A 57,671-nucleotide genomic window follows, 5' to 3' on the forward strand; every position below is an offset into this window, starting at 1 on the left:
AGTGTTTGAAAATTTTGAGCTATTGCATCTATGCTTGAGCCAATCTCATCATTTGCCCAATCGGGCTTCACTAAGCCTAATTTAGTAGTGGTAGTTGCCATCTTAACTCCTTTCTCATGTTAGCAGCTGATCCAGCTCAGTCCACTTCATGGCGTATGAAAAGTCACTCCATTTTGTTCGTTGAGGATTGAGAATCAGTCTGCCGTCGGTATCGGAAATCAATGATAGTTTCTCTCCTTGAGAGAAATTCGTTATGGTATTCATATGATTGCTTTTATCCCATTTGTACAACTGCGATGTTCGTGTTGGAGCATATGCATAGGGACTATCGCATCGGAAAGTAAGATTTAAGTAGCCCTGTGACAGACCATTGTGAACCAAGGTAGGATCGTCAATTACAAGTGCATAATAAATGCGCTCAGGATCTCTTCCAATGTCGTTGGTAAAATAAAGCTCTTGGTAGTAGTCGTGCTCGGTTAGCCATCTGGTTACTTCACGTAGCTTCTGAGAATCCCAATGATTCTTGAAGGCGAATGAAACGTTAAACCTTAATGGATCTTTCACGGTTCCTTGTAAATAGGGCTGATCTCTTCCTTTGATGGAAACCTCATGGATTTCACGACTTGCCGCCAAAGGTTCTTCTGACATCCCGCCGCCGCTTAGGTTGACATTTAATATGTCGAACTCTGCGGACACTCTGCCAGCGTATGAAAAATATAACGAATCCCGAATTGTGATTTTGAACACCTCCTTTCCTAGTCTGAAATATTTGGTTTTGAAATATTTTATTCTTAACTGCTGAATTTCATTTTATCGCTGCCTGTTTTGATGGTGGTTATCGTCCCTAAGCAGGTTTCAACGGTTGAGCCGATTAGGGCGATGGACTTGCCATTCAGTTTTCCTCTGGTGCTGCCTGAAATGATTTTGCCTTGGCCACTGCCAGAAGTCCCAGGTTGTATGTTTCGAATTTCTGTACCACTACTATTGGACGGTACAGGGGGGGCAGCCACCCAAGTCTCAATTGTCGTATCTCCTACGACAGCGACACTAGCTCCGCCAATCTTCATCTTGGAAGATGCAACTATATAGCCCGTTATTTTGGCAGCCCTACTATCCCTTCCAGTTTGCCTCCAATCATAATCGTCATCCCAGTTTGTACAATAACCATCGTCATCTCTGGATGTACATGTTTCTCCCACTTTAATATAGCTCCAAATCTCATAGGTCACATACCCCTCAACAGTCGTTTCATATGTCGATCCGTTTACAGCCACTCCGGGCATTTTAAATCACCTCACAAAACAATTAGAGTAAGAAAAAAGCCATCAATAAGATGACTATTTGAAGATGAAACTATCATCCTGTGAATACATACTCAGTTCCAGAAAAACTGATAGTGCCAGCAGCTTCTATTTTAATACTATGAGCCTTAATCGTAATATGGCCTTGGCCATCCGATTGAATCGTAATGCCGTTGTCGGCCAGATCAATGCTTCTTTCGATCGCCGAACCGCTGGAATGATAGGAAGTTTTTAATCCGCCGTCATATTTGTCGATCAGCGATTTTCCGCCAGAAGTATCATTTCCATCCCCGATGCCCATACGAATGAATGGAGTAGCATTAGGCCTGGTGTCGTTAAGTCCGATGACCATTTTATCCTTCTCCTCCATGTCATAAGTCATGACCGGCCAATTCGTTACTTCTGTTGTCATTTGTCCGCTTTGCGAGGCATCAATCCAATAGAGCAGTCTGCCGTCCGGGAGCGACTTGTGCACGGCGGAACCAGGTTTAATGTTACCTCTTATGAACTTTTGCGTATGGCCGTCAATCCGAATATAATCCATTGCTCTTTCTCGGATCTCACCGGTCAAGGTAGTCATTCGGGATGCCGTCAGATCGGTGACGAATCCGTCCATCGCAGTTACGATGTTGGCCGATAGCAGATCCGTGTCAATGGCGCCAGCGCCTACAATATCCCAGTTGTTCATGAAAATCTTCTTTTGTTCGCTATCGATCAAAAGTTTGTTGTGTCTATCAGTAACGATTAATTTCTTGAATTTTGCCGTGCCGTCCATGGCTATGCTAGCAATGGCATCGTTAAACTGTTCCGCTCCAAACCAAAGTCCATGATCAGGATACATCTTGATAACCCCGCCAAGCGCATCACGCAATACGAGGGAGGAGCCTTCAATATGACCATCTTTGAATAGTGAGTTTTTTATTTCAGCGTTATTAGCGAATAAAGAGTCCAGCCAGCAATTGCCGCGCATGTCTACACGAAAAGGGGCGTACTCCCATATGCTTGCGCCTACGCTTATCCCATTGCGGTCGGCGATGAACACTCGCTCATCTTCACCAACCCGCAGATTGCCAATCATATATAAATCCCCGTCCGTGGAGGTATAGAGTGTTTTTTGGAAAGAACCATTACGATTTCGTTCCAGTACAAGGCCCTCATCTGCAGTAATATTCACCCGGTTCAGAATTGTTGTGTTGTTGCAGTCCGTTGGAGAGGCATAACGATTCACGAAAATGCCGAACTTATCCGGGGATTCGGAGAGTAAGCCAAGTTTGAGAACTTCCCTGCCGCAGCGGTCATCGATCATGAGACGAGAGCCTTCAATCGTAAAAACTCCTGTCGTATCGCCGATGACGACCCGTTGCCCGAGGATGATTTTACCAAGCACCATTTCCGCAATCACGCCGTCGGGGGAGATGGCCGTTTCATACTTCAAACCACCAGAACGCGTCAAGCCCAATACGCCATGGGTTGCGCGCAGAAATCTCAGAGGATCATTAGGGTCGATGATCGTAATGCCTTTACGGTCGATCACAACGTGTTCATTGGAGGCCATATTGATATCATTGGTGACCTTGTTCCAAAAATTCTCGAACAACTGCGACATTTCGGACACATCGACGATAGCTTTGCCCCATTTATGCTTGCTGGCGTCGACGATGATATTCGTATTGGTCGAGTTCTGGATGAATTTCTCCATATCCTTGCTGTCATCGCTGACGTCTTTAATGTTGGATAGGGTAAGGCTGATTTCTTGTCCTTCATAGTCGTAGCTGATACTTACAATCCGAGCCGTGACATACGTATCCGTAGGTTCATACTTAATATTTACAAAATCGCCGAGCACCAGCTTGTGCCAATTACGCTGTTCGCCTACGATTTCAAGAAAGTTCACGATATCGATATCGATCGAAAGCTGAGGCTGCTGCAGCTCTCGTAGTTTTCCCTGAGCCGCCTCATAAAGGTCATGCTCGTCGACGTACACATCGTCACTGAACTCCCGCTCTATGACGAACTCGTTCAACTCCTGAAGCTGAGCAGGGGTGAAGTTGTTGTCGGCTGCTAAAACAACCTGAAGGGCATCGATCTGATTTTGGATATCGGTGATTTGAGCCAACTTATTATTGATTTCAATTTCCTTTAGCCGCAGCTGATTTTCCTTGTGATCCAGGCTGTATCTCTCCACGATGTCCTGCTCGTTGCCTGAGCCGTTCCATTCATCGAGGCTAATATTGGCTACTTGAATGAATACCCCCGTGTTGCCCCCTTGGAGCGCAACTTGAATTGAGGCGATGTCCTTCACTTTGCCAAGCATAGCCCATTGTCCAGATGGCAGGCTCCGAAGCTGCCCATTTAGGTAGACAGATAAACCTGATGTGTTGTCGGCTTTGATCAAAATGGCATAGGCATAAGTGCTGTTTACTTCAAAAGTGTGCGAGGAACTTCCGCTATGCACATATTTTTCGAAAAACATTTTTCCATCAAACTGCTGGCTTAGCATTGTGCCTGTTATGACTTTCTCGTTGTTCTTGAGCCTATTATGGTCAATGTCTAATTGAGTCAGCTCATCTTCATATACTTGCCGCTGCTTAATGTAGCCTTCAATCAAGCCTGTCTTCGATTTCACAAGCTCTTCGTAGTCGAGCAGGGCGTGACAGAGGGAGTCGCTCATATGGAATGAAGAAGAGAGGACCGTTTGCTGGTCATTTCTTCTAAATGGGTATACAAAGTAGCTAAAGTTCTCAATGTATCCCTGACCCGTAGGATTGACGTGATGGATCGTTAAATCGTCTTTGCCTTTGGCCGTAAGCCTGGTCACCATTTGGTCAGCCGTGGTTTGTTTATTCATGCTTTTGAGATACTTGCCGAAGCTGAACGTCAGGCCCCGATTGAGGCCGAACAATTCCGGCTTTTTGAAGCTTACTGTTTTTGCGTCCGTATTAAACTCGACGATGGCATTATATTTGTCGGCAATCGAATAAATAGCGTCCAGAACCGTACTCGACTGGAACTCGAAAGCGCGGTAGGCCAGGTCGAAATCGGCATCGATATAGTCGATATCCCATACGGTATTAGCCAGCATATCCGTCAGCACCTGCCGGCAATAGTAGGCTTCGACGCTATAGCTCTTGATCATCTTGTCTGTCAGCATGTGATAGGTAGAATAACACTTTACCGTCATGCTTTCTTGGTCGTTCTCCGAAGCTTGGGAAAGACTGACCACGATAAACCAGTCGATTTTTCGGCCGCGAACCACTTTAATTAAATATCTCTCGCGGATGAGCTCGGCATATTTATTTTTGATCAGCTTATGATGAATATCGATTTGCAAAGGGATGGTGAATTCTAGTTCTCCTACCTGGTTTAGCGGCTCCTGGATGGAATCATTATAAATATGTTTCAGCTTGCCAATGATTTCCCGGTTTGGTTTGCAGAGAAAATACTGCGGTTGTATCGGCTTTAAGTTGTAATCGATCTCTCCGAGCACGTGGATATTACCTCCTAAATCGCAAAAAGCAGAGCGGGCCTTCGGATGGGAAAGCGGCTCTGCCAGCATATCATTTTTTAAATGTTCCTTTCTTAATGGATCTGTTCATCGCGGATTCGAACTTGTTCAGCAGGCTGGTTCCCGTCTCGCGGTCATTGGCTTGAATGATAACAGTATCGATCGCGACACCTCCGCCAGAGACCGCCGAAACCGCATTGGCAGTGCTGCTGGATGGAGAGAGGAGAGAGAGCTTCTTGGACATTTCGCCGGCAAAATTATAAACGAATTGCAGAGGATTATCCAAGACTACCTCGCCAGTTTTGAGAATGCCTAATTCTTCGTTAGGCTTCAGGGTGCTCTTTATTTTTTCCCACCAGGTTTGAGTCGTGGTTCCGGCTACTCCGACTTCTCCGCCGTTATGGTATAATTTGACCCCATTTTTGAACCATACTCCGGTTTTGTCATCGCGCGTAGCTCCAATCTGAGCACCGAGCCGCAAGTTTTCTGCAGCAATCTCATTTCTTCTGTTCTGATTTGTAGCTGCTGCCCATGCTTTACTGTTGCCCTTCATGAGTTCGATAATTTCCAGTTCTTTTGCTGTAAAAGCAGGGGAGGCAGGAGAGTTCGGGCTGCCAGCATTGTTACTGCTATTATTAGAACTACTATTATTCGCAAAGGGGAAATTGGACATCTTGTCATAATCCAATTGCATAGCATAGTTTAGGTTTTCGAAAGCTTGGGAAGTATCGAAGGCATGGTTCTTTAGTATAGAGAAAAAGGTATCGTACTTGCCCTTTAGTTCATTAAGCGTTGCTTCAACAACTTGAGCATCCTGGCTGAGCAGATTTTTCTTTATTTCATAAAAATACTTCTCGTTTTCGAGAATATCTTTATATTTTTGCTGCGTCTTCTCTTTCTCGCTATCGATCTTCTCGAGCGTATCTTTATGAAGATCGTCTTGATCCTTTTTGACCTTCTCTGTATACTTCTTGCGATCATCCAACTGATCCTGCAGGCCTTCTTTGGTGAGGGTTCTTTCACGCTCTAATTTATAGCGCTCGATCTCTTCATCCGCAGCATCCAGCTGCTCCTGCAATTCTTTGCGTTTCGCTTTGCCTTCCATAGATTGATCCAGGGACCACTTGTTCAGGCTTTCCTGGAGCTTTTGCCGCTCTTTGAGTTTTTTCTCCAGTTCGCTTTCATAGTCATCCGAGGCATTCTGACGGTCGAGCAGTTTGATTTGCTTATTGATATAGTCTTCAAACCGCTTGTCTTCCTCGTCGATGTTCTGCATGAACTTTTCGTGTCTTTTGTTTTCCGCCTTGGTGCGTTCCTCAAGGGTATCCAGCTCTAGATCGCGCTGTGTCTCGATCATTTTCTTGAAGTTGCTGATAATCTGATCGGCGTAGGTTTCTCTGATATCCTTGATGGAACGGTTATATTCATGGTTAGCAATGATTAAGCTATGAAGTTCTTTGGTTAATTCTTCTTTGGCTTTTGCTGACAACTGTTCGCTTTGTAATTGCTCTTCAAGATATTTGATGGCTTCTTGATTAATGTCGATTTGCTTGCTGGTTAGCGAAATTTGCAAAGACAGTTCTTTAGAGTACTCAGCAGAATTCTCACTTGCCTGTTCCATTCTAGCTTTAGATAGCTCGAGCTCCTTATTAACGATGGAGGTCTTCTCGCTGAATTCATCAAGCTTACTATTAATGATCCCGAGATTTTTGCCGTTAATTTCTAGTGTAATATCATCGATTTCTTGTAATAGCTTTCGTAGATCGGCTTCAAAAAGCTCAGGTTCAAATCCTTTTGCATCAATCGTATTTTGGAACTCTTGATATTCCTGTTTTTTTATATCTCTCTTTTTAATTAAATTACCGACGACGTCAGCTTCATACTTTCTCCAATCCTCTGAGTAATCAGTGTAATTCGACTGGTTGAATTGCGATTTGTGAATTTTGTCGTCTTCGATATCTAGTAAATTTGTATAATAGGCGCGGACACTTTCTAGATAATTCCGCTGTCCTTGATAGATTTTAGCATTATTTTCGGCTATTTCTTGTGCAGCCTGTTTGCCTGCTTCGTCGAGGTCTTTTTTTGAGTGCCCACCTGTAAAGGAAGTACTGCTGGAATAACTGCTGTTAGTTACTCTTTTTGCACCTTGGTATTTTTCTGACCAATATTTGCTGTCCAATTTTTGAGTGCTTAACCCGCTATTGACACCCATATGGATGAACTCACCGTTACCCATATAAATACCAACGTGAGAATTATCTTTGCCCGTGGTATTAAAAAATAAAAGATCCCCTTTTTGCAAGTCTGCTTTATCGACCTTTGTACCTTGTTTGGCTTGTTCAGCAGCGGTACGAGGGAGGTTGATACCTAAAAACTCCTCGAACATTTCTTGTACGAATTGGGAGCAATCCGACACGGCTTGCTTCGTGAATTCCTCATAGGTGCCTTTGAACTTACCGGGAACTTGTTTATAAGTGAAAGTACCTTGTAAACCGGAAGCAGCAGATAGCATATTATTGATAGGGTTACTAGACGAGCCGCTAGTTCCAGAACTATTAACTTCTTGTTTTACTGGCAGCAACTTAGAAGGGTCTTTAACACCTTCTTCTAAAAGCCTGTTTTTTTCGGCTAATAATTTATTTTCAGCAATTATCGAGTCGCGATACTTTTGAGAATGTTTAGCGTAGCGTTCACGCTGGCTGTTGACTTTTTTGATAGCATCGTCAACGGTATTTATTTGCTGCTGAAGCCTTGAGAGCACCTCAGTAGTTTCTTTCAAAGTTTCTTTTGAATTCTTGGTTTCTTTTTCGTTTGAATTTTGCGTTTTGGTAAGCTCGTCGAGAGCAGATTTATATAACTTAAGTCGAACAGTCTCGTCTTCAAGTTCAGATTCTGTATTATTTTGTATTACAGCAATTTTGCCGAATGCCAGTTGTTCTGCTTGAAGATCAGTCATTGTACCATTTGCTACCTTAGCAGCATATGTCTCAATTAATGCCTGACGTTCTTCTTTAATTTTTTTAATTCTCTCATCTGCATTATTGATTAAGGTTTGGGTTTCTTGAATGTCTGCTTTTATGGATTCGATTTGCTGTTGTTTTTTTGCTTGCAGGAAAAGAAGTATTTCTTCGCGTCCCAGTTTTGTAACGTCAGCAAAATCGCCATATTTATCATTGAGCATCTTTATGGTCGATATTGAGAGGGACTGGCCTTCTTCAAGCTCTTTCTCAGCGTCATTCAGAAGTTTCATTTCTTCTTTTGCATCTTGCAAATACTCGCTCAAATAGCCGATCGTACCTTGGGTATTTGTTAAATAACCCGTAAATCCAATGACTTCATTGTTTTCCCCAAGAACTTCCTTTAACCCACGGAAGCTGCTAGCTGCCGCATCGGCTGCACTTGCTATTCTGCCGATTTCCCTTCCGGTTTCATCATATACCGGTAAGCCTGCTTTACCAGTTTTGGATGTCTCGGCTAAAGAAATGGCCAGATCATTCAGAACATTAATGTAATCAGGGAATTTTTTCTTAAGATCAACAATAATCGCAGCGGTGTTCCCTGACTCAATTGCTTGAGCCAGATCTATTTTGTTGTCTATCAGGTACTGGTTGATATCAGAGGCCAAGTCTTCATATTGAAAAACTAACTCATCTGAATTCGACTTCGTAACATTCATTGTTTTCGAAAAGGAATTACTCAGATTGTCTAGAAAAAGTCTGACATTATGATCTGTCACATTTGTTTCAGTAACGAGGGTGTTGTTATAGGTTTTAAAAAGATCCGTAAAGTCTTTTAATCCACTTTCATATTTGCTACTAGCATCCTGGAATTCTCCATCAAGTTTGCCCAGTTCTGATCTGGCCGCAGTAACTGCTTGAGTAATGCCGCCATGACCAAATATTTCTTTAGAAAGCCAGCTCTCATCAACGTACTGACCTTTTTCACTGAATATACGAGCAACTTCATCATTAAGTGACTGAACTTTTTTAATATATTCTTTAGAATTTTCATCCAGCTCGTCGAGATCTTTTCTATTATTATTAATGAATTCTTCGGCGAATAATAGTGCGTCAACCTTAGCTGAGGCGTAGTCATGCTTCTTCTGCAGCTTCCCAACTTTTTTTTGGTTTGAAGTAATTTCTTTCGCAGTATCTTTTAACGTTTCCGTTGATTCTTGATATAATCTTTTGCTTCTTTCTAGATTGAGGGCCTTTTCAGACTCAATAAGTTTATCTATTTCTGCTTTGGTTTTGTAAACAGCTTTTCCCTCGGCGGTGTAATGACTGATGATATCTGGGACGGACTGGGAGGTTTGCTCAAGAGCCTTATTTAATTCTTCTTGAGATTTACTTCGGTCACTGAGTGTTTTGCTTAGATTCTCAAGGGATACGATATTGTTTTGTGTATCTTCAATATTTTGCTTTAAATTATCAAAATACTCTTGCTGAGATTCTCCAGCACTCCCAAATAAATTAATGACCTTCTCAAGTACAAAACCCAATGCAGCTAGAGCAAGTCCCACTCCAGTACTTGCCATTAAGCCTCTTAGAGCTATTTTCGCTGTTGTTGCGGACACTCCAAGTGATGTCATACCTTTACCGAGTGTTAAAACGGCAATCGTGGTTGTTCTAAAATTTTTACTTACAGTGGCAGCCGAAGTACCAACGATTCCTAGCAGAGTAGGAAGCAAACCAATTTTATCAATGCTAAAGGTTAACACTTTCATCAAGCCCGTTAATACACTCGTTACGCCAATGATAGAATCGTTAATGACGGCATTTCCCATGGATAGGGCAAGCGTGTCCCAGGCGGTTCTCATCGTTTGGATTCTGGCTTCGAGGGAATTCATGTATTCGGCATTTTCCCGCATCGCGGATCCTTGAGAGTTAAGGGCGGTTTCGCTTGCTCTTGTGCTGGTATCGTAGTTCTCCATGAGGGCAATAAATCGGGAGAGCTGAGACTGGCCAGCTAACTGGAGTGCGGTGTTATGCTGCTGCTCCTTGCTTAGATTGCTCCATTTGCCGGCAACTTCGTCCAGAACCACAGATCCGTTTTTCACATTGCCGTTCATGTCTTTCATGGAAATGCCAATGCTATTCAGTACCTGTTCGGATTCTCCAAGTGTCGTCAGGCGTGAGTAAATCGTGGTCAGTGAGTTCAGGCTGTTACTTTCGGACATTTGGCGTCCTACGGACTGCACAATCTTAAACCAAGAAGTGCAGCGGAAACGGTGCTTCCAGGAGTGTCTTTACACTCGACCGCTTCTCACACTATTGCTAGTGTGTTCAGACTATCGCATCATCTTCACTCTTAAGCTAAGAAGGGAAGATGTCTCGACATTTAGTCGTTCAGGCTGTATTTAAACTTGCCCCTTGTCGTCCTATTCGGGAATAGGAGTTCCAAGTCCATTAGTCGAGATTTTCACTAATCAATCACTTGATCAGGCGGCAACGAGTTTACCGATCACTTCACCACTCTCACGCGTAGCTATTGAAATGGCTGTCGTATCACCGATCAGCTTTTCCATGGAAATTCCATAATTGTTAGCCGCAGTTCCGGCCTGGGTTAAGCTGCTGGCCAAATCCTGGCTTGTCACGGTGAATTTGTTGTCTACCGCGTTAAGCCTGTCGGCAATTAGAATGCTGTCCTCCGCTTCGATATTGAACGCAGACATCGCCGCCGTCATGGTCTGGATCGCTTGATCCGGCGTCAGCTCCGAGATATTTTGAAACAGGGCGGCCGTTTTGGCGAGGGCTAGGGTTTGCTTCTCGTCATAACCCATGCGGCCAATATCAATCAGCAGGCCATTGACTGCACCGATGGAATGTCCCAGCTCATTCGCCGTTTGAATGCTTCCACGCAGCATGCTTTCAAAATCCGTTCCTTCGTTCATGACTCGCTTGAGCTGCGTGATTTGCGTATCGACCTCAAGAATGGTTTTAATAATATCCTGCATGCCTTGCTTCAAGAGAGCCTTGTTATTTTTAATGAAAGTTTGGGTTTGTTTGTAAACCGATTTTAGCGCTTGACCGAAGCTGTTGCCGACCTTATCGCTTTCTTGCTTATCGATTTCAATCGTAATCTTGATTTTCTTCAAAGAAGGGTTCTTTTCGATATTTTTTATAGCTTTGTTGAGTGCGGTAATCGACGGGCTTATGTTGATATCGGCCGTAATTAGAATCTTCGTATCATTTGCCATGGTTCTCACTCCTTTACATAAAAAAAATGACCAACCGGTGGCCATTTTTAATAAACGGTATATTAAATTTCGTCCAGATTGAGTTCTTCAAACTTTGAAGCTAAAGCATCGTATTTAAACTGATCGTCACCTTCGAACTCCAGACCGCAATTCAGCACGGAGTAGGCAACGCTCTTCAGCATGTTTCGGCTGTTATCCGTAACCTCAATGATGAATTCCTCATTCAGCAGGGGGGCAAGGGAGGTTTGGAACGCATTAAGATCTTTGATATTGTAACGCTGGATCTCGCCCTCCGTAATAATTTCCGGTTGACCATCGTCATCCAGTACACAGTGCTCCATCACGAGGTCAAAATATTCTTCCTTATATTGCTGAAAGCGCTCCGCCAAAATTTTAATAAAGCGGGTTCTCATGCGCGAGCTAAAATCGATCAATTTCAGACGATATAGAAAAGAGATGACATATTCCAGTTCATGAATGAAAAATTTCAAAGCGAGTCACTCCTTTGGCATTTAGTTATTCTGGTTCAGAAGATTTTTAATGACATCTTTATTTTCTAAATTCGCGTTTTCAATGTATTCCAGCAATTCGCTTTGCAGCTCTTTGTTGTTTTGAACCATCTCCTCGTACATGGTGAACTTTTTCCAAATGCGAGAATAGATTTTTTGAATTTCCGTTTTGTCAAAATGCTCAAAAATGGTCTCGGCCAGCTCGCTGTCCAGCATTTTATTGAAGATATTGATTTTCTCCTCAAAGGAATAGTCTGTCCGCTCCGTTAAGGTAGAGAAGAATAACAGGATATGGAGACTTAAATAATCCATAAGTTTGTTTTCTTTCATTTCCGGAAATCTCCGATTATATTCCGTGATAAATTCGGAGAAATTAACAAGCATTTCATCGATTTGCGTAGGTCTGAAGCAGGCATACACTTCCGTATAACGACCGTCTTCAAAGCTGACCCGATGAAGCTGCTCGTATTTATCAACATCCTGAATCAAATTATCTAATGTTAGTTTCGTATTTTTTATTTTATTCGCTTTCGTGGATTTCTTACTGCTAGCTGTTGCTTTAGTTGCTTTGGTTTCTTCGGTTGCTTTGGTCGCTTTGGTCGACATAATCAATCATCTCCTAGGTTCGTATTCTGCTTATGCAGGTTTGGTCATGAAATAAATATGATGAGCTGTTTTCTTTTCATCTGAAAATGAGCAAAGGAAGCATTCACTAGCTTTAAGATGAGAAGAAAGGAGGGAGGAGGGGGTGAGCCCTCCCGAATCCTTACGCCAAATCTTCCTCATCGTAAATCCGCATCACATACAGATCGTGAGAGTCGGCCGGTTTTAACGCCTCCATCGGAATATCAAGCGGAGAAGGTTCTCCATCTGGCTGCATATTCAGATTCCAGTTATCCTCGATCTTCGCGTTATCAACTGTAATTTGCGCTGCATAGTCCTTTTGAAGATGGTAGTCGCGTACCAATACGTCGAGCACGAGCTTGAAGCTGCCTGCGAATTTATCGGAGGATGCACGGATCTCTTTCGTATCTGGACTTGCCGCTGTTTCGTAGTAAACGATGATTTTGCTTTGATCTGGAATTTCGTCGCTGGCGAAGGTAATCGTTTTGCCGCTTACGGTGTAGTTGTCCGATGCAGGTGCCGAGGCTGCATAATCAAAGGCTTTGCCAACCGTTCCATCCGCATGGAGCAAGTTCACGCTCACCAGCGCTCCGCTGGCAGCCGGCGTATATGCAAGCGTAGCGGCATCCGCACTTACAAAGCATACTTCATTTTTAATAACGTTTTTCGTGCTGGAGGTGACTTCATTGCCAAGCAGCATGCCAAGCATTTCGTTGGAGAACAGCGCATCCTGCAGCACGAATCTTGCGGAACGGCCACCGGAGAACCCGACCAATTTAGGGTTACCGCTTCCGCCAACGGCATATACCGTTTCTGCGGTGTTCTCAATATTAGACATTTTCAGCGTGTCGATTTTAACTTTCAGCTTTCCTGTTTCGATATCAAAAAATGATGCCGTTGCAACATCCCGTACTGCCCATCTATTTGTAACTGCCATAAAAAAATTCCTCCTAATAAATGATTTTTGTCCAATTGATTTCTTGCATATTAATATTTTTTGCATCTATATTGCCCGTATAAATTCCAGTAACAACACTGTTGTAATGATCGATATTTTCAAGCCGGTAATAGCCGTCATAGAACTGGTAGATACTCAGCTCAAAAATATTGCCGATATGAATGCCGCTGGTCGCTTTCCAGGATAGACCCGATATGATGCTGTGCAAATTGATGACCGGCTTCTTGGCCGGCTTATTCGCTTTGCCCTTCATCAGCTTCTCGATCATTTCTTTGGCCTTGGAATTTCCAGGAATATAGTCTTCCTTCTCATTGGCTAATTCCGCTTTATTCGCCATTTTCACGATCTCCTGGAAGCGGTGAAAATTGCCTTCGTGAAGGGTCAGCCCATCCCCTAAGTCAAAATAAGGAACGCCCTCCATCTCTAAAAGCTCGATTTCCTTATGTAATAGAAGCCTTATTCCGTTAGCAAAGGAATTTCTGAAGTGATCGTTTTGCATGAAGAAATAACACACCAGCACAAATGCCGATTCTGATACTTCTCCCAAGCCGGATATTCGAGACTTGTCAAACAATAGAGACGATAGAGAATCCATGTAGTCGCTGTAACCTAGCTTAATAACATCTCTTAGCTTTGGAGAACGAATATAACCGACATCTTCAACGAACACGGGTTCATTAGCCAGTAAAGCCAGATGAATGTCTTCTTCATTTACCATTTTAATAGCCCCGTCGATTCCGATTTATTCATATTAGCACCTCCTCGTAATTCTAAATTTAAAACGATCATGCTTCGCTTTAAAAATAAAATATTTTGTTTTTCAGGAATATAACGCATTCCTATCACTAATACAAATTAGGGACAATACCGCCGAAACCCTTGAAGGATCAACGTTTAAGGGACGTTTCTATCACTTCACAAGTTCATGTTCTCTTCTTTTTTTCATGCTTTTCCGTTGCCATTCCTTTTGTTTTGCCTTGGAGCATTCGCCGCAATACTTCTTGCGGTTGGAGGTTTGGCGAAGCAGGAGGCCGCAGGAGCTGCAGCTCATGATCTTCTCGCCACGCCACTCTAAGTAGAAGTAGATGAAATTTCTGAAATCCCTCACGGTGATTCCTGCATCATCCTGATCGTTCGCGAACAAGACTCTTTTACTTAACTTTTTGGTATTCAAGGTCGGTTCAATCGCGCCAATCGTAATTAAATCATTGACAAGCAGTCCCTGCTTGACGCTATTCGCCGTCACCTTGGCATCTTTAAAAATATCGCTTCGCGGAGTGTTCACCCAATAGGAGTCGTTGCCATTCATCCTGTTGAAAATTTTGCTGTACAGCAAATAGACGAAGGCCAGCTTTTCATGAACGAGACTATTTAGGCTCCTGATATATTCCAATTCCTTACGGGTAATCACGACCTCTTTGATTTCCAAGAGGGAATGCTCTTGTTTTTCAATGGATTTGACCCACCGATCCAGTGTATCCTGCCATTTAACGCTGTTGAAGTGCGGGTAATGCTCATGCATGAACTGCTCGATTGCTTCACGAGCTTGCTGCCGATTCATGCCAAGCGAGTAATAGTATTTAATTAAACAGGTAATAGTCTTTGAAGTTTTCTGATGGATGAAGCCTTCCGTCAGAGCCTTATGCACCAATTCCTTTTCGTTAATGATTAATTTCATGCTGCTTCAGCTCCTCCTAAGCAAGATCTTTTAAATATGTAGTTTCAAGGGAAAACAAACTGCCTCCAAAGGAAATCCCGCCATGCTGATCCAGCCGCGGATAAGTGATGGTATGACCTTTCTTCTCAAGCAGGTTCAAAATGATTTGATCACCGCAAATATCCCAAACGATTTGTTTAGTTGCATTTTTGCGGTAGCATAGATCCAGTAATATATTGCAAGCATCTTCTTTGTTGCTGCACTTTTCAAACACCTCTTGTTTTAGGAATTGTTTGAACATCATTCTGGCGGACTGCGATTCATCCTCTGTCATCCTAGTTTTCCGCTTCGCTAGAGAATGGCTTTTTACAGTTTCTTGGTATTTCTCCAGTACATCGGATAGTTCGCGAACTAATTTTTTGGAGTAGGGTTTCATTGTTTTATACATGCTATAGTCAAATTCTGCTTTAGAAGCGGCTTCTTTCGTGCGATCGAACACATCTTCAACCATCCAGCACAATCTGTTCATGACGGACTTGCTGATGGAGAGGGGCATGTAGTCATAGTAGTTTTGTATAAATAATTGCTCGTCGAGGGTTCGTTCTTCTTTGGCGATTAGCTCGCTAAGGCCGATTCTGAATCTTTCCCTGCTGTTCATTTCATACGCTTTGACATGGCTGCGATATTGTTTTAGGAGTTCCGGATAAATATAACCAAAAAAATAGGGTTTCTTGTCGGCCAAAATACGCAGATTCATGTCTCTATCCTTTGAGGCAACGGCAGCATGGCGGTCATACCACTCTTTAGGCATGTCCTTGCTGTTGATGCCTTTCGCTTTATCAATTGCGTTTTGCTGATAATTTTGGCCGCATTGAATGCGGTAGGTCAACGTTTTATACTCTTTGCTTTCTTTCGGGAACTTGGCACGGACATCAAACATGGAAGTAATCCGATTCGTCACTTTTCCGATCTCGTCGCCGAAGCTGTTTTTGTTCGCTTGAATCGCATCAGCTTCGGTTACGATTTTTTTCTCGGCGATTTTTTGAACGCATACGATAGCAGGTAATTTTTCTATGCTGTCCAGCAGTACTTTATTATTGGTGGTAAGAACGGCGTCTCCGTCCTTGTCGGCTCCGTTAAGAGCATGGGTGGTGGTGTCCCATGAATTGAAAATAGTAACGGTATCCATATATTTGTACCAATAACTCATTTCGGGCGTATTTTCTAAGTGAAGTATTCTAATATTTTCTGCGCAGGTCATCGGGGCCCTAAAGCAGGCGACCTGGCTTACGTTTTTGTCATTCCAATATTTCGAATAGAAGGAACCTGCACGAAGCAGCCCTGTAACCTCCATCCCAAACATGTTTTGGCATAGGCTAAATGGATCCCCGGAGATGGTGGAGAAGTTACCAGCTACTTTCACCACGCCCACCTTGGCATCATTGATTCTTTTCTTGATCATTCCGTAAATTTTATTTCTTATAAATGGATCGTGAATAACGCTGGAATCAGCCATAAGGGCTTTGGAGAAATCATTGCCTCTTTTATAAAAAGCGTTCGCAGTGATATCCTTGCCGTTTAAGAATAAGATGCTCTTATAAGGATCCAGCCCTAAAATATCATGAATTTCTTTAAGGGTTGGCGTAATTAACGCTGTGATTTGTTCGTCGGACAGATCCAGGGACTGAATGAACTGGTAATTAAGATTTCTTTCATCCTCCAAGGTCTCTGGAGTTACTTTGGTCACGCTGAAGGTATAGTTGTTTTGTTTGCAGTTATGGAGATAGTGCTCAAGATGATCATAGGAATCCCAAAGCTTAAGCATAGAGGCCGTCAGAATGATTTCCGCTCGACGGATGTCTCTTTCATTTCCCCAAATATCCTTTACGATATAGCTTTTGGCTATTTGCTCCGCAAAAGCGTGAAAATCAAACGTAAACAGCATTCCTTTCGTAAAGGCATTTCTTATGCAAAAGCCGCTAGGAATATAATTTTCCCCTAGCTGCTTGGCCCATTTTTCGCTAAGGGAAGGGAGGATTAGTCCATAACCATCGCTTTCGTTCAGCGTGATGTCGTAATTTTCTTTATATCTCATTTTGGGGTACTTTTTCGTGACCGAATCGTCAATTTCAATGACATTGCTGAAGAATGAGGTTTCACAATCATTTACGACCAGTATTCCATTAGGGTGAGGCATCGGTATGCTCGCACTGCAAACTAGAGATTTGTAGGCTTCAAGCCTGGCAGGGACAAATGGCTTGTTCATATTCCTGCCGTTATCGATTCTTCTATTCAACTCTTCATAGATTTCGCTATTGATAAAGACAACGGTACTATTCTTCGCCCCGCTTGTTGTCGCTAATAATCTTTTATATTTTATGCCATTGAGGTAAAATCCCTTTTTGCTGTTTAATCGGTCATAGTCCTGATTGTTGTCGATAATAACGCTCAAGTAACTGGACAAGAATGAGGCCTCGTACAGCTTTTTATATAAGGAACTGATCTTCTTTTTGTTGCTGGCTACATTGTCTTTCAGTTTTAAAGCATGGATCTGATTCCTGATGATTAATATGTATGGGTCTTGATTTTCTCTATGTTCTATTTCCGATATGAATCGAAGTGCCGTACTATCTGCTAATGCTACGATTTCCTCATTTCTCATGGCTTCTTCAATCGATAGGGTAAGATTCCATTTGGCCTTCCGAAGCCTGGAGGAACGAATTTTATAAACGTATTTTAAAGAAGCTGAATGTTTGGACAATAAAATTACCTCCTGCAGTATAACGATCCTCTGCCCGAATAATGATGATTTCCTGCATGTCCTCGTCGAAGATTTCGGTTCTGTCGTCGATTTCGCCGTCGTAGTAAAGATCTTGCCAGCTTAGCCTTGAATGTCCGCATTTCATCCATATCACCTCCCCTAAGCAGCTAAAGCCACGTTTTCAAATTAACATTTCTTTTGACTTCTTTATTTTTAATTATGTCAAAAATGCGATAATCCTCCGCCATAAAGTTTTCCAATGGCGATAGGGTTGGCGAAGCTACTTTCGTTCTTTTCCATGTTTCTAGCTTTGCGCAATCATCATAAGCAATCAGGCGCTCGATACAATAGCGCTTATTCGTACATGCAGCCACTCTGATGCTCCTTCCAAGATGTAATTCACTTCAAAAGGGACATAGGCATGCCCCTTGATCATTTAAATTTCACTGGCAGTCAGCACATCGTGCCAATGTACCTGGACATCTTTTGCGATGATCGGATACGTGGAGCGGTTCCAGGTATGTATGTCTCCGTGTATTACCGAAATGGTATCCTTATTGAGCAAGCTAGCAACAAATTTTAAGGATTCTTCCTTCGTATTCAGGTAAACAGGGAAGCAAACAGGGATAGTAATCTCCCCGGAAACGTATAATTTCTGCTGTTTTTCCATATTGAGACTCAACTCCATCATGTTATATTTATTAAGAGAATGATATTACCAATAAGGTAATACTAACATGGAATATGCTCGTTTGCAAACAAATGTTCGCATTGATCCTATTTTTAACTTGCGCCTGCTAATTACGCTAAATTTGATATATTTTCTTTTTATTTTTCATATGCTATACTCTGTTGGAATAAAATATGTCGTTTAGAGGGAGTTGGGGCTAGTGACAACAGAAGATGAAAAGAATATTTATGAAATTCTTTCCATGGTGCTATCGGAAATTGCTTTACATAGGGATTTGCAAAGAGGTATCGAGGATTATTTATCCGAAAAACATAACATGATTCGAGGAACATTCATTGAAATCGTTGCCCAGCCTGAGAAAATTGAACAGCTCGCTGATGAAGTCCTGGCTGTTTTTGTAAATGCGATATATGAGATTACCCAAGATTCGAGAATGGTCTTATCGGATTTCTTTTCCAAACAAGAGATTAGAAACGTGAATAAGTATAAATTTGAACAGCCCAGACAAATTGAACTACCATATACGATTTCGAGCGTAATTAGGGTAACGAATGAAGATTATTTAACAGCTATGTCCTATAAAGACATCGCTGATTTATGGATTTACAAAATTCTAACGTATAACTTCCAAACGCAGCGATTATCGAAAAAAAGAGTCAATGCGAAGGGGAAAATCATCGAAAAAGCAGATATTAAAAGCAAGAGCGTACAAAATATAAAGAAGCTGATGCTAGAAGGGAAATATAGTCCCTCAACGATCTTGTTTAATATTCTTGTGGATGGCCAGAGCAGCATTTCTTTTGAGGAGGGGGAGCTGATCATTCATGAAGGCTCGACCGTTAATATCATTGACGGGATGCATCGGTTAATGGCGATCGTTGAAATCATGGAGGAATATCCTGATTTTGAAGGCTACATGAATATTGATATCAAGCATTATCCTATTGAAAAGGCGCAAAAATTACTTGCCGTGACGAACACGGTAAATCGTTTTGATAAGACCTTGGTGAAATATTATGGCGGAGAAGAATACAGTGAAGAGATTACGAAATATTTAATGAGCATTCCTGTTCTGCATCGAAGAGTGGAAATAAAAACGGCGATCGACAAGAAAATCACGATCACGAACTTTGCCATTCTTGCAGACAGCATTAAAATCAGCTTTGCTCCGGAGAGCGTTAAGGATAAATACGATGTGCAGGATGTCTTAAGGAGATTCTATGAATATTTAATACCTTCGTATGAAGATGTTCTTGTTAAGAATCGCATCAAGAATCTTGAAGCATCCTGGATGAGTCATCATAACATGCATGTCGGTTTTATTGCCATAGCCAAGAAGCTATTTGACAAATATGGGAAAGAGTTTCCGGTGGATCAGATTGTTGCGATTATCGAAGGGATTGATTTTAACAAGGAAACCTCGTCTTTAACGGAGATTATGGGCGGCCAAGGTAAAACGAACTCCAATAAGGTGAAGCAGCAAATCAGAGATTATATCAATTCAGAAGTAGATCGGGTACTTGCCTAAAAAAGGGGGGGAATTCATTGAACATTATTCATGATGACAGGTTGTACAATGAGGAAGTGAAGCAGGAGTATATCTCAACCCACAAGAAGGGTACGCGAAACATTCTGGAGAGATTGTTTAAGATCGCCTCTCTATTTGAGATGGATCTAAACAAGGATATTTATGATTTCAATCGTGAAGAATTGAGAAAGTTATTTTTTACGTTTATGCCTTCTACGGAAAACGCCTCTAAGTCAACTGTGCTTTACGTTAGCAGATATATCGATTGGGCGATTGAGGAAGGATATCTTGAAGGTATGAATCCTTTGGATTCAACGGATACCGCGTGGAAGAAGCAATTCGCCGTCAAGCCCGATAAATTTTACTGGACGGATCAGGACTTGCATAACGTTCTTAAGAAGCTGGTAAATGCGCAGGATGCTCTCGTTTTATATGCCCCGTTTATCGGCATTCTGGGCTATGAGAACGCGGAAATCACAAACCTAAAGCAGAGCCATATCGATCAAGATCTTTTGACCGCGCAAGTCTTTGATGCCGATGGATGCAGCCGTGAAGTCGAAGTCGATGAGGAATTTATCCGATTAGTGGGACAGGCTATTAACCAGGATGAATACATAAAAAGCAATGGTAATCCCAAGGAAGAGATCCGCAGCGAGGCAGCCAAGCTAATCGACAACAATTTCGTTGTCCGATCCTCGCAAACGAGGGTTAAGCATATCGAAGAGGCCGATAAGAATATTGTTTATCGCCGTTATGCGGTAATCAAAAAGCAATTTGAGGTACCTCATTTAACTCCTACATTTATTTCTTATTCAGGAATGCTGCATGTAGCTAAAAATTATTATATCGAGAATGAACTGGAAGCAGGATTCGAGAAAATCAAAAAACAGTTCAACGTTTCAGAGGCTACACTTCAGCGGTATAAAGAGGAGTTTTTAAATGAACAGCAGATCGTCAAGCTGTATGAATTGTCCTAGAATAATCTAGGACTTTTTATTACATGAAATATTTTATTTACGTGATATTATTATGCGAAAAATGAGGTGAAATGTATGCAGCCTTCTAAACTAATCGCTTTGCTTAAGAATGATATGGATCATTTCGCGCAGGAGGAGCATATTGAATTAATTAAAATGATAAGTGATTTTCATAACGAAACAGGAGAATATGTTCTAGTGCCATTGGAAAATAATAGTTTGAGAATCATTAGCGCAAACGATATCTATTTCATCAAACAGCCGAAAAAAGGAAAAATATTCATTCATACCTATGAAGAAATCATAGAGTATACGACGATGAAAACGAATTTGTTAGATTATATGGTTGAAAAAAATAAAAAATTTAGATTATTAAATAGCGGACTAGTGGTTAATATCGATAAAATAGTCGGCTATAACTCTTATTATCGTAAAGTCTATTTGTCTGACGATCTGGTCATCGATGTTACTGGTGCGGCGATCAATAATATTGTGAAAAAAATATTGGGCAAGGACAAGGATCGGTGCAAGGATGCCCAGATTAACAATTATGCATTTTAGAGAGAAAAAAATTTTCGACAATATTCAACATATTTTCGACATAAAAGCAAGATCACAAGGAAAAGTAAACATCAAAATATTTGATTATTTTATTGATTTAAAGTAATTCGTGTTCTTGCTACTATTTACATAGAGCCTACTTTATTAAGGAGTAAAAAAGTATAAAATTCATGTATAGGAGTGGGATGAATGAATTTACTCTTCTTAGTGAGTGGAAGCAGCGGTTCAGGAAAATCTTCATTATTTCGTTCTTTAATGAACAATGAGCTCAAAGTCTTCACAACCCTGAAACCAGGGGAAGGAGACATGAATGAATCGGGGCACGCTTATTTAACGAGAAAAGAATTTGATTTCCTGAGAATGAATGATGGGTTTGTAGGGTCGATTTGTTGCGAGGATTATTGCTATGGAATCACGAAAAAAGAACTAAAAAATAAATTATCAAAGGGAAATGCATTTGTTATTGTTGATTTCAAGCTGAAGCAAATCATTGAAAAGCAGTATAAAAACTGTTTATCCCTATTTATTTATGCAGACAAAGAAGATGTACAAAAGCGGATGCTGGCACGCGGTGACTGTTTGGAGACGAGAGAGAAGAAATTAACTACATATGAAGAGGATATTCTCAACATGGTATATTACGATGAAGTCGTTGTAAATCATCAAAATGAGTTTGAACACACGCTTCAAACGCTTCAAGATATTATTACGGATTCAGAGGGGTTAAGTAATTATGTATAGCTGTTTACAATGCGGAAGCGTTTATTTAAGAAAAATGGATGCAGAAGAATGTTCAAGAAAAGCGGTTGAAACGCCGCTTATTGAAGTAGGCAAATTATTAAAAGATTACTCTTACGACCAGGAAATCGTAATCCGATGCTTCAGCTTTAAAAAGAGGGGGCACAGCATTTCTTATTTATTTGAATGGTTTGAACCAGAATTGAAAGAGTGGACCTATGTATTCACCGTACATAGCAATAAATGCTTAATAGACCACTTTGCTGAGCAAATATGACTTTAATTTAGGAGTAAAGAAGATGAATAAATACCAAAGAATTTATACCAAATTTATAGTTCAAAATGGCGAGGAAGTCATACTTACCTTTAGAGGTATAGAATCGTTAAATAAATTTATTGAAGATTCACCTTCATATATATTAACTGATATTAGGAATAAAAGATTTAAAATAGAGAATTAGATAATGAAGTTCCTGCCATGTGCAAGGATTTTTCTCGGAATTATTTTTATAATAAAAAAGCTCGGAATAACACAAAAATGATATCATAGTATCTCTAAGTCAGAATGAAATAGCTGCGTCTTGCAAGGTGTTCGTGTTTATTCGCGCCTTGCTTTTTAATTTTTTTGGTGGTAACATTTTAACGAAGTCACAAATTCAAGGTATACTGACAACTAAATATTTTGAACGTTAACTTCGGGGCAGGGTGAAATTCCCTACCGACGGTGATGACTGCTTCTGACTAAGCTTAAACCAGCTGAAGCGAGTACAAGTCCGTGACCCGTATGCGCTACAAATTAAGCATGCGGCTGAGCCGGTGAGATTCCGGGACCGACAGTATAGTCTGGATGGGAGAAGGAAACGCAGGATATGCGACGTATCGACGACGAGTGTATCCATTGTAATTAAAGCATAGCTTTCAAGTTCTAATTTTCACAAGGTTGATTTTTTCGAAATTAACAGTGAGAATGCAGGGCTTGAAGAGTTGGCTGAGTGATGGCGGTTTAGGGTCGCTTTGTCCCTATATTTCCGTCATGTTTGCTCATATCCGGCTCAGTGCTTTCATTTTGCGTATAAACTCTCATTGCCCCATCGGACTCCGATGGGGCTTTTGTAATTCCTTAGCTGCTGATGATCCTTGTTGTGAAGAGTGGAGGTGAAGAAATCATTGGAAATTATTAATGACGAATATTATATGAGATTGGCGCTGGATATGGCGAATCGATCACAGGGACAAACCGGCGTTAATCCGGTCGTCGGAGCCGTCATCGTGAAAAATGGCGAAGTCGTCGGGCTGGGCAGTCACTTGAAGCGCGGCACTCCGCATGCTGAAGTGCATGCGCTGAATATGGCTGGAGAGGCTGCTAAAGGAAGCACGGTATATGTCACGCTGGAGCCGTGCAGCCACTATGGAGCGACGCCCCCATGCAGTGAAGGCCTCGTTAAAGCCGGAGTGAACCGTGTCGTTGTTGCTTGTGAAGACCCGAATCCTCAGGTTGCGGGAAGGGGGATTGAGCTGCTGAAGCGAAACGGAATCGAGGTAGAGGTAGGTGTCCTTCGGGATCAAGCGATCAAGCTGAATCGTCGATTCATCAAATACATTACTACCGGAATGCCGTATGTCACGATCAAAACCGCCAGCACACTGGATGGTAAAATCGCTTCTAAGACTGGAGACAGCAAATGGATTTCTAACCCAGAGGCGCGCGAGCGTGTTCATACGATGCGCCACCGGCATGATGGAATTATGGTCGGAGTGGATACAGTCATTGCGGATGATCCATCACTAACGACGAGACTGACGGTACCGGGAGTTTCACCTACTAGAATCATTGTCGATTCAACTCTCCGCATTCCCGATGAAGCCAGGGTGCTTCGCGATGGTGCCGCCAAAACCATGATCCTTACTACAACGCAGGCACCCGAAGAGAGACGCACTTCATTGACAGATCAAGGAATTCAAATCATTACTTGCGGGGAAGGACCGCAGGTGGATGTACGTTCTGGTCTGCAAAGTCTAGGAGAGCTGGGAATATCATCGCTGCTCGTCGAAGGAGGAGGCCGACTGAACGGGTCGCTGCTCGACAATAGGCTGGTCGATGAAGTGGTATTGTTTCTGGCCCCAAAATTGATTGGCGGTTTAAGTGCCCCAGGCAGCTTCGTATTTGAAGGCTTTGAGCTGATGAAGGATGCGGTCACATTAAGCGACCTGTCCGTAGAGCAAATCGGCGATAATGTTTGTATCGCAGGATATCCTGTTTGGAACGCACATGTATTGGAACATATATAAAGCCATGGATTCACGCAGAAAGGGGGAACCGCATGTTTACAGGACTAGTTGAAGAAGTTGGCGCAATTAAGTCGGTACAAAGCAAGGGCGAGGCTATGGTAATCGGCATTAAGGCAAGCACGGTCACGCAAGGAATGAAGCTTGGCGACAGTGTGGCTGTTAACGGGGTATGTCTGACGGCTACGCATTTCGACGGCTCATCCTTCACAGTCGATGTCATGCCGCAAACGTTTCGCAGCACAAACCTGAGCCAGCTTAGATCAGGCAGCAAAGTAAACCTGGAAAGGGCGATGGCTGCGGATGGCCGTTTTGGCGGGCACATCGTTCAAGGACATGTCGATGGAGTTGGGACGATTACGGGGGTGAGGCAGGATCAAAATGCCGTCGTATATGAAATATCCCCAGCGGAAAAATCCTTGTTTAAGTACATTATTCCCAAAGGCTCCATTACCATTGACGGGATCAGCCTGACGGTTGTCCGCACCGAGGGACATCGATTCAGCGTATCGATTATTCCTCACACTTTGGCGGAAACCGTTCTTGCTTATAAACGCCAGGGCGATACGATCAACCTGGAATGTGATATTCTCGGCAAATACGTCGAGCATTTACTCGCGTTTGGCAAAGGAAATAACAGGGGAGGGTCGGATGACCAATCTCCATCGCCAGGCATCGATATGCCGTTTTTGATGAAGAACGGATTTGTATAAGTCAGTTCAATTCATTTTTTGCAGAGCAGCTAAAGGGAGGGACGTAAATAATGAGTGATATTCAATTGGATCGGGTGGAAGAAGCGATATACGAGCTTATGCGCGGCAAAGTCATTATTGTCGTCGATGATGAGGATCGGGAGAATGAAGGGGACTTCGTGGCGCTGGCTGAGAAGGCGACCCCTGAAGTGATCAATTTTATGATTACCGAAGGTCGCGGGCTCGTTTGCATGCCAATTACTGCGGAGAGAGCAGAGGAATTGGATCTAAAGCCGATGGTGGCGCAAAATACAGATTTTCACGGTACGGCTTTTACCGTATCCATTGATCATGTGGACACAACGACAGGAATATCCGCCTACGAGCGGTCTTTGACGGTGAAGGCCATTATGGATCCGAATGCAAAGCCTTCCGATTTCCGCAGACCAGGGCATATGTTCCCGCTGATTGCGAAGAAGGGCGGCGTTCTGCGGCGGGCAGGGCATACAGAGGCGGCGGTCGATTTGGCACGGATGTGCGGCTCATATCCGGCTGGAGTAATATGCGAGGTCATCAAGGAGGACGGAACGATGGCTCGTCTGCCCGACCTTGTTAAAATCGCCAAGCAGTTCGATTTGAAGCTGATTAGTGTAAAGGATTTGATCCATTACCGCAACGAGAAGGAGAAGCTGGTGACCCGCGAGGTTGAAGTGCGCATGCCTACCGATTATGGCGAGTTCCGAGCGATTGCGTATACGAACGATGTAGACTCCAAAGAGCATGTCGCTCTTGTCAAGGGTGAAATAGACGGCGAAGAACCCGTACTTGTCCGGGTGCATTCCGAATGCCTGACCGGGGACGTATTCCATTCCCATCGCTGTGATTGCGGTCCGCAATTCGAGGCGGCCCTCCAGCAAATTGAAGAGGCAGGCAATGGTGTTCTGCTGTACATGCGCCAGGAAGGGCGGGGCATCGGGCTTGTCAACAAGCTGAAGGCATACAAGCTGCAGGAGCAGGGGCTGGATACGGTAGATGCAAACCTGAAGCTCGGCTTCCCGGCCGACCTGCGTGACTACGGAATTGGGGCACAAATCCTGAAGGATCTCGGAGTCCGCAAAATCCGACTGTTGACCAACAACCCTAGGAAAATTACCGGGCTTGAGGGGTACGGCTTGGAGGTTGTGCAGCGGGTTCCTATCCAAATGACAGAAAATGAGGACAATAGCAATTATTTGCATACGAAGCAAAAGAAGCTTGGACATTTACTGAACTTTGACGCGATCGAGCAAAACGAAACAACCCAAAGCTAGCAGTTCTTAGCAAATGAACACTTTTTAATAATTACGAATTAATATTCACGAAAAATACAACATACTATTGGAGGAATCGAATTATGGCACAAGTATTTGAAGGACATCTCGTCTCGGAAGGCTTAAAATATGGAATCGTAGTCGGTCGTTTTAATGAATTTATTACGAGCAAGCTGCTTGGAGGCGCGCTTGACGCTCTGAAGCGCCACGGCGTAAAGGATGAGGAAGTCCATGTAGCTTGGGTTCCGGGAGCATTCGAAATTCCGTTTGCAGCACAAAAAATGGCCGAAAGCGGCAAGTATGACGCAGTTATTACTCTAGGCACAGTTATTCGGGGATCAACCTCTCATTATGATTATGTATGTAACGAGGTTGCTAAAGGGGTAGCGGCAATCGGCCTGAAAACAGGCGTTCCAACTATTTTCGGCGTCGTAACGACAGAGAACATCGAGCAAGCCATTGAACGCGCGGGTACGAAGGCAGGGAATAAAGGCTGGGATGCGGCGATGGCTGCAATTGAAATGGCTAACTTGACGAATTTGCTAAAATAGTGCTTATTTAATGTAGTACCCTTATTCAGGGTACTGCATTTTTTATTTAATTCGCGTGTTCGGGAAGGGTGCTCCTTCTTGAGCTGCCTCTAACGGGTGGAGGATGTCCATTGACGACAGTAACCTATAAGCTGGATACCTTCGAGGGTCCGCTGGATCTGCTGCTGCATCTGATCGATAAGGCAGAGGTCGACATATATCAAATTTCAGTAAGTGAAATTACGGATCAATATCTTGAATATTTGGATAACATGCAGGAGCTGGAGCTGGAAATTACGAGCGAGTTTTTGGTGATGGCCGCTACATTGTTATCGATTAAGAGTAAACAGCTGCTTCCTAAGCCGCCTGTCATCGAATTCGATGAAGACTTTGACTATTTAATGGAGGATGAGGAAGATCCGCGGGACGAACTGATCCGTAAGCTGATCGAATACCGCAAGTACAAGGGAATTGCCGAGCATTTGCATGAGCGGGAATGGGAGCGCAGCCTCATTTTTACGAAAGAGGCCGAGGATTTGACCCCCTTCATGCCCGAGGTATTCGAGAATCCCGTAAAAGGATTGCATGCGGCCGATTTGATTGCTTCGTTTCAGAAGGCGCTGCGCCGTGCTGTCAAACGCAGCTCGGTCGCCCGTATTCATCGGGACGAAATTTCGGTAAAGGATCGAATTCGCGATGTGGTCTCGGCGCTGGAGCGTACCGGGAGAGGAGGCAGGCTTTTGTTCTCCAAGCTGCTGCATCCGGATATGTACCGGCATGAGATCGTTGTCACCTTCCTGGCAATTTTGGAGTTAATGAAAATGAAGCAAATCGTTTGTTATCAGAATAAGCTGTTTGATGATATTGTGATGGAGTGGAGAGGGGAAGTAAAGGCAGATGAATTATCGGGACTTGAAATCGATTATTGAAGGATTGCTGTTCCTGGCCGGAGAGGAGGGCCTCAGCGTAAAGCAGCTTGCAGAAGTCACCGAACAGCGTCAGGATATTATTACCGATGCTCTGTTAGACATGAAGTCATCGTTTGAAAGGGAGGGGCGAGGGCTGCAAATTGTACAGCTTGCGGGAACCTATCAACTGGCTACTTTGCCCGAGCATGCTCCGTTTTTCGAAAAGCTGGCGTACTCACCGTCACGCTCGTCCCTGTCCCAAGCTGCGCTAGAGACTTTATCCATTATCGCTTATCGGCAGCCGATTACACGTATCGAAGTCGAGGAGATCCGTGGGGTTAAATCGGAACGAGCGATACATACGCTGGTGAATAAGGACTTGATCCATGAAGTGGGACGTGCGGAAGCGATTGGCCGACCGATTTTATACGGTACAACGGCAGCCTTCCTGGATTATTTTGGACTTGGCAGCCTGCAGGATTTGCCTGACCTGACCGAATTCGAAAGTGCAGAACAATTAGAGGAAGAAACGCAGCTTTTGTTCCAGAAGCTGGAGGAGCAGCAGCTTACTTTTGATGATGTAAATGAGGACAAGCTGCAAGATTAACGAATTATTTCCTTTTTACGAAGCCATACTATTTCAAGATGTTCATTTGAATTGGTATGGAGGGCTTTCCTGTGTGGATTTGGCTCGGAGTCATCCTGATCCTGTTGCTCGTATTTATCGCATTTGTCATCATCTTGGTATCCCTGATCAAGTTCCACTTGGTTGTCCGCAAAGTAAATGAGAATGAAACTGTTCAGCTTGAGGTTACTGCCCTATACGGTTTGGTTCGGCTCCGTTACTTAATTCCGTACATCGTATTCAAAAATATGAAGGACGGCATTCAGGTGGAGCAGCAGCGTTCGAATAACCTGGTGAAAGATCAGTCAGCCAGTAGTGGCCAGGATATTAATAAGGATAAAGTTCGATATTGGGCTGATCAGTTCTATGACATGCTGCGGGCAACGAGAGGACTCCAGAAATGGATGACAAGCACGTTGAAGCATATTTCTTTCCAAAGGCTGGATTGGTCTACTAATGTTGCTTTATCGGATGCTGCCCATACGGCAACTTTATCAGGAGCATTATGGGGATTAAAAACGACGTTGATAGGTTGGCTATCTTGTTACATACGCTTAAGTCGCAGACCGAGGGTGTTCGTGGTGCCTGTCTTTGGCAAGCCGCCGCTATTTGTAACCGAATTCGAGTGCAACGGCGAAATACGCTGTGGACGCGCCCTGTATGCCGGATTCGTATTGATTGTACGCGTGTTAAAAGTAAAAGGCGGATTAAAAAAATGGATCAGCATCACTGCCCAAGGGCAAAAAAATGGGAGTTCGCGATCTTAACGGATCAGCGAACTCCTTTTGTTCTCCAGCGGCGCATATTACGTCCCCTCGCTGAGCAAACTGTAGGAGTGAAGGTAGTTCTTATTATTTTAGTTTAAAGAGGAGGAGTAATCATGTCAGATCATCCGATCCAAGGGTTAATGCAAACGGCCATGGAAAACATCAAGGATATGGTTGATGTGAATACGATTGTCGGCGAACCTGTCGAAACCCCGGATGGCAGTGTCATATTGCCGATTAGCCGCGTTGGCTTTGGCTTTGCTGCGGGAGGCAGTGATTTTAATGTAGATGAAAATAGCGGCACCGCGTCCAGCACATCAGATAAAGCGCGTCCGTTTGGCGGCGGCAGCGGGGGAGGCGTGTCGATTAATCCGATTGCCTTTCTCGTCGTAGGTCAACAGGGCGTGCATATCGTTCCGCTGGATAACCAAACCCATTTATTTGAGAAAATGATTGATGCCGTCCCTTACGTTATGGATAAAATTCAATCCATGATTCCGAGTAACGGTGCGGGAACGACGCCGACAGCTTCAAATCAAGGAATTCCCGTCACCGATCCAAATCCAAACCATGGGAATACGTACAGTTAAACAGGCTAACTAAGCCGATTAGGTTGATCGATCCTTTCCGCCAATTTCGGGAGGGGTCTTTTTTTGCCGGGACAAGTGGACATACTCCCTTCGATTCCCGCATATAGTGTACAAGTATTAGCGCCACATACCGGAGGAGTTTCATGATGACAAAACGCTCAATATTTCACTTTAGCCTTACAGCAATGATGATTATTTCGCTGCTGACGGCCACCAACGCCGGTGCAGCAGACCTTGATGTGCCTCGGCCGCCCGGAACGAATGCGCAGGCAGCATCCCTCATTGACGTTACGTCAGGACGTATTTTGTACAGCCATCATGGAGATGCGGAGATGCCGGTGGCCAGCTTGACCAAAATCATGACAGCGATTGTTGCCATCGAGCATGGCAAACTGAATGAAGTGGTGAGTGTCTCCAAAAATGCTTACCGCAAGGAAGGCTCCTCCATTTATTTGGAGCTTGGGGAAGAGATGACCCTGGAAAACATGCTGTATGGTCTCATGCTTCGCTCAGGAAACGATGCGGCGACGGCCATTGCCGAGCATGTCGGCGGGTCGGAGGAAGGCTTTGTCCATTTGATGAATGAAAAGGTGAAAATGCTGGGTCTCAAGCATACCCAATTTCAAAATCCCCATGGACTTGATGCCAAAGGACATTACTCCTCAGCCAATGATCTGGCGGTTATTACCGCCTACAGCCTTCAGAACTCGGTCTTTAAGGAAATTGTTAAAACGCCAAGCAAAAAAGCTCCCAATCCTAACAATCCCTGGGATTACAAATGGGATAACAAAAATAAAATGCTTCATTTCTATGAAGGGGCAGACGGCGTAAAAACAGGCTATACCAAAATTGCCCGTCGCTGCCTTGTCAGCTCGGCAACTCGTGCCGGTCAACAGCTAGCTGTTGTTACCCTGAATGATGGAGACGACTGGAATGATCATCAGAAGCTGCTTGATTACGGTTTTGCTCATTATCCATTGAAGGAGATTATTGAAACCGGACAGTCTGTTCAGAACGAGCTGGTTACCGGCTCCGGCTTCAGCTATGCTTTGGCGACCGGGGAACTTGAACGGATCGAGCGGAAGCTATATGTTCAAAAAGCGAGGGCAAATGACTTTGGGTACCGGGGTCAGATCAAAATCACGTTAGACGGCCAAGAAATTGGGCAGGTTCCCGTATATGAGCAAGGAAGCTTCATACCCAAGCCAGAGCCGGCGAAGGGAAATTGGAGATCCACACCGAGTCTATCAGCTTGGAGAAACAACGGCTGGGGAAATACGTTCGCAGCAGTCATGAGATCACTGCTGTTCGCGGATTAGCTTATTTACCCTGTAGGAGAGGGGGATGATCGGCATGGTCAACAAAATTTGGTTGGGACTCATTGTGATTGGTTTTGCTTTTGCAGCGATAAAGGGAGATATCAATCTCGTCACGCAGGCCGCATTCGAGGGGGCTGCCACCGGTGTAACCGTCTGCTTCGGATTGATCAGTGTCCTTGTGTTCTGGATGGGAATGATGCGCATGGCAGAGGACGCCGGGCTTGTTAAAGCGATATCCAAGCTGCTTGGCCCCATCGTTACCTATTTATTCCCTGATGTACCGAAAAACCATCCAGCGATGGGGTATATTCTTTCGAATATGAGCGCTAATCTGCTTGGCTTGGGCAATGCAGCGACCCCGATGGGGATCAAAGCCATGCAGGAACTGCAGGAACTAAATCCCGATAAAGAAACCGCTTCGGCGGCGATGTGCACGCTGTTAGCCTTGAATACCGCCAGTATCACATTAATTCCGACGACATTGATCGCCATCCGGCTTAACTTCGGTTCGGCCAACGCAGCGGAGATTGTCGGCTCCACATTGTTGGCTACGGCCATAGCTACAGCGGCAGCCATCGCTGCTGATCGTTGGTATCGGAATAGAACCTTTCGCCGAACACCGAATCCGCCTGCGCCTGCTGCCCCATTAACTTTGAAGAGGTGATGGTTCTTGTTAGGCTGGATAAATATTATTTCGGCATGGGCAGTTCCGGCGATGATTGCGTTTATCCCGTTGTACGCATTTATGAAGAAGGTTCCGGTGTATGAATCGTTTGTAGATGGGGCCAAGGACGGCTTTTCCACAGCTATTGGAATCATCCCTCATTTGGTGGGCATGATGGTGGCGATTAGCGTGTTTCGGGCATCCGGGGCGTTGGAATTTTTCGTAGGGTGGATGGGTCCGTTTTTGGAGAAGCTGCACGTTCCAGCCGAGATTTTACCTTTGGGAATTCTTCGCCCGCTGACGGGAACCGGCTCCCTGGCCTTTACTACCGATTTGATCAAGACGTACGGACCGGATTCAATGATCGGCCGGATCGCTTCTACGGTTCAAGGAAGCACTGATACGACGCTATATGTGCTTACGGTCTACTTCGGGGCCGTCGGCATTCGCAACGGGCGTTATGCGCTGAAGGTAGGACTCTTCTCGGACGTCGTCGGCTTCGTGGCAGCGATCATGGTATGCTTGTTGATATTTGGATGATTAAGCCGTTTCGACTGTTGAAAAGCAGCTCGAGCGGCTCTTTATTTTTATCCGTGAACCCGTCCTATTGTGATTTTTCTTTCATATAGGTATCATGTTTATGAGGTGACTATTGGACAATGGAAAGATTACAAAAAATATTAGCCGGTGCCGGAGTGGCATCACGTCGCAAATGCGAGGAATTGATTTTGAACGGTCAGGTACAAGTGAACGGAGAAACGGTGACTACATTGGGCACAAAAGCCGACCCAGCAGTTGACGTCATTACCGTGAACGGGAAAACGATCGGCGCGGAGAAGAAGATTTACATCATGTTCAACAAACCTAAGGGTGTCATAACGAGCGCTTCCGATCCGCAGGGAAGAAAAATTGTCACCGATTACTTGAAAGGCATTTCCGAGCGGCTGTATCCTGTAGGTCGCCTGGATTATGATACAGAGGGATTGCTGCTGTTAACGAACGACGGCGATTTTGCCCATCTGCTGACGCATCCGAAGCACCATGTTCCGAAAACTTATTTGGCTACCGTAAAAGGAGTTCCGCACGGGACGGAGCTGGACAAGCTCAAGCAAGGAATCATGCTGGAGGACGGCATGACATCGCCTGCCGAGGTTGAGTATTATGATGTCGATCCCGAGGGCAAGCAAGCGGTCATCAGCATTACGATTCACGAGGGTCGAAACCGTCAGGTACGGCGGATGTTTGAAGCGATCCAGCATCCGGTCACGAAGCTGAAGAGAATCTCCTTTGGAGATCTGTATCTCGAAAATTTGAAACGAGGGCTATACCGCCATTTGAGCAAAGAAGAGGTTGAAGGCTTATTTAAACAAGCCCGAAACGCCGGAAAACCAAGAAAACGATAGAAGGTCACATAAAGTTCAAATTTACCCTAGCGGCATCTATGACACTTTTCGTTATAATGTTCATAGGATATTCACCTTTTGTCCATATAATTATGAGATTTGTCATAGAAGGGGTGTTGATAATGGGTAGGGCAAGACGTCCGGTACAAATTATCATATTGGCGCTCATTGTCATTTTGGGCGGCTATGCGATAGGCACCGCTGTATTTGGAGGCGAAAAGTTTAGACCTGAAGCAGGCGACAGCCCTCCTGATTTTAATTTGCGCGGCTTAGACGGGCAGGTACATAATCTGGAGAAATATCAGGGCAAGGCGCTCGTGATTAATTTCTGGGCGACCTGGTGTACGTACTGCGTAAGTGAAATGCCGGCCTTACAGGCGCAATGGGAGAAGTGGAAGGATCAGGACGTAGTCATCCTTGGGATCAATACCGGGGAAGATGACTTGACCGTGTCTAATTTTGTGAAGCAGACCGGGGTCGATTTCCCGATTTTGTTCGATAAGCAAAATGAAGTCGTTGGCAAGTACGGAGTTGTGCCGATGCCGACTACTTTTTTTGTGAATAAGAGAGGAAAAATTACCTCCGTTCATCAGGGCGAGCTGAATTTGAAGACGCTTAACCAACAAATTGACCAGTTGGTGAAATCCCGATGAGAACAGGAGGTCTAGACATTGATCAAGAATACGAAATGTGAATGCGGGCATCAGAATCCTGTCGGAACGGTGCTTTGCGAAGCGTGCGGCAAGCCACAGCATGAAGAGAAAAGCGAGAATTCCAGCGAGCTGCTGGAAATGCGCTATGACGGGGTGGCTCGCCGCTCGCAGCGGGCTAATCCTAATTTTATCGATAAAATTTGGAATTTCTTCTCCTCGGTTAAGGTAGCGGTGTACCTCATTAGCATTACATTAGTCGGGGCTATGCTCGGAACCGTGTTTACCCAGGAGACGATGTTCGTCAAAAATTTCAATCCTGCTGTCTACTACAAAGAGAAGTATGGAACCATCGGCGATATTTACTACAGGCTCGGATTATCCGACACGTACAATTCCTGGTGGTTCATTCTGCTGCTCGTTATGATCGGCGCTTCCCTCGTTATTTGCAGCCTAGACAGGGTGTTACCGCTATACAGAGCGCTGTCCAAACAGAAGATACGCAAGCATATGCAATTTTTAACCCGGCAAAGAGTCGTATATCAAGGCTCAATTTCCGAGAATGGAGAGGCCTGGGTGCAGCAGGCGATCGCGCCGCTGAAGAAAAAAGGCTACCGCGTTCATACCGATGGCGAAGCACTGCTTGCGGAAAAGCAGCGTTTCAGCCGCTGGGGACCGTACGTAATCCATATCGGCTTGATCGTATTTTTACTCGCCGTACTATTCCGTGGACTGCCTGGTCTGCATATGGACGAACACTATTGGTTTGTTGAAGGCGAGGCTACGCCAATCCCGGACACGAACTATTTTTTGAAAAATGAGAAGTTCACCGTTGAATACTACACCGAAGACGAAATGTCCGAGGAGTTCAGACAGAGGGGGAAAATGGTTCCCAAGCTTTTCGAAACGAAAGCGGTTCTGTATAAATGCGTCGACAACTGCAACGACCCGCTGAAGGAACCGGTGCTTGAAGAAGTCGACCGGCATAATATTCGTGTAAACGATCCTCTCAACTACAAAGGCTTTCAGGCTTACCAATTTGACTTCGAACAATTGACAAGGATCCGTTCAGTGCAGCCGACACTTGTAGACCAGGTGACTGGCGAGAAATACGGCAAATTTAAGCTGAGCATGATGAATCCCGAAACGGAGTATGACGTGGGGCCTTATCATTTGAAACTAAAGGACAAGTATTTGGATTTTGGCCTGGATGAAAATAAAAAACCGATTACGAAGTCCGGCGAGCCGAATGCGCCAGCCTTCTTGTTTACGATTACCGGCCCTGGCCTGCCGGAGGACGGGGGGCAATTCATCTATTTTCCATTCCTGGAGCAGCAGGAGTTTTTCGGTCAGGACAAATTGAATGAAGCGCTTGGGGGCATCAACGACAAGCTGAGATTTGATTTGCTTGCCATGGAAGACGTAGACATCATTCACTCCAGAAGCTATTTGAATATCCGTATTGATCGCGCCATGCCATTTGTATGGACCGGGCTCGGAATCGTTATGATCGGATTGATTATGGGCTTTTATTGGCAGCACCGCAGAATTTGGCTGCGTGTCGATGAGGGTGTCCTGACTTTGGGCGGACATACGACCAAGAACTGGTTTGGGATGAGGCGCGAAGTATCCTCATTCCTGAAAAATATGGGGATTGAAGTGGATGAGAAGTCTTTGGATAACGGAGGAAACCGGTCATGAACTTATTAGAAATTAGTAAACAGGCATTTGTCATTGCATTTTTACTCTATTGTGTGGCATTTTGTTTCTATGTGGTGACAATCACGGGGAAAACGTGGAAAAATCGCGATCCGCAAAATCATGAACGCAAATGGGGCAAAATTTCGTTCTTTACATCTACCCTTGGACTCATCACTCATTTGGTACACGTCATAACAAGATGGGCATGGTCAGGTCATATTCCGGTAAGTAATATGTATGAATTCATGACCTTCCTGTCATTAATGATCGTACTTGCGTTTACGATCTTATATTTGATTTATCGCAAAGCACTGCTTGGATTGTTCGCCACTCCGTTAGCCATCGTCGTTATGGCTTATGCGGCAGTATTTCCGCAGGATGTGCAGCCGTTGATTCCGTCCTTGAATTCAATATGGCTATATATCCATGTTACCCTTGCCGCAGCAGGGGATGCCTTTTTTGCCGTCGGATTTGCTGCCGGGCTGATGTATCTACTGCGTTCGATTGATTTCAAGGGTACGGATAAATCGGCGCGCCGCCAGAAACTCTGGCTTGAAATTACGTTTTATTCTATTATTATAGTAGTGGGATTTATTGCTTCGGTTTTTGCTTTCCGTGCCTCCGGATACGAAGCCGTATTTACGCCAAAAGCTGCTCAGGGCAATGAAGCCGAGCAGGTCAGAGTCGTGAAAGAGGTATATAATTTACCGCCGATCGTTGCACCGCATGACAGCCAATTGGAAAGTGCAGACTTCTTCCTTGGCATGAGCAAACCGTTGGTTGAGGTTCCGTCCTGGTTCAAAGGTGTAAACGCGGGCCGCAAATCCAATACGATTGTATGGGCGCTCATTACGGGAACGATTCTGTACGGCTTATTGAGACTTATCGTTCGCAAGCCATTAAGCGAGGCACTGGCTCCGGCTTTGAAAGGCATCGACGCTGATGATTTGGATGAAATCAGTTATCGGGCGATCGCTATCGGGTTTCCGGTATTTACGCTAGGCGCTCTTGTATTTGCAATGATATGGGCCCAGCAGGCATGGGGCCGATTCTGGGGATGGGATCCCAAAGAAGTATGGGCATTGATCACCTGGTTATTCTATAGCGTATATCTCCATCTGCGCTTATCCAGGGGGTTCCATGGCCGCAAAGCCTCATGGCTTGCGGTACTAGGATTTTTGGTTGTCATGTTCACGCTCGTAGGCGTAAATCTGATCATCGCCGGTTTGCATTCTTACGCGGGCACGGACTAATGATATAATGAAACCATTACTAGCGCTCAAGCGAGTGGGAAGATGATGAAGGGGTTGTTGTTCATGTCAGATCAAGAAAACCGCATTCTCGTAGTAGATGATGAAGAACGTATTCGCCGTCTGCTCAAAATGTATTTGGAAAAAGAGGGTTATGAAATCGATGAAGCGGAAGATGGTGAGACCGCTCTCAAGAAAGCAACCTCCAATGATTATGATTTAATCCTTCTTGATGTGATGCTGCCGGGAATTGACGGAGTGGAGGTATGCAGCCGCTTGCGGCAGATCAAATCGACGCCGGTGCTGATGCTCACGGCCAAAGGAGAAGAGATTAACCGGGTACAGGGGTTTGAAGTCGGGGCTGACGACTACGTCGTCAAGCCATTTAGCCCCCGTGAGGTAATATATCGCGTTAAAGCGATCATGCGGCGTGCTTCGGCAACGGCCTATTTGACGAAGGAGAGCGGAACCAGCAACAATATCGTATTCCCTCACCTTGTGATCGAGCATGACGCCCATCGGGTTACCGCAAGCGGACAAGAGGTCAGCCTCACGCCGAAGGAGTATGAACTGCTCCATTACTTGGCGATTTCTCCCGACAAAGTATTTTCTCGCGAGGAATTGCTGAAGGACGTATGGAATTATGAGTTTTTTGGTGATTTGCGAACCGTGGATACCCATGTGAAGAGGCTACGCGAGAAGCTGAACAAGGTATCGCCGGAATCGGCTGCCATGATCACTACCGTATGGGGTGTCGGCTATAAGCTGGAGGTCGCGAAATAAGTGAGCTTCTGGAGAACGCTTGTAGGTAAACTGTGGATTACGATTATCGGTCTCGTGGCCTTTGTGTTAATGAGCATGGGATTGTTTCTGCTGCCATATATCGATACGAATTTCACCGATCCCGTAGCGGTCAAGAAGCTATTTGTCATCGTCGCCATTATCGGCTTCTCGCTAACGACGTTCTTTGCCTTGTTTCTCTTCACGAAGATTACGCAGCCGATGCAGCAGCTGATCAGCGCTGCGGATTCAATTCGCAAGGGAAAATACGACACTCGGCTTTCGCTGCAAACGAGTGATGAAATCGGTGCACTGGCGAATACGTTCAATCATATGGCTGAGGAACTGGAGAATACCATCCGCAGCTTAAACCACGAGAAAGAACACCTGTCCAGCGTTTTAAGAAGCATGAACGATGCCGTGATTACGTTAGACTGGGGGGGAGCTGTCATTTTGACGAACCCTCCGGGCGATCAGCTTTTGCAGTTATGGGGCGATTTGCCGGACGAAGAGAATGACGCTCTCCAGTTCAATGTACCCGGTGAACGGACGATTACAATTCCTAAGCCGCTCCTCCCGATGTTTCGGAAGGTGCTGGATCAGGAAGGGGATCAGAGTGCCAATATCCACGTCAAGCAGAGCGTATGGTCGGTGCATATGGCACCGCTCTCCTCGGATGGCGAGGTCAGGGGCGCGGTAGCCGTCCTGCGGGATGTCACCGAAGAAGTCCGTTTAGAGAAGATGAGGCGGGATTTCGTAGCTAATGTATCGCATGAAATTCGAACTCCGCTTTCGATGATGCAAGGATATAGCGAAGCCCTGCTGGATGGTATGGCGGCGTCGCCTGAGGAAAGCCAGGAGCTGGTACAGGTCATCCACGATGAATCCCTGCGCATGGGACGATTGGTGCGCGATTTGCTGGATCTGGCCCGGATGGAAGCGGGGCATACCGATATTGCGATGCATCGGGTTGACGTCAAGGAGCTCATTGAGCGGGTATATCGAAAGTTTGCCGTGCGTGCCAAGGAGCATAATGTTCATTTGGAATTGGAGATGGGCACGGCGCCAATGGTTGCTGAGGAAGCGAATGAGGATCGATTGGAGCAGGTGCTGACCAATTTGCTGGACAACGCTTTTCGGCACACCCCGGAAGGGCGAAGCGTCTATATTGTTGCTGATGCCCAGGCAGGCAAGCAAGGCCCGGAATTGCACATTTCTATCCGGGATGAAGGCTCCGGAATTCCGACCGAGGATTTGCCCTTCGTTTTTGAACGGTTTTACAAAGCGGATAAAGCCCGGGTACGCGGTACTGCCGCCGGGACGGGACTTGGTTTAGCCATTGTAAAAAATATTATCGATGCCCATCGGGGTACGATCCAGGTTCATAGCGGAGTAGGCAAAGGGGCGAATTTCCATATTGTCCTTCCTGTCGAAAAGCTACAATAAACGTAAAACATCCTTACGGGTTAAGGATGTTTTTGTTGAAAATTTTCTGATCTCGAAGATAAATCTTGTTCATCGTGGAACATCAAAAGAGGGGCTTCAGACGCGGTATTCCTTTCGTCTGAAGCCCCTTGATTTTATGCTGGTTGTATTTTAATTGAATTCGATTTGCAGAGCGGTGTTCAGCTCTTGCAGGCTCATTAACTCATCAAGCACTTCTTTGGAAACCGTCTTATCCACGGTCAGCACCATGATCGCCTCGCCGCCAATAATTTTACGTCCAACTTGCATCGAAGCGATATTTACATCATTTTTGCCGAGCAAAGTGCCTACGCTTCCGACAATGCCGGGCTTATCATTATGAGAGATAAAGATCAAGTTGCCTTCCGGAGCGATATCAACCGGGAACTTGTCGATCCGTACGATCCGCGCGCCATATTCTTTCAGCAAAGTACCTGCGATGCGGCGATCCTTGCCGTCTTGTGTTTTCAGCGTAACGCTGATGCGGTTCGTAAAGCCTTTACTTGCCGAGGATTGCGATACAACCACATTAATGTCGCGTACCTTGGCCAGGTGCACCGAGTTGACGATGTTCACGTCGTTGCCGAAGTGGCGGGACAATACACCCTTGATGATGTAGCGTGTTAGTGGCTGGGTGTCTACCTCTGCCAAATCGCCGGCGTACTCGACATGGATTTCATGCACAGCCTGGTTGTTCAACTGGGCAGCAAATGCACCGATTTTCTCGCCAAGCTCGAAAAACGGCTGCAGCTTGTTCATAACGCTTGCCGCGACCGGCGGCATGTTAACCGCGTTCTTGAACGGCTCGTTGCGCAGAATGTGCAGTACTTGCTCCGATACATCGATCGCTACGTTCTCTTGGGCCTCTACAGTTGAAGCGCCCAAATGCGGGGTAACGATGATTTTCGGATTATGGAGGAAAGGATGATCCGCTGCCGGCGGCTCCTGCTCGAATACGTCAAAGGCTGCTCCGGCTACGATTTCTTTATCAATCGCTTCGATCAGTGCTTGCTCATCGACTACGCCGCCGCGAGCACAGTTGATAATCCGCATTCCTTTCTTCATGACCTCGAATTGAGGGCGGGAAATCATATGCTTCGTCTCCGGAGTCAGCGGAGTGTGGATCGTAATGAAGTCGGCGTTCCGTACGATTTCATCGACCGAAGCGAGCTTTACGCCCAGCTTTTCGGCGCGTTCTTCCGTCATGAATGGGTCATACCCGAGGATGTCCATTCCGAACGCTTTTGCGCGTTTAGCGACTTCGCTTCCGATCCGGCCCATACCGAGAACGCCTAGCTTTTTGTTGCGGAGCTCCACGCCGAGGAATTTGCGATCCCAAATCCCTTGAATCGTCTTGGCGTAAGCCTGCGGAATGTGACGAGCCAGAGCCATCATCATCGCAAAAGCATGCTCGCAAGTCGTGATCGTATTTCCGTCCGGTGCGTTGATGACGATAATACCGCGTTTGGTCGCTGCATCCAGGTTGATGTTATCGACCCCGACGCCTGCGCGGCCAATAACTTTCAGATTGGTTGCGGCTTCCATGATTTTCTCTGTAACTTTAGTTTGGCTGCGTACAAGCAGAGCGTCGTAGTTCGGAATGATTTGGATGAGCTCCTCCTCCGAAAGTCCCGTTTTTTTCTCTACTACGACATCGTTTGCGTCCATCAATTGTTGAATACCGAGGTCGCTGATCGGATCTGATACTAGTACTTTGTACATGATTTCTTTTCCTCCTAAAAGTTTTGTATATAGCATTGCTTCTTCGGAAAGTCGACGATACAAAACTCTCTTCGGAAGCACTCGCTTAAGTTTTGTATATAGCATTGCTTCTTCGGAAAGTCGACGATACAAAACTTTCTTCGGAAGCACTCGCTTAAGTTTTGAAAAAACACTATAGCCCAATACCGTTCCAATGCGTTAGAGAGGAGAAGCAGCGGAGTTCGAAGCGTCAAAGAATGGCCTGAATAAGCATAAAAAAAACTCTCAATCCGCACACTACTTCCGTAGTAAGGGACGAGAGTTGTTCGTGGTACCACCCTAATTCGCTGCTTCTTCGCAGATGCAGCCTCAGTTGTCGCAAGGACATGTTGATAACGGAGTTCCTCCGACTGCGCCTACTATTCTCGTTCAACGCAATTACTCAGGATCGCTCGAGTTACCATTCCGCTACCGGTTTGCAGCACCACCGGCTCTCTGTAAGCTTCGCGACAACTCGTTTCCTTCATCGTGTTTTACAAATGCAATTTTTCATAATGTATCATGACCTGAAGGAACGTGTCAATACCTGTAATCAAAGGGGACGGAGGAACCTTGAATAAGCTTGGTATTTTGGTTATGATTTTATTATTGTCGAAATCTCCCCGTTTCCCTGGAATACTGGCACCAGCCTATTGCTCGGAGAAGAAAGGGAGCTCAGGGATGAACTCGGTCGCATAATAGGTAGATTTCCATTTTAAGAATTCTTTGCCTTGCACCGCTTCCGTATCCATAAGAACTTTGACGATGGACGTTATCGAATTCAGCTTCATGGAGCTCGCCTTGCCGCTGTCGATCATCTGGTCTATTTTTGCGGTCATGTCCTGCGGAAGGTAAGATACATAAAGATTGCTGCTAGCCATCATATCGCTAACGATTTTGTTCTTTACCGCCAGCGGAAAGTTTGTCCATTCCTTGACAGTTGTGTCGTCTTGGAAAGAAAAGTCGGCAGGGATGGACTGATTGCTCTTCGCGGCCCATTTCATCATCGACGTATAATATTTCTGCTGGGCTTTAAGCCCGTAGTTTTCAGCGTTTTTCGTAAATTCGTCATTGGCTAGCAATTTAGCAAGCTCGGTTCCGTTTTTGCTTCCGATTTCAATCCGGCTTGTGCTTTCATCAAACAGCTTCAAGCTCTTCAAAACATCGGTTTGTGCATCTTTTAACAAGGGTGAAGACACTGTAATAGACTGTGATTGAATTTGATCATACTGCTTGCGCGAGGCTTCCCGGATTTCCTTCATAATACCGATTGACTTTAATCGGGAATCGCTGCGGTTCAGCTGATCGACCAGCTCGAAATACTGATCCTTGAATTGCTCGTAAGGCTGGAATACTACGTAGTAATACGCGACAAGATCCTGCTGCTCGTAGGAAACCGTAGTCTCAAACCCGGAATGATTTGACAGGTGAGCGTACTTGGCTTCGGTTTGATTGATCCCGAGCTTAAAGCCCAGAAAAAAGGTTCCAAAGGCGGCGATCAGTGTGAACAGAAAACCGAGCATGAATAAAATTTCGAAGCGATAAGATTTTTTTTGCATAGTCAAAAACGCTCCTCTTTCAAGTGTTTTTTGAGTCCCGAGAGCACTAAGAAACTTAAAATGCCTGGTACTGTTTTTGTATTAAGAACTATAATAAAGGACAGGGTTTGACGAATACTATGAGAAAAAACAAGTTTGGCAAAATAAAAATCAAAAGAGTCGATCCCGGTCAACTTAATGAGCGCTTATTATTGATTAATTTATATATTACTCAGGGACTTACCTTATTTATCGGAATTATCATACTTTTATTTCAGAAGCGAAGCGCATTATCTGTACTCCAGTTTCCGAAAGATATTCAATTTCTCTGGTGGGGCTGCGGACTCGCCGCAGTGATGTTCGGCTTCGATTTCATTTTATCCCGGTTCGTTAAAGAGGAGAGCCTTGATGACGGTGGGATTAATGAGATGCTGTTCCGCAATCGTCCGATTTGGCATATCGCCGTTATTTGTGTCATTGTGTCCATTTGTGAAGAATTATTGTTCCGTGGAGCGATTCAGCATGGGATCGGGCCCTATTGGACGAGCATTATTTTCGCGCTGATCCATATTCGTTATCTCAGACACTGGATTCCGACAGGATGGGTATTTCTAAGCAGTTATGCGCTGGGATATATCTATATACAGACGGGTACGTTATGGGCACCGATTGTATGCCATTTTCTCATTGATTTCATAGCGGGACTCGTCATTAAATTTCGGAGGGAAAAATGAGTGAACGCTTGAGCAGGATGGAGCGGTACGGTCAGCGCCGCAGTCCGAAAAACAGACAACATCGATCCGGGAGCGATACCCGGAAGCAGCCAGAGCAGCAAAATTCGAGCGGAGCTAAATCCAGAATTCTAAAAAGCAGCGCAGCAAGTCCAAAAAAGCCATTAAAGGAAAAGAAGGCCTCGCGCAAACGAAATCGAGAAAAGAGCATTAGCGCCAAGCATGGTGCTAATGCTGCTGAAGCTGTCCGAATAGATCATAGGAGCTATGCAGTTGATCCGGTCAGTCGGCAAGACGCAGCCGAGGTATCGTTGGATTTATCAGCCCAGGAGCTCCCGTCCAGGAGGGAGGTTTATCCTTCCCAGCGGGTGAAGCTGACGAGATATTTTTTCAATGCCTTGCTTTTTATCTTTATTACGGTGATGGTAGCGTTGTTCTGGTGGGGGATCAGCGAATCGCCATGGGGACAAAACAACGGCATGTAGTTTGCAGCCTTGTCAGGGGACTACTTTTTATCATATACTATGTAGAATAATTTCAAATCTGGAACATGCCGATGAAGAGAATCCAACTCGGAGGCGTTTTCGCCAAGGGAGCTAGCATATGCTGTGCTGCTTCTTAAGTTAACCGGCACCGCCCGTTATCGCGGAACCAAAGCGATTGGACTGCAATGCAGTTTAATAAGTTGGGTGGCACCGCGAGCAGAGCGCTCCTCGTCCCAAAGGATGAGGGCGCTCTTTGTGTTTTTTTGCAAGCTTACCCCAAAATAACCCCATCCGGGGGAAGGAGCGGTGTTGGTATGATGGAAATGAAATGGATTCGGGCGCATGCTGAGCAGATCCAACAGGCAGCGAACCATAAAGGGATTGATTTTTCGGTTCGTGAGCTTTTGGAATGGGATGATCGCAGAAAAAAGTATCAGCTGGAGTGTGAGGAGCTTCGCCGGCTCCGAAATGAAGGAGCAGTAAAAGCAAGCGTGCTGCTTGCTGAAGGGAAAGAGGCCGAGGCCGCCGAGCTGAAGACGACCTCAAAGCGTGTCAACAAGGCGCTGAAGGAATCGAGCAAACGGTGGGAGGAAGCAGTTCAAGAGGTTGCTAAACTGGTGCTGCTATCCCCTAACGTTGTATCTGAGGACACTCCGATTGGAAGCTCGGAGGAAGATAACGTGGAAATCAGGCGCGTTGGCAGAACCCCGGAGTGGAGCTTTATGCCAAGGGATCATGTGGAATTGGGCAGGCTGCATGATATGCTTGATGTCCCAAGGGGAGTCAAGGCAGGCGGAAGCCGCAGCTATTATTTGAAGGGAACAGGGGTACTGCTGCATCGAGCCGTACAACAGCTTGCTTTCGACCTGTTAACGGAGCGCGGCTTTACCCCTATGGAGGTTCCGTTGCTGCTTAAGGAACAGCCTTTTGTTCATAGCGGATATTTCCCTGCCGGGCAGAATCAATCCTTTTATATTGAGGATGAAGAGAAGTGGCTTGCCGGTACATCGGAGGTTCCCCTCATTTCCTATTATGGAGGAGATGTGCTGGATTTAAGCGAACCGCTAAGGCTAGTGTCCGTATCAAACTGCTTTCGCAGCGAGGTGGGATCTGCCGGACGGGATGTGAAAGGCTTGTACCGCGTGCATCAGTTTGCCAAGGTGGAAATGGTCGTGCTCTGTCAGCCCGATCCGGAATTGTCCGAACAAATGCTGCAGGAAATCACGAGTCACGCCGAGGAGCTGCTTACCCTTCTGGAGCTTGCCTATCGCGTGATGTCGGTATGCACAGGGGACATGTCGGCCAGGACGTATAAGCAGTACGATATAGAAACCTGGATGCCGAGTCGTGGCAGCTACGGAGAGACGCATTCTTCGTCTAATCTGCATAGCTTTCAATCGCGTCGTGCCAATATTCGCTGCCTTAGCGAGCAAGGTCATCCTGTGCACTGTCATACCTTGAACAACACGGCGGTTGCCTCTCCGCGCATTCTTATTCCACTTCTGGAGAATCATCAAGCGGAGGACGGCTCCATTTATATTCCGAAAGCGCTCCGCAAATATGTAGGAGGCAAGGAGCGGTTCAACATTCCCAAGATGGGTACTCTATGATTAGAAATTCATTATATATAGAGGAGTGGTGCTGCGATGGATCAAGCCCAACTGGAGCAGAAAATTATTAAGGCGATGGAGGATAATAAGTTCGGTTCACTCGGAACCGTTGAGAATGGCAAGCCTAGGGTTCGCTATATGGCTATTTTTAACGACGGGTTGAATATTCATCTGGCAACTAACCGAAAGACACATAAAGTGGAGGAGCTGCAAAGGAATCCCAATATCAGCCTGCTGCTCGGATATGAGATGGGCGGGACGAAGGAGCTCGTTGAGATCGAGGGTACATGTGATATTACGAAGAACGATCAGCTTCGGCAGCAAGTATGGAATGATGACCTGAAGCCATGGTTTGACGGGCCGGACGACCCGAACTATGTGATTCTGGATGTTACGCCAACGCGGATTGAGTATACGGCCCAAGGGTCTGAACCGCTGGTGTGGAAAGCGTAAAAGCCTAATATTAGGGGCTCCCTTGGTCGATCGCAGGCTATATGGGAGCCCCTTATCCTTATTCAATTAGGCGTGCCTTTTAGATACATTTACGATTCATTAGAGTCCCCGGGCGGAGCTGATATCGTTCGCGGATCAACGAATCCATAGCCTTTCGCCTTAATTTCTGTCAGGAGTTCATCCAGCGCTTCTTCCGTCCAGGGCAGCTCATGCATCAGGATATTGCTGCCCGGGTGAAGCTGATCCATGACATTTTGAATGACGCCCTCCGGCTTATTTTTAAACTTGGCGTCCCAATCGAGCGAGCCGTTCGACCAGGTCATGTAAATCATATCGTTTTCTTTAACTATGCTGTGGAGCGTGTCGTTGCCGGAGCCGAAGGGAGGCCGAAAAAAACGCGGGCTCTCGCCAATGGTTTCCTCAACAATTTGCTGTACATCCTCGACTTGCTTACGAGCGCTGTCCGCGGATTCCTTCTTCAAATCGATATGATCCCAGCTGTGATTGCCGATAATTTGACCGCGGTCATGGATGAGCTTCAACAAATCTGGATTGCTCTTAACGCGGTAGCCATTGACGAAAAATATCGCCTTTGCCTCATGCTTGTCTAGAGTATCCAGCAGTCCTTCCAGCATTTCCTTTTCTTTAGGTCCGTCGTCGAATGTCAACAGGACGACCTTCTTCTCGATACCATCTTCATTTGGGACTACCCGGTACACCTTGTTGATGTGATACTTATATTCTGGAATTTCGGGAGCTTCAGGGACGATGGCTTGCTGATCAGCATCTTCAATTGCGTTGTCATTACTGTTTGGCGTGCCGTCCGTTTTTTGAGCATTGCCCTGATCCGGTGCGGCTGCGGAATTCGCTTCCGAAGACTGGTTTAAAGGGGCTCCCGAACCATTATTGCTGGTAGATGAATGATCCAGACCGCATGAGCTAAGAATAAGGCAGCAGGCTGCGATGAGCAGAACCTTCTTGTTGAACAAATGAATTCATCTCGCTTTCCGTGTTTCTTCCTGTATTTAATGCGAATGAGTTTGAAACATTACGCGAACACTACAAATGATTTTAACACAATCAAGGAGGTTTTTTGGGTGAAATCTGTCTCATTCTTATGTGGTGCGTTGGTCGGAGCGGCAGCTGTCATTTGGTCTGCAAAGAGAAACGGCATAAACTTGGGAGGTCAAGGCAGCGGAGGGATTATGAAGCTGGCTGGATTATCCATGAACACTGGGGGCAAAGGAAGCGGACAACAATCCGCAAGTGAATCCAGTTCCTCCGCCTCCAGCGGATCCACGGTGTTTCCCAGTTCCACATCCTCGTCCGATGCGAGTCATTCGAAGGAATACAATCTGAAGCAGATTACGGACTTTATTAAAGGAAATGCGGATGTACGCCGCGAGGTCGAACAAATATTAAAAGAGACGAATTCGGTCATTCCCGGACTATAAATTTTGCCGATTTATGGATCATTTTCAGCTCCTTTGTAGTCGAGCAGAAAATGATTCTTTTTTTGTCTATTTTATTACGTGCATTTAGGTAAGATAAATGATAACATACTTACAAAGAACCATTTCCAGCACATATTACAGCAGGTTTCATAATCTGTTATTACAAGGCTTGGGGAGGAGGATCCTGTATGAAAATTGAAAGACTAGGCCAAGATAAGATACGGATTTTCCTCACGTTTGACGACCTTAGCGAACGCGGCATTCAGAAAGAGGACATGTGGCAGGAGATTCCCAAGGTTCATGACCTGTTCACGGAAATGATGGATCAGGCTTATAATGAAGTGGGATTTGACGCTACAGGCCCCTTGGCCGTTGAGGTGTTCGCGCTTCCTGCTCAAGGGATGGTCGTCATAGTGACGCGCGGTAAATATGATCACCATCATGGGATCGGATCGCACTATGAGGATGATTTACCGGATGAAGTCTATGAGATGGAAGTAACGCTGGAGCAGAGTGATACGATTCTTTACTCCTTTGATGATTTTGAAGTATTGATTGAAGCGGCTCACGTTCTGCGGCCTATGCTTACAGAAGCTGGCAGACTATTTAAATATAATGGGAAATGGGTTCTTCAGCTGGAGCCGGAGGATTTGGAAGAAGGCAGACATCCGGCAGTCATTGCGGTTCTCGCGGAATTTGGCGAGGCAACCTCCGTAACGCCAGCCATGCTGGAGGAGTACGGTAACCAGGTCATGTCCGAGAATGCGATTGGGGTTATTTGCAGTAACTTCAAGCGTCAGGACTAGACGATGATGCGGTGCTTTATGTATCGAATCAGCCCAATTTTGCAATGTTGTGAATGGTCGATGAGGGGGGAATGCCGTTGATTTTTTTCTCGATTGCGACCGCAGCGGTAGCCCCCGGAATCGCCTTGCTGACTTATTTTTATCTTAAGGACAAGTATGAAGCCGAACCGCTGCATATGGTCATAAAGGTTTTCTTACTTGGCTTTATTATCATTTTACCGGTTATGATTGTTCAGAGCGGCTTGATGCTTTGGCTGGGAGAAGGCTCCTTGATTAATGCCTTTTTGATTTCAGCCGGCGTTGAAGAGTCATTGAAATGGTTCGTACTGTTCCACATGATTTATAACCACACGGAATTCGATGAACCCTATGACGGGATACTTTATGCTACGGCTATTTCACTTGGCTTTGCGACAGTAGAGAATGTAATTTATTCCTTTGCGCAGCAGGCAACTGTAGGAACATTGCTGCTCCGAGCGTTATTGCCTGTTTCAGGGCATGCTATGTTTGGGGTCATGATGGGGTACTATATGGGGCGAGCCAAATTTTCTACGGGCAAAGATAGTCGCAGGTTTCTTGCATATTCGTTATTCCTGCCGTTGTTCTATCATGGCGTCTATGACTGGATATTGGATAATATCACTCACTACTGGATTTGGTATATTATTCCATTGATGGCGTTTTTGTGGTATGGAGGCATCGGGAAAATGTATAGGGCCAACAAGAGATCTCCCTTCCGTCGACTGCTTAAGGACAGGGTTAACAATACTGAAAATAGGGCATCCTAATGACAGTTTATCGAGATCGTTGATCGCGAAGCTGAAAGGGGTGTCTTTTTTTAATGCGTGTAAAAGTAAAAATTACTTGCAAAACATGCGGAGAGCGATTTATTCTGCGCGGGAAAAAAGAACGGGGGGAAATTGAAACAGGCTTTAAGCAATGTCTTTGTGATAATCGTCATTATTTCGACATTGAAGAGGACTTGCCTTAATAATTAGGTTGAACTAAATTGAAAATGATTTATGGAGTAACCATGAATAGTGAATAATCTTCCTTCCTTCTAGTCAAACTAACCTCAGTTCTTTGATGGAAGGAGTGTATATGATATGTATAAACGTTTGAGTGCCATATTGTTTCCGATCGCCACGGTTTTGTTAATCGGTTCTTTAGTATGGGGCTATCAAGAAAACCAAGAGAAAAATGCGATTCTAATTAAGGCGGAAAATCAGTATCAGCGGGCATTTCACAATTTGTCATTTCATGTCGACAAGCTGCATGGAGAGCTCGGGAATACACTCGCAGTGAATAGTGCCTCTACAGGGGCACAGCGCAAGGGTTTGGTGAACGTATGGAGAATTACGAGTGAAGCGCAGAATGAAATTAATCAGTTGCCCTTGACCCTGCTCCCTTTTAACAAAACGGAGGAATTCCTGTCACGGATCTCCAAATTTTCTTATCAGGCTGGAGTTCGCGACTTGACTAAACAGCCGTTAAGCGACGGTGAGCTGAGCAATCTGAAGGAGCTTTACAAGAGCTCGGCCCAAATTTCCAAGCAGCTGCAGGAGGTACAGAACAAGGTTATTTCTAACCGTCTTCGCTGGATGGACGTAGAGACGACGCTTGCGAATCCAAATGATCCGCAGGATAATACGATTATCGACGGCTTTAAGACGGTAGACAAGCAGGTCGGAGAATATCCAGAGCTGGATTGGGGACCGTCCGTTTCAAGCATCTATAACAAACGTTCAGTGAAGAAGCTTGGAGGACAACCTGTAACCGTGAATGATATTAAGAGTAAAGCTGCCCAATTCGCACAGGTTCATTCCGCACAGAACATTAAGGTTACCGAGAACGGCAAGGGGACGGAATGGGCCTCGTATACCGCCAAAGTACAAGGGGACAATAAGGACGAATCCGTCACACTGGATTTCACCCGCCACGGGGGACATCTTATCAATTACTGGAGCGATCGCCATATTGGGCCTAAGGCCATTTCTCATGAGACCGCGAGAGAGCGGGCGGATCAATTTTTGGAGAATAAAGGATATAACGATTTGACGCCGGTTACTTATGACGAATACGATAATATCGGCAGCTTTACTTACGTAAGAAAAGATGGGGATGTGCTCATCTACCCGGAGAAAATTTCGATAAGAGTAGCTTTGGATAACGGTCATGTTGTCGGGATGCAGGCCAGCGATTACGTATATGAGCATCAGGACGGGAAGGATCAAAAGGTGACCAAGCCCAAGCTTACTCTTGAGCAGGCCCGCAAATATTTGAATCCGGAATATAAAGAGCAGTATCATCGCTTAGCGCTGATTGAAAACGATTTGTCGGAAAAAGTACTGACTTACGAATTCGGAGGCGCTATTAACGGCTCGCGTTATCGCATTTATCTCAATGCCGATAATGGGAATGAAGAAATTGTCGAGCAAATTCGCGATGGCCATACGAAGCGAGGCATATAACATTTAACGTTGCTCGGCCTCGAGCAGCATTAGAAGGCGGACTAGAACGCATGTTTCTAGTCCGTTTTTTATTTTTCGCATAAATATTTTTAATTGATCCAATAGACCTATAGCGTGTTATAATCAAATGGTAACAGTTATATGAAAAACAAGGTGGTGCAGGGGCTTGTTTCCTAGTGTAAATGACCTGTTATATATTCAGGTTGCATCGGCAGACGGCAAGAATATGGAGAAGGAATACAAGTCGCGTATCGCCGATATCGAAGATGATACGCTTTTGATCGAGGTTCCGATCGAAAGCGGCAGCGGGCGCATGAAGCGGCTGCGCATGGGGGATGAGTTGTCGGTTTATTTTTTGACCGGCCAGGGGGTTAAAAATTACTTTAATACATATGTTCTTGGTTTTGCTGATGATATCGTTCAGCTTGTAAGGATAAGAAGACCTGAACTGGAGACGATCACCAAGATTCAGCGGCGCCATTTTCTGAGGGTGGTGGCCAAGCTTGATATCGCGGTGAAGTTAAAAGACGATACCCGTTTCGTAGCCTTGACGGAGGATGTCGGTGGAGGAGGGGTATCTTTTCTTGCCGAAGGCAATTACGGCTTATCCGAGGGGAATGAGTTATATTGCTGGCTGCTGTTGTCGTATAAGAACGGAACAATTGACCATGTTCCCTTCCAAGCAGAGATCGTGCGTACGAAGAAGCTTGAGACAGGGCGAACTATGGCGATGCTGAAGTTTGTCAGTATTTCCGATATGGAAAGACAAAAGATAATTCGTTATTGCTTCGAGCGTCAATTTGATTTTAAGAATCGGTAGGAATAAGCTGTGCTTTATGTCGCGGCGATTGGCTTCGCCCTGCTTTGGACAAGATAAAATTATCCAGAAGCAGGGGTGAGCTTGATGCCAATAGATAAAGAAGCTAGAGATTCAAACAATTCTATGGATTGCAAAGAAGCGGAGGAATATACAGAGCTTTTTTTGAAGTTCTGCAGCTGGATGGAGCCGGTGCTTCGAAAAGCTGTGATCGTCACGCTGGTGGGGCTTTGCGTTTTGCAAATTTTCCTTCGCATTCCCGCTTTGAGAGGTTTCATCGCCTTGACGGATCGTTTTGAAGGCGTGGCTGTCGACCGTTTGGAAGGACGATAACAAAGTTTGACAGCAGACGGGCGGTGTTTCGTTCTTTTGCATCCAAGCACGTTGTGTGGTATAATTTTCACGTCGCAGGCAATGCCTGCTTTTTTATTGAGACCGTGTTTTTGAGGAGGCGTCCCCGTTGGCAAGGACAACGTCATCACATAATGGCAAGATCAACATCGCGATCGACGGACCTGCCGGTGCGGGTAAGAGTACCATTGCCCGGATGGTTGCAAGCATGCTGTCATACGTCTATGTTGATACCGGTGCAATGTACCGAGCGGCGACCTGGTATTTGCAAAGTCTCGGGATCGGGCCGGAAGAAGTCGATAAAGTGCTTCATTCGGTACAGAATTTGGGTATTGAATTAATACCGGGAGAAGATGGACAACAAGTCATCGTGAACGGTCAAGACGTTACCGCGGAAATCCGCTCTCTAACGGTTAGTTCCCAAGTATCCCAATATGCGCAAATCGAGGGGCTGCGAACGTGGCTCGTGTCTCTCCAGCGGCAAATGGCTTTACGCAAAGGCGTCGTCATGGATGGACGCGATATCGGTACGACGGTGCTTCCGGATGCCGAAGTGAAAGTCTACATGACTGCAACTGTAGAGGAACGCGCTCACCGCAGATTCAAAGAAATGCGGGATCAGCAAGGGATTACTTTAGAGATGATCGCTCGCGACATCGCTGAAAGGGATCGGCTTGATCAGGAGAGGGAAGTATCTCCCCTTCGGCAGGCTGAGGATGCCATCCTGCTGGACACCACGCATTTGACGCCTCGCGAAGTAGCAGACCGCATCGTTTCATTAAGCGAATCTTATGGGAGAGAGAACAGGGATGATTTATAGCTTTTGCCGTGGTGCATTAATACTTATTTATAAAGCGCTATTCCGTTTGGAGGGGAAGGGACTTGAGCATATCCCCAAGGAGGGCGGCGTGCTACTCTGTTCCAATCATATCAGTTTGCTGGATCCGCCGACGATCGGTATTCTCTTGAAACGGAAAGTTCACTTTATGGCCAAGAAGGAATTGTTCGACATTTTCGGCTTCGGCTGGCTGATTACGCAGCTTGGCGCGTTTCCTGTGAAAAGGGGCGGCGTCAGCAAGGAGTCGATCAAGACGGCTTTAACCATTCTGCGGACTGGTAAGGTCATGGGAATTTTCCCGGAAGGCTCCCGTTCAGGCGGGATGGGAAAGAAAGGAGCGGCTACCTTTGCGCTTCGCAGCGATGCTGCTATCGTTCCCGTAGCCATTATTGGAAATTATAAGCTGTTTAAAAAAACGAAGGTTGTTTACGGAGCTCCAATCGATATTTCGGAGTTCAAGGATGGAACGGTTCCTGATGCTGCGGAGCGCGTGACGGAAATCATTATGTCCCGCATTGCAGAACTCAAGGCTCAGGGATAATGGATTGATTGCTTGACAAGGGCTTATGCATGAAGGCAGGAGACTTTTGGAAAGCTATCAATATCAAGTTGTTTTGAACTTCGCTTAAGCGGGTTTAAATAAATGGGTTGCTGAATTGAGGAGGGTATTGACATGTCGGAAGAAATCAAGAATCAAGAAGCTGCTGAGGTAGCGAACCAGGATGAACTGGATCAAATCGTATCCTTGAAAAAAGGGGACACCGTTAAAGGAACGATCGTCAAAATCGAGGACAACCAGGCTTATGTGAGCATTGGATATAAATATGACGGCGTTATTCCTATTCGTGAATTGTCCTCTGTTCATTTGGACAGCGCTTCGGACGCCGTTGAAGTAGGCCAAGAAGTAGAGACTAAAGTCGTTAGCATTGACGACGAGAAAGAGCGTCTCGTGCTTTCCAAGCGCGCGATCGACAGCGAGAATGCGTGGGAAGTGCTGCAGCAGCGTTTTGAAAGTCAAGAGACTTTCGAAGTTACGGTTGCCGATGTCGTAAAAGGCGGTATCGTGGCAGACGTGGGCGTGCGCGGATTTATCCCTGCATCGATGGTTGAGCGTCATTACGTGGAGGATTTCAGCGATTACAAAGGTCGCACGCTTCGCGTTAAAGTGAAGGAAATCGATCCAGAGAACAACAAAGTGATTTTGTCGCAAAAAGACGTTCTCGATGAAGAATTCGAAGCGAATAAGCTCAAAGTGATGGGCGAGCTGCAAGAAGGTCAAGTCATCGAAGGTACGGTACAACGCCTGACTCAATTTGGGGCGTTCGTGGACGTAGGCGGCGTAGACGGACTTGTTCACGTATCCGAAATTGCTTGGAACCATGTAGAGAAGCCTTCTGATGTTCTTTCCGAGGGAGAGCAAGTGAAAGTGAAGGTTCTCAAAGTTGATCCTGAGAAAGGCAAAATCAGCCTGAGCATCAAGGCGGCAACTCCAGGACCTTGGGATACGGCGGCCGAGCAATTTAAGAGTGGAGATATCGTAAGCGGTGAAGTGAAGCGTCTTGTCAACTTCGGTGCTTTTGTAGAAATTGCACCTGGAGTAGAAGGACTTGTCCATATCTCGCAAATTTCCCATAAACATATCGGCACACCGCATGAAGTGTTGAAAGAGGGACAGACGGTTCAAGTCAAAATTCTGGACGTGAATACAGCAGAGCAGCGGATCAGCCTTAGCATCAAGGAAACGGAAGAGGCTCCTGCTGCAGCGCCGAAGAGCGAGAAGCCGTCTAGAGGCAGCAGCGTAAGAAAAGAAGACTTGAACGACAATCCTAACGTTTCGCTGAACAATCAAGGCCTGAGCGTAACTCTTGGCGAGCGGTTTGGCGACAAATTGAGCAAGTGGAAATAGACGGGATTTAGCAGGTATAAGGATCGGCGGGCCCCCTAACACGGGTTCGCCGATTTTATTTTTTCTTGGCACGGCTCATCGGGAGTAAAGAAATATAAGGCGGCTATAATAAAAACGTTTACTTTACCCGAATATGGGCAAAACGTAGCCCCTTAAAATAAGCAATGAAACGTTAGCCAATTAGTGCTTTTTTTGCTATGATGATAATCGTGAATCATGGACTGTGTAAGCATTTTGTTTAAATATAGGAACAATATAGGAGGTATCCGTATGGCAAGACCCGTTGTGGCTATCGTAGGAAGGCCGAATGTGGGGAAATCCACGATTTTTAACCGGATTATCGGTGACAGGCTCGCGATCGTGGAAGACAAGCCCGGTATTACCCGCGATCGTATTTACGGCGTAGGTGAATGGAACGGCAAGCCGTTCAGCATCATCGATACGGGAGGAATCGAGCTTGGCGATGAAGAACCGATTTTAAAATCGATTCGCATGCAGGCTGAGCTCGCGATCGAAGAGGCGGACGTCATCGTCTTCATGTGCGATGCCAAAGCCGGGGTCACAAGCTCGGATGAGGAAGTCGCAACGCTGTTATATCGCTGCGGCAAGCCCGTTATTGTCGCCGTGAACAAGGTAGACAACATCGGTCGCAGCGAGCATATTTATGAATTTTACAATTTGGGCTTCGGAGACCCGATCGGTATTTCAGGCAGTCACGGCACAGGAATCGGCGACTTGCTCGATGCGATCGCCGAGAACTTGCCCGATTTGGCGGACGACGAGTATGACGAGGATGTTATCCGTGTCGCCCTGATTGGCCGGCCGAATGTCGGTAAATCGTCACTCATCAACGCGATTCTCGGGGAAGAGCGGGTTATCGTCAGCGATATTGCCGGAACGACGCGCGATGCGATCGATACGCCTTTTGAGAAGGATGGCCAGCGTTATGTTCTAATTGATACGGCAGGCATGCGCAAACGGGGCAAAGTATATGAGACGACCGAGAAGTATAGCGTCATGCGCGCAATGAAAGCCATTGAGCGGGCTGACGTCGTTCTCGTGTTAATCAATGGGGAAGAAGGCATTATCGAGCAGGATAAACACATCGCTGGTTACGCTTTTGAAGCGGGCAAGGCCTCCGTCTTCGTCGTAAATAAATGGGATGTCGTTGAGAAGGACGATAAGACAATGCATCAATTCGAGCAGAAAATCCGTGATCATTTCCTGTTCATGGCTTATGCGCCTGTCGTTTTCCTGTCCGCGAAGACGAAGCAGCGTCTGCATAAGCTGCTGCCAGTCGTTCAGCATGTGGCGGATCAGCATGCGAAGAGGGTGCAAACACACTTGCTGAATGATGTCGTGTCCGATGCGATTGCCATTAATCCGCCGCCTACGGATAAAGGCAGAAGACTGCGAATTAATTACGTTACTCAGGTATCCGTCAAACCGCCTACGATTGTCGTATTTGTAAACGATCCAGAGCTGATGCATTTTTCCTATGAACGTTATTTGGAAAATAGAATCAGGGCGGCTTTTGATTTTGAAGGTACCCCAATTCGGTTGTTTACGCGCCGTAAGTCTGATGAAAGTTAGGAGAGGACAAATGTGATTTTACCCGTGATTGCAGTAATTTTCAGTTATTTGTTGGGATCGGTCAGCTTCAGTGTCGTGCTGGCGAAGTCCTTGAAAGGAATTGACATCCGTCAGCATGGAAGCGGCAACGCTGGAGCTACCAACACGCTGAGAGTGCTTGGCAAGGGGCCGGCGATCATGGTGTTAGCTCTTGATGTAGTGAAGGGAATTGCTGCTGTCTGGCTCGGCCGATGGCTTGGCGGGGATTTTGTATGGGTTCCTCTCCTATGCGGCCTCGCCGCCATTGTAGGCCACAATTGGCCAATTTATTTCCGGTTCCGCGGGGGCAAGGGAATTGCTACGACGATTGGCGTAATGGCCTCCCTGTTCTTCTTTCCGGCGCTCTATGCAGGAATTATCGCTATCTTGTCTATCGTTTTTACGAGATATGTTTCTCTAGGTTCTTTGCTGTTTGTTCTGCTGACCCCTGTATTTCTCATGTTCTCCGGGCAATTCGGTCCATACCTATGGACAAGTCTCATTATTTTCGTATTTGCATTTTGGAGACATCGTACGAATATTGTGAAGCTGGTTCAAGGCAAAGAGAATAAACTAGGCTCCAAGGGAGGTAAACGAGTTGTCTGAGAAAGCGGCCGTATTAGTGGCGGGAAGCTGGGGAACGGCATTAGCCAGCGTTCTGGCCGATAAGATGGATGTGATGATCTGGACTCGTAACGAGGCTCAAAGAGATGAGATAAATGAAAAGCACCGCAATGAACGATTTTTGCCGGGAGTCGATTTGTCGCCTCGCATCGTAGCAACGAATGATATGGAGGAGGCTGTCACTGGAGCCAAAGCGGTAGTGATCGTAGCTCCATCCTCCGCCGTTCGGGATGTGGCCCGGGCGTTAAAGCCATTTTGGAATGAGGACATGACCGTGGTGCATGCGACCAAAGGCTTCGAGACGGAGAGCTTGAAGCGCATATCCGTCGTTATTGCCGAGGAACTGGGCTGTGAGGAAGGACGCATCGTCGTTCTGTCTGGCCCAAGCCATGCGGAAGAGGTCGTTCAGCGCTGCCCGACGACGGTCGTTGTCGCTTCATTATTAGAGCAGCAGGCACAGAAAGCGCAGGATTTATTTATGAACTCGTATTTCCGAGTCTATACGAACCGGGATATGGTTGGCGTAGAGCTCGCGGGTGCTCTGAAAAACATTATTGCCCTCGGGGCAGGCATGTCTGATGGGCTGGGCTATGGCGATAATGCCAAAGCGGCTCTGCTGACGCGCGGCCTTGCCGAGATTACCCGAATCGGGGTGGAAATGGGGGCGAACCCGCTCACTTTCGCCGGACTTGCCGGAGTAGGCGATCTGGTCGTCACCGCGACAAGCCGTCATAGCCGGAATTGGCGTGCGGGCTACATGATTGGTGAAGGCAAATCGCTAGATACCGTTCTGAATTCCATGGGGATGGTCGTTGAAGGAATTCGGACTACGAAGGCAGCACGTACAATTTCAGAGAAGTACCAGGTGCAGATGCCCATCGCTCAGCAGCTGTATCATGTCCTGTTTGATGGAATCGAGCCGCGGGTCGCGGTAGAAGCTTTAATGGGACGGGATCGGAAGACCGAGATGGAAGTCATGTCGCTGGAAACCTGGGAGCAGTGGCATACATAAAGGATAGGCTTGGGGAATCATCGGGAAGCTCTCTGCCTCACACACCTTTTTCGTTAACTCCTCATACACTGTGGGAGAGGAAAGCGAAGGGGGGAGAATATGAGCAAAATTTCCAAAGATGCCCTGAACGCGATTAACAAGAAGACCGGCAAGCGCATTTCCGAAGGCTCTGTTAAAAAGCTGGCAGGTACGGTTAAACCATCTACTATGCAAAGTGAAGCAGAGCTGCGGAAGCTGATTAAGCAGGTATCCGCCATGGCTAAAGTGCCCGTTTCG

57 protein-coding genes, 1 riboswitch and 1 other annotated feature (2 of these 59 only partly in view) are annotated in these 57,671 nt (G+C 45.7%); of the genes, 39 read left to right on the forward strand and 18 right to left on the reverse strand.

Translation table 11 applies throughout. From position 1 onward, the window contains the following. The 15 genes from ACE3MQ_RS09195 to ACE3MQ_RS09265 all read right to left on the reverse strand — a co-directional run. Positions 1-101, reverse strand: the start of a protein-coding gene (locus ACE3MQ_RS09195; RefSeq protein WP_379392308.1) for a hypothetical protein. It extends 538 nt beyond the left edge of the window; only the first 101 of its 639 coding nucleotides appear in the window; it begins with the start codon at positions 99-101; its stop codon lies beyond the left edge, outside the window. 13 nt (positions 102-114) lie between these two features. After that, on the reverse strand, positions 115-747 hold the full coding sequence (locus ACE3MQ_RS09200; protein ID WP_379392309.1) for a phage tail domain-containing protein: 633 nt from the start codon (positions 745-747) through the stop codon (positions 115-117). 44 nt (positions 748-791) lie between these two features. Next, a complete protein-coding gene (locus tag ACE3MQ_RS09205; RefSeq protein ID WP_379392310.1) occupies positions 792-1,283 on the reverse strand; it encodes a PAAR domain-containing protein in 492 nt (163 codons plus the stop codon). 73 nt (positions 1,284-1,356) lie between these two features. Next, positions 1,357-4,788 (reverse strand): phage tail spike protein, encoded by a 3,432-nt coding sequence (locus tag ACE3MQ_RS09210; protein ID WP_379392311.1) that lies wholly within the window; start codon positions 4,786-4,788, stop codon positions 1,357-1,359. Positions 4,789-4,858: 70 nt separating this feature from the next. After that, entirely contained in the window at positions 4,859-9,985 is a 5,127-nt protein-coding gene (locus ACE3MQ_RS09215; protein ID WP_379392312.1) for an NlpC/P60 family protein, read from the reverse strand. Positions 9,986-10,246: 261 nt separating this feature from the next. Further along, positions 10,247-11,005: a phage tail tape measure protein gene (locus ACE3MQ_RS09220; protein WP_379392313.1), complete on the reverse strand. Its 759-nt coding sequence runs from the start codon at positions 11,003-11,005 to the stop codon at positions 10,247-10,249. Between the two features lie 62 nt (positions 11,006-11,067). Next, on the reverse strand, positions 11,068-11,496 hold the full coding sequence (locus ACE3MQ_RS09225; protein ID WP_379392314.1) for a hypothetical protein: 429 nt from the start codon (positions 11,494-11,496) through the stop codon (positions 11,068-11,070). 21 nt (positions 11,497-11,517) lie between these two features. Then, positions 11,518-12,120, reverse strand: coding sequence for a hypothetical protein (locus ACE3MQ_RS09230; protein WP_379392315.1), 603 nt, complete (start codon positions 12,118-12,120; stop codon positions 11,518-11,520). A gap of 160 nt (positions 12,121-12,280) precedes the next feature. Next, positions 12,281-13,075 (reverse strand): hypothetical protein, encoded by a 795-nt coding sequence (locus tag ACE3MQ_RS09235; protein WP_379392316.1) that lies wholly within the window; start codon positions 13,073-13,075, stop codon positions 12,281-12,283. A gap of 13 nt (positions 13,076-13,088) precedes the next feature. Then, on the reverse strand, positions 13,089-13,814 hold the full coding sequence (locus ACE3MQ_RS09240; RefSeq protein ID WP_379392317.1) for a hypothetical protein: 726 nt from the start codon (positions 13,812-13,814) through the stop codon (positions 13,089-13,091). Positions 13,815-14,006: 192 nt separating this feature from the next. Beyond that, positions 14,007-14,774, reverse strand: coding sequence for a hypothetical protein (locus tag ACE3MQ_RS09245; protein ID WP_379392318.1), 768 nt, complete (start codon positions 14,772-14,774; stop codon positions 14,007-14,009). Positions 14,775-14,790: 16 nt separating this feature from the next. Continuing rightward, a complete protein-coding gene (locus ACE3MQ_RS09250) occupies positions 14,791-17,514 on the reverse strand; it encodes an RNA dependent RNA polymerase (RefSeq protein WP_379392319.1) in 2,724 nt (907 codons plus the stop codon). Next, positions 17,477-17,659: a hypothetical protein gene (locus tag ACE3MQ_RS09255; protein WP_379392320.1), complete on the reverse strand. Its 183-nt coding sequence runs from the start codon at positions 17,657-17,659 to the stop codon at positions 17,477-17,479. The genes ACE3MQ_RS09250 and ACE3MQ_RS09255 overlap by 38 nt, the downstream gene beginning before the upstream one ends. 22 nt (positions 17,660-17,681) lie before the next feature. Beyond that, positions 17,682-17,888 carry a hypothetical protein gene (locus ACE3MQ_RS09260; RefSeq protein ID WP_379392321.1) on the reverse strand — a complete coding sequence of 69 codons (207 nt, stop codon included), beginning with the start codon at positions 17,886-17,888 and terminating at the stop codon, positions 17,682-17,684. A 62-nt stretch (positions 17,889-17,950) separates the two neighbouring features. Further along, complete coding sequence (locus ACE3MQ_RS09265; RefSeq protein ID WP_379392322.1) at positions 17,951-18,184, reverse strand: hypothetical protein; 234 nt, start codon at positions 18,182-18,184, stop codon at positions 17,951-17,953. A 220-nt stretch (positions 18,185-18,404) separates the two neighbouring features. On the opposite strand from ACE3MQ_RS09265, the gene ACE3MQ_RS09270 reads away from it, so the two are divergent. The 22 genes from ACE3MQ_RS09270 (at position 18,405) to ACE3MQ_RS09375 (ending at position 38,930) form a co-directional block, all read left to right on the forward strand. Beyond that, the gene (locus tag ACE3MQ_RS09270) at positions 18,405-19,733 is read left to right on the forward strand and encodes a DNA sulfur modification protein DndB (protein ID WP_379392323.1); all 1,329 of its coding nucleotides are present in this window, start codon (positions 18,405-18,407) and stop codon (positions 19,731-19,733) included. Positions 19,734-19,750: 17 nt separating this feature from the next. Further along, positions 19,751-20,710, forward strand: coding sequence for a phage lytic cycle repressor MrpR family protein (locus tag ACE3MQ_RS09275; protein ID WP_379392324.1), 960 nt, complete (start codon positions 19,751-19,753; stop codon positions 20,708-20,710). 75 nt (positions 20,711-20,785) lie between these two features. Next, a complete protein-coding gene (locus tag ACE3MQ_RS09280) occupies positions 20,786-21,271 on the forward strand; it encodes a hypothetical protein (protein ID WP_379392325.1) in 486 nt (161 codons plus the stop codon). A 189-nt stretch (positions 21,272-21,460) separates the two neighbouring features. Continuing rightward, complete coding sequence (locus ACE3MQ_RS09285) at positions 21,461-22,012, forward strand: hypothetical protein (RefSeq protein WP_379392326.1); 552 nt, start codon at positions 21,461-21,463, stop codon at positions 22,010-22,012. Beyond that, positions 22,005-22,286 (forward strand): hypothetical protein, encoded by a 282-nt coding sequence (locus ACE3MQ_RS09290; RefSeq protein ID WP_379392327.1) that lies wholly within the window; start codon positions 22,005-22,007, stop codon positions 22,284-22,286. Before ACE3MQ_RS09285 ends, ACE3MQ_RS09290 begins: the two co-directional genes overlap by 8 nt. Positions 22,287-22,696: 410 nt before the next feature. Beyond that, positions 22,697-22,872: riboswitch (FMN riboswitch) on the forward strand. 304 nt (positions 22,873-23,176) lie between these two features. Beyond that, positions 23,177-24,298, forward strand: a complete 1,122-nt coding sequence (gene ribD / locus ACE3MQ_RS09295) for a bifunctional diaminohydroxyphosphoribosylaminopyrimidine deaminase/5-amino-6-(5-phosphoribosylamino)uracil reductase RibD (protein WP_379392328.1) — start codon at positions 23,177-23,179, stop codon at positions 24,296-24,298. Between the two features lie 32 nt (positions 24,299-24,330). Beyond that, a complete protein-coding gene (gene ribE, locus ACE3MQ_RS09300; protein ID WP_379392329.1) occupies positions 24,331-25,008 on the forward strand; it encodes a riboflavin synthase in 678 nt (225 codons plus the stop codon). A 50-nt stretch (positions 25,009-25,058) separates the two neighbouring features. Further along, on the forward strand, positions 25,059-26,297 hold the full coding sequence (locus tag ACE3MQ_RS09305) for a bifunctional 3,4-dihydroxy-2-butanone-4-phosphate synthase/GTP cyclohydrolase II (protein WP_379392330.1): 1,239 nt from the start codon (positions 25,059-25,061) through the stop codon (positions 26,295-26,297). Between the two features lie 83 nt (positions 26,298-26,380). Further along, positions 26,381-26,848 carry a 6,7-dimethyl-8-ribityllumazine synthase gene (gene ribH / locus ACE3MQ_RS09310; protein ID WP_379392331.1) on the forward strand — a complete coding sequence of 156 codons (468 nt, stop codon included), beginning with the start codon at positions 26,381-26,383 and terminating at the stop codon, positions 26,846-26,848. 110 nt (positions 26,849-26,958) lie between these two features. Continuing rightward, entirely contained in the window at positions 26,959-27,756 is a 798-nt protein-coding gene (locus tag ACE3MQ_RS09315) for a segregation and condensation protein A (protein WP_379392332.1), read from the forward strand. Beyond that, positions 27,725-28,342 (forward strand): SMC-Scp complex subunit ScpB, encoded by a 618-nt coding sequence (gene scpB / locus ACE3MQ_RS09320; RefSeq protein WP_379392333.1) that lies wholly within the window; start codon positions 27,725-27,727, stop codon positions 28,340-28,342. The genes ACE3MQ_RS09315 and scpB overlap by 32 nt, the downstream gene beginning before the upstream one ends. Positions 28,343-28,413: 71 nt before the next feature. Further along, positions 28,414-29,127 (forward strand): DUF2953 domain-containing protein, encoded by a 714-nt coding sequence (locus tag ACE3MQ_RS09325; RefSeq protein WP_379392334.1) that lies wholly within the window; start codon positions 28,414-28,416, stop codon positions 29,125-29,127. A 113-nt stretch (positions 29,128-29,240) separates the two neighbouring features. Continuing rightward, positions 29,241-29,717 (forward strand): GerW family sporulation protein, encoded by a 477-nt coding sequence (gene ytfJ, locus ACE3MQ_RS09330; protein ID WP_379392335.1) that lies wholly within the window; start codon positions 29,241-29,243, stop codon positions 29,715-29,717. Between the two features lie 143 nt (positions 29,718-29,860). Beyond that, on the forward strand, positions 29,861-31,036 hold the full coding sequence (locus ACE3MQ_RS09335; RefSeq protein WP_379392336.1) for a D-alanyl-D-alanine carboxypeptidase family protein: 1,176 nt from the start codon (positions 29,861-29,863) through the stop codon (positions 31,034-31,036). Between the two features lie 34 nt (positions 31,037-31,070). Then, the gene (locus ACE3MQ_RS09340; RefSeq protein WP_379392337.1) at positions 31,071-31,700 is read left to right on the forward strand and encodes a nucleoside recognition domain-containing protein; all 630 of its coding nucleotides are present in this window, start codon (positions 31,071-31,073) and stop codon (positions 31,698-31,700) included. 6 nt (positions 31,701-31,706) lie between these two features. Continuing rightward, positions 31,707-32,240 carry a spore maturation protein gene (locus ACE3MQ_RS09345; protein ID WP_379392338.1) on the forward strand — a complete coding sequence of 178 codons (534 nt, stop codon included), beginning with the start codon at positions 31,707-31,709 and terminating at the stop codon, positions 32,238-32,240. A 119-nt stretch (positions 32,241-32,359) separates the two neighbouring features. Continuing rightward, complete coding sequence (locus ACE3MQ_RS09350; protein WP_379392339.1) at positions 32,360-33,103, forward strand: pseudouridine synthase; 744 nt, start codon at positions 32,360-32,362, stop codon at positions 33,101-33,103. A gap of 122 nt (positions 33,104-33,225) precedes the next feature. After that, positions 33,226-33,756, forward strand: a complete 531-nt coding sequence (locus tag ACE3MQ_RS09355; protein WP_379392340.1) for a redoxin domain-containing protein — start codon at positions 33,226-33,228, stop codon at positions 33,754-33,756. A gap of 18 nt (positions 33,757-33,774) precedes the next feature. Continuing rightward, positions 33,775-35,454, forward strand: a complete 1,680-nt coding sequence (gene resB, locus ACE3MQ_RS09360; protein WP_379392341.1) for a cytochrome c biogenesis protein ResB — start codon at positions 33,775-33,777, stop codon at positions 35,452-35,454. After that, positions 35,451-36,707 carry a cytochrome c biogenesis protein CcsA gene (ccsA, locus tag ACE3MQ_RS09365; protein ID WP_379392342.1) on the forward strand — a complete coding sequence of 419 codons (1,257 nt, stop codon included), beginning with the start codon at positions 35,451-35,453 and terminating at the stop codon, positions 36,705-36,707. Before resB ends, ccsA begins: the two co-directional genes overlap by 4 nt. A gap of 63 nt (positions 36,708-36,770) precedes the next feature. Beyond that, entirely contained in the window at positions 36,771-37,487 is a 717-nt protein-coding gene (locus ACE3MQ_RS09370) for a response regulator transcription factor (RefSeq protein ID WP_379392343.1), read from the forward strand. Further along, positions 37,488-38,930, forward strand: a complete 1,443-nt coding sequence (locus tag ACE3MQ_RS09375; RefSeq protein ID WP_379392344.1) for an ATP-binding protein — start codon at positions 37,488-37,490, stop codon at positions 38,928-38,930. Positions 38,931-39,080: 150 nt separating this feature from the next. Here the strand turns inward: ACE3MQ_RS09375 and serA are convergent, their stop codons facing one another. Both serA and ACE3MQ_RS09385 read right to left on the reverse strand, forming a co-directional pair. Further along, positions 39,081-40,670, reverse strand: coding sequence for a phosphoglycerate dehydrogenase (gene serA, locus ACE3MQ_RS09380; protein ID WP_379392345.1), 1,590 nt, complete (start codon positions 40,668-40,670; stop codon positions 39,081-39,083). A gap of 287 nt (positions 40,671-40,957) precedes the next feature. Then, positions 40,958-41,185: a binding site (T-box leader), on the reverse strand. A 153-nt stretch (positions 41,186-41,338) separates the two neighbouring features. Continuing rightward, a complete protein-coding gene (locus ACE3MQ_RS09385) occupies positions 41,339-42,247 on the reverse strand; it encodes a hypothetical protein (RefSeq protein WP_379392346.1) in 909 nt (302 codons plus the stop codon). Between the two features lie 119 nt (positions 42,248-42,366). Between ACE3MQ_RS09385 and ACE3MQ_RS09390 the strand changes: the two genes are divergently transcribed. The 4 genes from ACE3MQ_RS09390 to ACE3MQ_RS09405 all read left to right on the forward strand — a co-directional run bounded on the left by ACE3MQ_RS09390 (position 42,367) and on the right by ACE3MQ_RS09405 (position 45,505). Beyond that, the gene (locus ACE3MQ_RS09390; RefSeq protein WP_379392347.1) at positions 42,367-42,960 is read left to right on the forward strand and encodes a CPBP family intramembrane glutamic endopeptidase; all 594 of its coding nucleotides are present in this window, start codon (positions 42,367-42,369) and stop codon (positions 42,958-42,960) included. Continuing rightward, positions 42,957-43,442 carry a hypothetical protein gene (locus ACE3MQ_RS09395; RefSeq protein ID WP_379392348.1) on the forward strand — a complete coding sequence of 162 codons (486 nt, stop codon included), beginning with the start codon at positions 42,957-42,959 and terminating at the stop codon, positions 43,440-43,442. The genes ACE3MQ_RS09390 and ACE3MQ_RS09395 overlap by 4 nt, the downstream gene beginning before the upstream one ends. A gap of 314 nt (positions 43,443-43,756) precedes the next feature. Continuing rightward, positions 43,757-45,052: a serine--tRNA ligase gene (gene serS, locus ACE3MQ_RS09400; protein ID WP_379392349.1), complete on the forward strand. Its 1,296-nt coding sequence runs from the start codon at positions 43,757-43,759 to the stop codon at positions 45,050-45,052. A gap of 36 nt (positions 45,053-45,088) precedes the next feature. Continuing rightward, entirely contained in the window at positions 45,089-45,505 is a 417-nt protein-coding gene (locus tag ACE3MQ_RS09405) for a pyridoxamine 5'-phosphate oxidase family protein (protein ID WP_379392350.1), read from the forward strand. 89 nt (positions 45,506-45,594) lie between these two features. Here the strand turns inward: ACE3MQ_RS09405 and ACE3MQ_RS09410 are convergent, their stop codons facing one another. Next, on the reverse strand, positions 45,595-46,494 hold the full coding sequence (locus tag ACE3MQ_RS09410; RefSeq protein ID WP_379392351.1) for a polysaccharide deacetylase family protein: 900 nt from the start codon (positions 46,492-46,494) through the stop codon (positions 45,595-45,597). 108 nt (positions 46,495-46,602) lie between these two features. Between ACE3MQ_RS09410 and ACE3MQ_RS09415 the strand changes: the two genes are divergently transcribed. The 13 genes from ACE3MQ_RS09415 to ACE3MQ_RS09475 all read left to right on the forward strand — a co-directional run. Next, on the forward strand, positions 46,603-46,959 hold the full coding sequence (locus ACE3MQ_RS09415; RefSeq protein ID WP_379392352.1) for a hypothetical protein: 357 nt from the start codon (positions 46,603-46,605) through the stop codon (positions 46,957-46,959). A 188-nt stretch (positions 46,960-47,147) separates the two neighbouring features. Further along, positions 47,148-47,765, forward strand: a complete 618-nt coding sequence (locus tag ACE3MQ_RS09420) for a genetic competence negative regulator (protein WP_379392353.1) — start codon at positions 47,148-47,150, stop codon at positions 47,763-47,765. A 77-nt stretch (positions 47,766-47,842) separates the two neighbouring features. Further along, on the forward strand, positions 47,843-48,553 hold the full coding sequence (gene prsW, locus ACE3MQ_RS09425) for a glutamic-type intramembrane protease PrsW (protein WP_379392354.1): 711 nt from the start codon (positions 47,843-47,845) through the stop codon (positions 48,551-48,553). A 318-nt stretch (positions 48,554-48,871) separates the two neighbouring features. After that, the gene (gene ypeB, locus ACE3MQ_RS09430) at positions 48,872-50,236 is read left to right on the forward strand and encodes a germination protein YpeB (protein ID WP_379392355.1); all 1,365 of its coding nucleotides are present in this window, start codon (positions 48,872-48,874) and stop codon (positions 50,234-50,236) included. A gap of 166 nt (positions 50,237-50,402) precedes the next feature. Continuing rightward, complete coding sequence (locus tag ACE3MQ_RS09435) at positions 50,403-51,056, forward strand: flagellar brake protein (protein WP_379392356.1); 654 nt, start codon at positions 50,403-50,405, stop codon at positions 51,054-51,056. 84 nt (positions 51,057-51,140) lie between these two features. Then, positions 51,141-51,386 carry a hypothetical protein gene (locus ACE3MQ_RS09440; protein ID WP_379392357.1) on the forward strand — a complete coding sequence of 82 codons (246 nt, stop codon included), beginning with the start codon at positions 51,141-51,143 and terminating at the stop codon, positions 51,384-51,386. Positions 51,387-51,513: 127 nt separating this feature from the next. Then, positions 51,514-52,224 (forward strand): (d)CMP kinase, encoded by a 711-nt coding sequence (cmk, locus tag ACE3MQ_RS09445; protein ID WP_379392358.1) that lies wholly within the window; start codon positions 51,514-51,516, stop codon positions 52,222-52,224. Then, positions 52,214-52,783: a lysophospholipid acyltransferase family protein gene (locus tag ACE3MQ_RS09450; RefSeq protein WP_379392359.1), complete on the forward strand. Its 570-nt coding sequence runs from the start codon at positions 52,214-52,216 to the stop codon at positions 52,781-52,783. The genes cmk and ACE3MQ_RS09450 overlap by 11 nt, the downstream gene beginning before the upstream one ends. A gap of 132 nt (positions 52,784-52,915) precedes the next feature. Beyond that, entirely contained in the window at positions 52,916-54,148 is a 1,233-nt protein-coding gene (gene rpsA, locus ACE3MQ_RS09455) for a 30S ribosomal protein S1 (RefSeq protein ID WP_379392360.1), read from the forward strand. A 270-nt stretch (positions 54,149-54,418) separates the two neighbouring features. Beyond that, on the forward strand, positions 54,419-55,741 hold the full coding sequence (gene der, locus ACE3MQ_RS09460) for a ribosome biogenesis GTPase Der (RefSeq protein ID WP_379392361.1): 1,323 nt from the start codon (positions 54,419-54,421) through the stop codon (positions 55,739-55,741). A 12-nt stretch (positions 55,742-55,753) separates the two neighbouring features. Next, the gene (gene plsY / locus ACE3MQ_RS09465) at positions 55,754-56,365 is read left to right on the forward strand and encodes a glycerol-3-phosphate 1-O-acyltransferase PlsY (RefSeq protein WP_379392362.1); all 612 of its coding nucleotides are present in this window, start codon (positions 55,754-55,756) and stop codon (positions 56,363-56,365) included. After that, positions 56,358-57,395 (forward strand): NAD(P)H-dependent glycerol-3-phosphate dehydrogenase, encoded by a 1,038-nt coding sequence (locus ACE3MQ_RS09470; protein ID WP_379392363.1) that lies wholly within the window; start codon positions 56,358-56,360, stop codon positions 57,393-57,395. Before plsY ends, ACE3MQ_RS09470 begins: the two co-directional genes overlap by 8 nt. A gap of 99 nt (positions 57,396-57,494) precedes the next feature. Beyond that, a protein-coding gene (locus ACE3MQ_RS09475; protein ID WP_379392364.1) for a stage VI sporulation protein F crosses the window boundary here: on the forward strand, positions 57,495-57,671 show its 5' portion. It continues 96 nt past the right edge of the window; the window shows 177 of its 273 coding nt (coding positions 1-177); it begins with the start codon at positions 57,495-57,497; its stop codon lies off the right edge, out of view.

Origin of the sequence: Paenibacillus lentus (assembly GCF_042714055.1) — a bacterium.
GTDB classification, from domain to species: domain Bacteria; phylum Bacillota; class Bacilli; order Paenibacillales; family Paenibacillaceae; genus Fontibacillus; species Fontibacillus lentus_A.

Bases quoted from the DNA above. Each gene is read 5' to 3' on its own strand.
- ACE3MQ_RS09420 (WP_379392353.1), top strand. From the start codon at position 47,148: ATGAAAATTGAAAGACTAGGCCAAGATAAGATACGGATTTTCCTCACG.
- ACE3MQ_RS09440 (WP_379392357.1), top strand. From the start codon at position 51,141: ATGCCAATAGATAAAGAAGCTAGAGATTCAAACAATTCTATGGATTGC.
- ACE3MQ_RS09390 (WP_379392347.1), top strand. From the start codon at position 42,367: ATGAGAAAAAACAAGTTTGGCAAAATAAAAATCAAAAGAGTCGATCCC.
- ACE3MQ_RS09335 (WP_379392336.1), top strand. From the start codon at position 29,861: ATGATGACAAAACGCTCAATATTTCACTTTAGCCTTACAGCAATGATG.
- ACE3MQ_RS09245 (WP_379392318.1), bottom strand. From the start codon at position 14,774: ATGAAATTAATCATTAACGAAAAGGAATTGGTGCATAAGGCTCTGACG.
- serS (WP_379392349.1), top strand. From the start codon at position 43,757: ATGATGGAAATGAAATGGATTCGGGCGCATGCTGAGCAGATCCAACAG.
- ACE3MQ_RS09340 (WP_379392337.1), top strand. From the start codon at position 31,071: ATGGTCAACAAAATTTGGTTGGGACTCATTGTGATTGGTTTTGCTTTT.
- ACE3MQ_RS09220 (WP_379392313.1), bottom strand. From the start codon at position 11,005: ATGGCAAATGATACGAAGATTCTAATTACGGCCGATATCAACATAAGC.
- ACE3MQ_RS09240 (WP_379392317.1), bottom strand. From the start codon at position 13,814: ATGGTAAATGAAGAAGACATTCATCTGGCTTTACTGGCTAATGAACCC.
- ACE3MQ_RS09280 (WP_379392325.1), top strand. From the start codon at position 20,786: ATGCAGCCTTCTAAACTAATCGCTTTGCTTAAGAATGATATGGATCAT.
- ACE3MQ_RS09285 (WP_379392326.1), top strand. From the start codon at position 21,461: ATGAATTTACTCTTCTTAGTGAGTGGAAGCAGCGGTTCAGGAAAATCT.
- ACE3MQ_RS09215 (WP_379392312.1), bottom strand. From the start codon at position 9,985: ATGTCCGAAAGTAACAGCCTGAACTCACTGACCACGATTTACTCACGC.
- ccsA (WP_379392342.1), top strand. From the start codon at position 35,451: ATGAACTTATTAGAAATTAGTAAACAGGCATTTGTCATTGCATTTTTA.
- ACE3MQ_RS09305 (WP_379392330.1), top strand. From the start codon at position 25,059: ATGAGTGATATTCAATTGGATCGGGTGGAAGAAGCGATATACGAGCTT.
- ACE3MQ_RS09205 (WP_379392310.1), bottom strand. From the start codon at position 1,283: ATGCCCGGAGTGGCTGTAAACGGATCGACATATGAAACGACTGTTGAG.
- ACE3MQ_RS09355 (WP_379392340.1), top strand. From the start codon at position 33,226: ATGGGTAGGGCAAGACGTCCGGTACAAATTATCATATTGGCGCTCATT.
- ACE3MQ_RS09350 (WP_379392339.1), top strand. From the start codon at position 32,360: ATGGAAAGATTACAAAAAATATTAGCCGGTGCCGGAGTGGCATCACGT.
- ACE3MQ_RS09395 (WP_379392348.1), top strand. From the start codon at position 42,957: ATGAGTGAACGCTTGAGCAGGATGGAGCGGTACGGTCAGCGCCGCAGT.
- ribE (WP_379392329.1), top strand. From the start codon at position 24,331: ATGTTTACAGGACTAGTTGAAGAAGTTGGCGCAATTAAGTCGGTACAA.
- ACE3MQ_RS09230 (WP_379392315.1), bottom strand. From the start codon at position 12,120: ATGTCGACCAAAGCGACCAAAGCAACCGAAGAAACCAAAGCAACTAAA.
- rpsA (WP_379392360.1), top strand. From the start codon at position 52,916: ATGTCGGAAGAAATCAAGAATCAAGAAGCTGCTGAGGTAGCGAACCAG.
- ACE3MQ_RS09370 (WP_379392343.1), top strand. From the start codon at position 36,771: ATGTCAGATCAAGAAAACCGCATTCTCGTAGTAGATGATGAAGAACGT.
- ACE3MQ_RS09450 (WP_379392359.1), top strand. From the start codon at position 52,214: ATGATTTATAGCTTTTGCCGTGGTGCATTAATACTTATTTATAAAGCG.
- ypeB (WP_379392355.1), top strand. From the start codon at position 48,872: ATGTATAAACGTTTGAGTGCCATATTGTTTCCGATCGCCACGGTTTTG.
- ACE3MQ_RS09290 (WP_379392327.1), top strand. From the start codon at position 22,005: ATGTATAGCTGTTTACAATGCGGAAGCGTTTATTTAAGAAAAATGGAT.
- ACE3MQ_RS09405 (WP_379392350.1), top strand. From the start codon at position 45,089: ATGGATCAAGCCCAACTGGAGCAGAAAATTATTAAGGCGATGGAGGAT.
- ACE3MQ_RS09265 (WP_379392322.1), bottom strand. From the start codon at position 18,184: ATGGAAAAACAGCAGAAATTATACGTTTCCGGGGAGATTACTATCCCT.
- ACE3MQ_RS09385 (WP_379392346.1), bottom strand. From the start codon at position 42,247: ATGCAAAAAAAATCTTATCGCTTCGAAATTTTATTCATGCTCGGTTTT.
- serA (WP_379392345.1), bottom strand. From the start codon at position 40,670: ATGTACAAAGTACTAGTATCAGATCCGATCAGCGACCTCGGTATTCAA.
- der (WP_379392361.1), top strand. From the start codon at position 54,419: ATGGCAAGACCCGTTGTGGCTATCGTAGGAAGGCCGAATGTGGGGAAA.
- ACE3MQ_RS09235 (WP_379392316.1), bottom strand. From the start codon at position 13,075: ATGGCAGTTACAAATAGATGGGCAGTACGGGATGTTGCAACGGCATCA.
- ACE3MQ_RS09255 (WP_379392320.1), bottom strand. From the start codon at position 17,659: ATGAAATGCGGACATTCAAGGCTAAGCTGGCAAGATCTTTACTACGAC.
- ribH (WP_379392331.1), top strand. From the start codon at position 26,381: ATGGCACAAGTATTTGAAGGACATCTCGTCTCGGAAGGCTTAAAATAT.
- ytfJ (WP_379392335.1), top strand. From the start codon at position 29,241: ATGTCAGATCATCCGATCCAAGGGTTAATGCAAACGGCCATGGAAAAC.
- scpB (WP_379392333.1), top strand. From the start codon at position 27,725: ATGAATTATCGGGACTTGAAATCGATTATTGAAGGATTGCTGTTCCTG.